This window comes from Flavobacterium sp. KMS, from assembly GCF_000813005.1.
Classification (GTDB): Bacteria; Bacteroidota; Bacteroidia; order Flavobacteriales; family Flavobacteriaceae; genus Flavobacterium.
This window is the reverse complement of the sequence record NZ_JSYP01000016.1, coordinates 1-57,671: the sequence shown is the minus strand read 5'-3', so window position 1 is coordinate 57,671 and position 57,671 is coordinate 1. Positions and strand designations below refer to the sequence as shown.

Sequence of the window (57,671 nt, the reverse complement as noted above, 5' to 3'; positions counted from 1 at the left end):
GTAAGCACTTGTTTCCAAAACAACTTTTGGCTCATGGTTTAACTGCAAAAGATTTGACTATTGGTAAAAAACAATTAGAAAAAATCGTTGAAGGATATACCAGAGAATCAGGTGTTCGTAATCTTGAAAATAAAATGGCTCAAGTAATCCGTAATGCTGCTAAATCGGTAGCGATGGAGGAGGAGTACAATAAAAAAGTAACCGACGAAGATATCGTTAAGATATTAGGTGTACCAAGATTAGAGCGTGATAAATACGAAAGCAATGATGTTGCTGGTGTAGTAACAGGACTAGCTTGGACAAGCGTTGGTGGAGATATTCTTTTTATAGAATCATTAATATCCGAAGGAAAAGGTTCTTTGAGCATTACAGGGAATTTAGGAACTGTAATGAAAGAATCGGCTACAATTGCATTAGAGTATATTAAGGCAAATGCTAAGAAACTAGGATTGAATCCAGAATTGTTCCAGAAATACAATATTCATATTCACGTACCAGAAGGAGCAACTCCTAAAGATGGTCCGAGTGCAGGTATTGCAATGTTAACTTCATTAGTGTCATTATTAACACAAACTAAAGTGAAGAAAAACACTGCAATGACTGGAGAAATCACTTTGCGTGGAAAAGTATTGCCAGTAGGCGGAATCAAAGAAAAAATATTGGCTGCCAAAAGAGCTAACATTAAAGAGATTATTTTATGTCATGAAAACAAAAGTGATATTGATGAAATAAAACCAGAATATTTAGAAGGTTTAACTTTTCATTATGTGAAAGAAATGAGTGAAGTTTTAGCTCTTGCTTTAACAGATCAGAAAGTTAAAAATGCTAAAGATTTGAAATAAAAGACATTGAATAGGTCTTAAAGACAATTCAAAATCTGAAATAAAATTCCAGATTCTAAACGATATAATAAAAAGTTTAGGGTTTGGAATTTTTTATTTGATACATAGAAGATTTAAGCAAATTTTCACCATTAAGTAATTAAGAAAAGTTAAGTATTCGGGACGAGAAGAAATCCGTATTTATCCGTATTTTCGCTTTAGCGAATCCGTTTAATCCGTTTAATCCGTGTGTCATTTGCGCTGAATTTTCACCATGTAAGTAATTAAGAAAAGTTAAGTATTCGGGACGAGAAGAAATCCGTGTTTGTCCGTGTTTTCGCTTTGGCGAATCTGTGTTATCCGCATGCCATTTTCGCTAAATTTTTTACCGTTGAGTAATTAATTAAGAAAAGTTAAGTAAGCCCCAAACTTGTCTTTCCTGTAAAAATGAATATTGTGTTTAATCCGCGTTACTTTGGCAACGAGTTAAACCAGATAGAAGCTGCAATACATAATAAGTTTAGGTTTTGGAATTTTTATTTTAAATTGAAATCCACAATTTGTAATTTGTCACATTATAATTTTATCTTCGCAGCTGCGTTTTAGTAAAAGGTAAAAGCAATATATAAAGCATGCTAAAAAAACTGGGATTCTTTTATTTATTTACTTTTTGTACTGTTTCCTACGGGCAAATAGGAGGTAAGTATACCTATCAGTTTTTAAATCTAATGCCTTCGCCCAGACAAGCCGCTTTAGGAGGTAAAGTAATCACCATTTATGACGACGATGTAAATCAGGTATTGTTTAATCCTGCGACTTTAAATCAGGATATGAGTAATCGTCTGGCATTAAATTATGGAAGTTATTATGGCGAAGTAACTTACGGTAGCGGTTCTTATGCATATACATATGATCAGCATTTACAAACTTTTCAGGCAGGCGTAAGTTATGTCAATTACGGAAATTTTGACGGATATGATGAGAATGGTCAGGCAACTTCGGATTTTACAGGAAGTGAAGCAGCATTATCCTTTGGGTACGCTTATAATATTCCATATACAGACATTCATATTGGGGCAAATGCCAAGCTGATTTCTTCGACTCTTGAGAGTTATCATTCTTTTGGTGGAGCTCTGGATTTAGGGATGATTTATATTGACGAAAAAAATGATATAAACTGGGCTTTGGTCATCAGGAATATAGGAACTCAATTTAGTACCTATTCAGGGATTCATGAAAAATTGCCTTTGGAGGTAATTGCAGGGGTTTCGCAAGAATTAGAAAATGTGCCTATTAGATGGCATCTTACATTAGAGAATTTACAGCAATGGAATCTTGCTTTCTCTAATCCAGCACGAGCAGAAACTGGTATTGACGGAACTACAACCGAAGAAAATGTGTCATTTTTTAATAATGCATTACGTCACGTGATTTTTGGGGTTGAACTTTTCCCTAAAAGAGCGTTTAATTTGCGACTGGGATATAATTTTAGAAGAGGCGAAGAATTGCGAATTCTAGAGCAACGCAATTTCTCTGGAATGTCTTTAGGTTTTGGACTAAAATTAAATAAATTGAAATTTAATTATTCCTATTCCAGATATAGTTTAGGAGCAAACACAAATCTTTTTGGGTTAACGATTAATTTTCAGGACTAAAAATAAAATAATAGAATTACTATCTTTAAACATTAAAATCGATATTTTGAAAAAAATAACAATAGCTATCGACGGATTTTCGTCAACGGGAAAAAGTACTTTGGCAAAACAATTAGCAAAAGAGTTGGAATATGTATATGTAGATACTGGTGCAATGTACCGTGCAGTAGCGCTTTATGCTATGAAAAACGGATATATAAATTCAGATTCTTTTGATAAAGAAAAGCTTGTTGCTAGTTTACCTTCTATACAATTGGTTTTTCAATTTAATGCCGATTTGGGTTTTGGAGAAATGTTTTTGAATGGCGAAAATGTAGAAAAAGAGATTAGAACAATTGAGGTTTCTAGTTTTGTGAGTAAGGTTGCCGAAGTTTCTCAGGTGCGTTCTAAACTTGTAGAGCAGCAACAAGAAATGGGAAAAAATAAAGGTATCGTTATGGATGGCAGGGATATAGGAACTGTAGTTTTTCCAGATGCTGAACTTAAAGTATTCATGACAGCAAGTGCAAGTACACGTGCACAAAGACGTTTTGACGAATTGCAACAAAAAGGAGATGATGTATCTTATGAAGAAGTCTTGAAAAATGTAGAAGAACGTGATTATATCGATACGCACCGTGAAGATTCACCATTGGTAATTGCCGATGATGCTGTAGAGATAGATAATTCCTACCTAAATAAAGAAGAACAATTTGCAGCCGTTATGGAATTAGTGAATGATGTTGTAAAAACAGCTTAATTCTTTGCAGATTTCATTTTAAATAGTAGTTTTACCGCCTAATTTTATTTTAAAGACAATTCATCATATGGGAATTAAAAACAGATTGATTATAATGAGCTTTCTTCAGTTTTTTGTTTGGGGAGCGTGGCTTATTACAATCGGAAATTATTGGTTTGGAACAAAAAATTGGGAAGGAACTCAATTTGGTCTAGTTTTCGGAACCATGGGAATTGCTTCTTTATTTATGCCAACTCTTACAGGAATTATTGCTGACAGATGGGTAAACGCCGAAAAATTATATGGTGGTTTACATATAGCATATGCTTTAGTTTTGTTTGGAATAGCACAAGTTACAACTCCAGATCTTTTTATATATGTTATGCTTGCTGCAATGTGCTGCTATATGCCTACAATTGCATTGAGTAACTCCATCTCATATACTTCGCTTAAATTAAATAATAAAAATATCGTAAAAGATTTTCCACCCATTCGTGTATGGGGAACAATAGGTTTTATTGTTGCAATGTGGATTACGAATCTTAGCGGAAATAAATCAACAGAATATCAATTTTATATCGCCGGAATTGCGGCATTGATATTAGGAGTATATTCGTTTACCTTACCTAAGTGTAAGCCACAACGTTTAACTAAAGAAAATGCTTCGTTAACAGAAACATTAGGATTAGAAGCTTTTAAGTTATTTGCAAATTATAAAATGGCTTTATTCTTCGTGTTCTCTATGTTTTTAGGAGGAGCTTTGCAACTTACAAATGCTTACGGAGATGTTTTCCTGGATGAATTTAAGCATTTTCCTAAATATGCCGATTCATTTGTAATCCAGTATTCTACAATTATCATGTCGATTTCTCAGGTTTCTGAAACCTTGTTTATCCTGGCAATTCCATTTTTCTTAAAACGTTTTGGTATCAAACAAGTAATGCTTATTAGTATGCTTGCTTGGGTATTACGTTTCGGATTATTTGCTTTTGGAGATCCTGTAAACGGTTTATGGATGATTATTATGTCATGTGTGGTTTACGGAATGGCGTTTGACTTCTTTAATATCTCAGGTTCATTATTTGTAGAAAGTAATACGGATTCTAAAATACGTTCTTCGGCACAGGGGTTATTTATGATGATGACTAATGGTGTTGGGGCAATTCTAGGAAGTTTAACTTCGGGATGGGCAATAGATAGATTCTTTACAAAATCATTTAAAAACTCATCTGAATTAGCTGGATTTTTACAAACAGACGCAGCAAATCCTAAGATGTTAGAATTTGTAAAAAGCCATGGAAATACAGTTTCTCCTGATGGTATTTTTGGTAGTGAAATTTTAATGAAAGACTGGCATAACATCTGGTTGTCATTTGCAGCTTATGCCTTGGTTATTGCGATTGCTTTTGCTATTTTATTTAAGCATAAACATGATCCAAAAGAATTTGAAAATATGAGTCATTAAGAACTTATTGATATATTTTAAAATCCCGTTTTCTAGTTATAGAAAACGGGATTTTTGTTTATTTTTGTTATTCAAAATTATATGTTTCACCCCAACGACGCAATCAGGTTTTCTACTTGCTTTTTTTGTTCGGCATATTTTTGTTGCAGTTCAGAACCTTCGCCCATTCGGTTGTAATATTCTAAGCCTTTGTTGGCGAAGAACTTTTTGTGAAAGTTGGATATTTCGGGAAGGTTCGGAAACAGAATATTAAAATTCATTTCGTAATAAGCCTGCCATTCTCGTTCGTTTTTATCTAAAATATATGGTTTTATAGTTTTTTGGTTTACATGAACCATTTCGTGAGCTATAAGAGTGAGCATTAATTCTAGAGGGAACTCAAATGTGTTTTCTGGAATTCGGATGATTTGTGTTTTTCCAAAATCACCTTCGGTAGTCATTAGGATAAAACTAGGTTCGGCTTTTTCTCTAAATTCAAATCCTTTTAAGTTAGAATTCTTGAGATTATACTTTTTTAAAAGCCAATAAACAGTATTGATAACTTGTCCGTTTTTATGGAAAGTATCAATTTTTAGTTTTATTTCTTCTAGTGTTAATGTCATGAGATAAAAATAAGAATTTTAAACTTTTATAGTATCATTTAGAGTTTTAATTAAAACTTATTGTATAAATTCGCTTGATCAGTTTGGAGAATGAAGAAATATAAAAAAAATATTTATGAGAGATTTGAAATTGTTTTTTCTAATTTTTTCGTTGCTCACTTTTGGTAGTATTTATGCTCATAAGGATAGAGGCGAGTATCCAAAAAGTATTAAATTTATTTTTATTGATAAAGAGGTTTTAGTATTGAGTTATGATGATTCAAGATTAAAAAATATTTGCGATGAAATAATTTCAGGAAAAAGGAAATTGACAGAAGTGTACGTGACGTATAAAACCGGTGAAGTAATAAGTGCAAAATTTAATGGTAAAAATTGGACTTCAATTAGTATATTATATAAAAATAAAAGAGTATTTGTTGACAAAAATATCTTAGAAAAAATTAAAGAAATTCATTTTTCAACACTCACTTTGTCTTGGTCATCAGATTACGATAAGGCTTTCTCATCATCTTACTTTATAATAAGTTTTGATATGGGATCTGAACTTTTTTATGATGAGTTTCCTAATGTACAATTGTTTTTTAACAAGCAAGTATTTTCAAAAGCTCAAGTTTGGAAACAAATTAGTAAAGACGGTAAACAGGGGAGTAATTTGTAACCTTAAATTTACCGCGAAGGAGTAAGTATATTTTCGAAAACTTTTTCTAACATTTCAATTTAATAACCCGACAGATTTAAAAAATCTGTCGGGTTTCGTTTTAGCGTTAGTAAAAAGTTCTTAAAAACTACAAAACCTCTAATCTAGCCCCGATAGAAGTGAGAATACTTTTGTGCCGGGGTTCGGCACAAAAGATTGTAACGAATAGCGGGACTTTTGGTCTTGAAAACGGTTAAATCTTCTGCTTCTGAACAATTGGCGGATAATCATTTGGAATTGTTTTGCTATTACAAATAAATGTATTAATTTTGCAGACCTTTTGGCGGAGAAGAGTTTCCATTAGGTATCAACTATTTATGTAAAACAACTTCTGTTTTTTCTATCGCTTTATGAAACTCAAGAAAAGCAGAATACAAATTTTTTATCAGCATGTCTGAACAATTAAAATCACAAGAAGAGTTTTTAGCAAATTTTAACTGGCATAACTTCGAAGAAGGTATCGATGCAGTAGATGAGAAAAACTTACAAGAATTCGAAGACTTAGTATCAAAAACTTTCATCGCTACAGATCAAGAAGAAGTAGTAGAAGGTGTAGTTGTTAGAATTACAGATAGAGACGTTATCGTTGATATCAACGCAAAATCGGAAGGTGTTATTTCTTTAAACGAATTCCGTTACAACCCAAACTTAAAAGTTGGTGATAAAGTAGAAGTATTAATCGACATCCGTGAGGATAAAACAGGTCAATTAGTATTATCTCACAGAAAAGCTCGTACTATTAAATCATGGGATAGAGTTATTGCTGCAAACGAAACAGGTGAAATCGTTAATGGTTTTGTAAAATGCAGAACTAAAGGTGGTATGATCGTTGACGTTTTTGGTATTGAAGCTTTCTTACCTGGATCTCAAATTGACGTTAAGCCAATTAGAGACTATGATGTATATGTAAACAAAATGATGGAATTCAAAGTGGTAAAAATTAACCACGAATTCAAAAACGTTGTTGTATCTCATAAAGCGCTTATCGAAGCTGATATCGAAGTACAGAAAAAAGAAATCATCGGTCAATTACAAAAAGGACAAGTATTAGAAGGTGTTGTTAAAAACATTACTTCTTATGGTGTGTTCATTGACTTAGGTGGTGTTGACGGATTAATTCACATTACTGACCTTTCTTGGAGTAGAATCAACCACCCAAGTGAAGTTCTTGAATTAGACCAAAAATTAAACGTTGTAATCCTTGATTTCGATGATGAGAAAACAAGAATTCAATTAGGATTGAAACAATTAAACGCTCACCCATGGGATGCTTTAGATGCTAATTTAACTATTGGTGATAAAGTAAAAGGTAAAGTAGTTGTAATCGCTGATTACGGTGCATTTATCGAAGTTGCTGAAGGTGTTGAAGGTTTAATCCACGTTTCTGAAATGTCATGGTCTACTCATTTACGTTCTGCACAAGATTTCGTAAAAGTTGGAGATGTTGTTGAAGCTGTTATCTTAACTTTAGATAGAGATGACCGTAAAATGTCATTAGGTATCAAACAATTGACTCAAGATCCATGGACTGATATTACTTCTAAATACCCAGTAGGTTCTAAACATACAGGTATCGTTAGAAACTTTACAAACTTTGGTATTTTCGTAGAATTAGAAGAAGGAATTGATGGATTAATCTACATTTCTGACCTTTCTTGGACTAAGAAAATCAAACACCCATCTGAATTTGTAAATGTTGGTGAGAAACTTGATGTAGTTGTATTAGAATTAGATGTTGAAGGACGTAAATTATCTTTAGGTCACAAACAAACTACTGCTAATCCTTGGGATCAATACGAAGATTCTTTCGCTGTAGGAACTATCCACAATGGTGAAATTTCTGAAATCGTTGATAAAGGAGCTACTGTAGAATTCGGAGATGATATCGTTGCTTTCATTCCTACTCGTCACCTTGAAAAAGAAGACGGAAAGAAATTGAAAAAAGGTGATACTGCTGATTTCAAAGTAATCGAATTTAACAAAGAATTCAAAAGAGTAGTTGCTTCTCACACTGCTATCTTCCGTGAAGAAGAAGAGAAAAACGTGAAAGCTGCAACTGAAAATACTTCATCTAACTCATCTACAAATGCACCAGCTGCAACTTTAGGAGATAACAATGATGTATTAGCTGCATTGAAAGCTAAAATGGAAAAAACTGAGAAAAAATAATTCTTAAGTTTATCTAAATATAGAAAGTCCCACAGCAATGTGGGACTTTTTTTTGTGTTCTTTAGTTTCTGTTTTTTTTTTGTTTCATGTTTTACGTTTCGCACAATCTTGTCTTTTCGAGGAACGAGAAATCTCCGCAAGTAACTCGACAATCAGGAAAAGCTTTGAGTTAGTTTCTTGTAGAGACCCTTCCTACGTCAGGGTGACAAGATTGGGTAGAAACAAAAATTATCTATATACAAGTTTGTGCACAATGCAATCCCAATCTTGTCTTTTCGAGGAACGAGAAATCTCCGTTAGCTACATCAAATAGGTATGTTTTATCTAGCAGCTAATAATTTTGATTCCTCAGGCGTAAAATCATTTACAATTGTATACGTTTCAATTTTAGCAATTGCTATTTCATCCAAAATGTCAATTAAATTTTTATAATTTGATTTTTTGCTTGGTTTTATAATTACAGTAACTCCTCTTCCTGGTTTTCCTATATTAGAAGAATATTCAAGCACCGATTCATTTCTTTTTAGTAGTTCTTCTCTAATTCCATCTTTTCCTTTTCCGTATTTCATCTTTTTTGGGGCAACAATAGGAGTTGCTAGATATCCCATATAATATATTATTTTATTATCATCTCCGAGTAATAGGGGTAAAGAACGATTTTCGCCACAACCACCAACATACAAACGACATGTTGGAGGATCTTTCTCAGGTAAGCTTAAACTCATGATTTTCGGTTTGCCCAATTCAGTTGTAACCATAAAAAATACAATTAATAAAAAAGAAACACTTACCATGGCAGTTAAATCTACACGTGCTTTTAGTTTTTTGCTTCTTACTTTCTTATCTTTTTTGTAGATTTCCATAACTGATAGATTAAAATGAATGTATTATAAAATAAGTGAGATTGATTTATTTGTGTTCTTTATCTAGCTGCTAATAATTTTGATTCCTCAGGTGTAAATTCATTTTGAATAGCATAGGTTTCTATACCAGCAATTTTCATTTCATCAAGAATATTAACTAAGTTACCGTAGTTAGATTTATTACCAGGTTTTATAACTATAATAGCCCCATTTTTAGGTTTACCCATGCTGGCAGAATATTGGAGAATAGTTCTGTTTCTATTTGATATTTCTTTTCGGATGCCATTTTTACCATACTTAATTTCTTTAGGAGCTTCAATTGGATATGATAATAAACCTGAATAGGTGACTATTTTATCATTATCTCCTAATAATATTGTATAAAAGCGATTACTATCATAACATGCTATAGGTCCACAACCTTGCTCTTTATCAGGTAGACCAAAATCAAAATTTTTCGGTTTCCCCAATTCAGTTGTAACCATAAAAAACACAATCAATAAAAAAGAGACGCTTACCATGGCAGTTAAATCTACACGAGCTTTAAGTTTTTTGCTTCTTACTTTCTTGTCTTTTTTGTAGATTTCCATGATTGTGAGGTTTTAAATGATTTAAAAGTAAATCTGAGTTAATTTAGGTATTTGTGTTATTTGGTTGTTATAAATATAATAATTTTTGAATATGATTGATAATTAAGTTGATTTGTTTTTTTTATGTATTGCTATTTCAAAACAAGATATAAATATAAAAGTCCCACAGGAATGTGGGACTTTTATATTTAATTTTCATCACATTGAGCAGAGTGAAGAGTTAGAGAACTTATCTAAAATAGTAACGCGGATTAAACGGATTTGCTAAAGCAAAAACGCTGATAGAACGGATTTTTTTAAACAATGAAATAAAACCGTTTTAATCTGTGTCTTCGCCTAAGCGAATCCGTTTAATCCGCGTACCTTTTTCAAGACAAACCAAGCCTTTGAACCTTTGTTACTTAGAATTTAAGAATCTTAGATTCTCTTTTTTTAAAGTAAATTCACCGTTAAAGTAATATTCGTTTTCAATAACTTAGATATCGGACAAATTTCTTTGGCTTTTAAAGCAGTTTTAGAAAACTCATCTTCGGTGATATTTGGAACTTTCCCTTTTAGATCCAAATTAATCTGAGTTATTGTGCCGTCTTCAAACGTAACAGTGGCTTCTGTATGCAAATCTTCGGGAATATAACCAGCTTCTGATAGTAAGAAGCTTAATTGCATCGTAAAACAGCCAGAATGAGCTGCAGCAATCAATTCTTCGGGATTGGTACCTACACCGTTTTCAAAACGGGTCTTGAACGATAGTTGTGCATTATCTAGAGTGGTACTTTGTGTACTAATAGTTCCTTTTCCTTCCATTCCAGTGCCTTTCCAGTTGGCATGTGCTTTTCTAGTAAATTTCATCTTTTTTGAATTTAATGGGTTTATTAATAATTATGACAACTCAATTAATTGGATTTTATATATTGTTTTGAATTTCAAATGATTGTATTCTCAAATATAATCAAATTTTGGTTGTAGAGACGCACCGCAGTGCGTCTTTTAGATGTTGTTAAGAAAAAAAACACGGTGAAGACGCATTACAGAGATACATTGCGGATCGTCTCTATTATTTCACAATCATTTTTTTGACAATTCCATCAGAAGTTTTTACAAAATAAATCCCTGTAGAGAATTGTGATGTATTGATGGTTTGTGCATTTTTGGTAGTTAAAACATTTTTACCATTTATATCAAATACCTGAACATCGGCAGTTCTGTTAAAATACACAATTCCTTTTTGCGACGGATTTGGGAATAATGCAAAAGTAGGAGTGCTGTCCGAAACAAAATCGGGAGCTGATAAGCTTTTGGCATTAACTTCAAAGATGGTGATTGTACCACTTATTTCATTAGCTACAAGAATATATCCTTTTCCTGTAGGGCTATTTTCGGGAGCGATATAAGTAATACCTTCTGGCCCGTGATCTCCTGCATATGCCGATGTGCTTCGGCTATTTTTGTATTCTACAAATTTTGCATTATTAGGGTCGGTCACATTATATACCATAACTCCACCAACACGTTCTAATGATATGAAAGCAAAAGTTTCGCTTCCGATTTTTGCAGTTGTTACACCTTCAGGTTCTGGACCTTTGGCACGGCTTCTTGTTTTGGCAGTATTACTTTCGTGATCAGCATTAAAGAGTAATGGTAAATTTGAAGCTGTGTACATTTCGAAGTCGTCTCCGCTATCAAAAACAATTTGTTTGGTAGTTGCATTAAAAATAGAAAAAGAACGTGTTCCTACGCAATTGATTTCCTCAAATTCTGCATCACCATCTAAATTTCCATTTAGATTTGTTGTTCTAAAACGACCCAAATTATACGTTTGTTTTAAAACAGCTGCATTAGGAAAAATAGTTGCATCTAGATTGGTTGCTCCTACAGTTGTTCTTTCTACAAAACCAGTATATTCTTTTTCGTCACCTTCATTTGCAGTAACCAAATATGTATTTGCTCCAATAGTATAATTTGCAACTCCATCAGGAAGATAAAAGGCTTTCATGGGCCAATTGGCAATTAATACTTCACCGTTGTTATCCGATACATCAAATCCGTTTCCAGGAATACTAATATCTTTTGTTCCTAATGCCCAGATATCGGTTATGGTATTATTGGTTAAATCAATCTCGGCAATAGCATTGTTTTCCTGCAAGGTTACCCATGCTTTTTTAGAGTCAGAATTTATAGTAACGTATTCTGGTTCTAAATCCTGAGATAGAGTACTCGTTAATTTCAGTTTTCGAACGCCTGACGCAATTAAAGTAGCTTCCTGAGCATTATAAGCTGTAAATAGTAATGTTGTAACATTTGATTGGTTTAAAGCGGTAATTCCGCCAGAAATATCAATTATACTTACAGAACCTTCTGGATCTACAGTATAATCAAGATTTGGTTGTCCTTCATTGGCGGTCATAACCTTTTTTCCATCTGGTGAAAATGTAATCATATCCGGTAAAGCACCTACGATTACTTGTTTTTGAAACACACCATCGGTATCAAAAAATACTACTGAACCATTAAGGGCTTCATTTGTATTTGGAGAAGCAACAGCTACAATTCCGTTTTTTACCGCAACACTTGTTACGCCACCATAAACATTCATATCTATAGATTTTATCACTTTTGGGGCTGTAGGGTCACTAAAGTTTATTACATCCAGAAATCCTGCTACTGCACTTGTAGTAAATAAGCGTTGAGAAGTTTTATCATGAACTACAATCTCGCAGGTACTAGTATTACTTCCTGATGGATCAAAACTGCCGATATAATTTAGTTCGATTTCTTTATTAGGAACAGGAGCTAAACGATCATTATCTTTAATGTAAATTGTTGCTGTTGATGTTCCTGTAATTGTAAAACCAACAGGATTTTCAAAACTCAGTACAAAATATTCAGCTTGTTGTTCTTCTAAATTATCATCGATAATAGGAATTGTAATAGTTTGCGTTAAAGCGCTTGAATTGGTAAAATGTAAGGTTTGTGTACTTAAGGAAAAATCATTAGCATCAGCGGTACTAAAAGGCGCTCCTTTTACAACTAAATCGACAGAACCAGTTATCGGACTTCCTAAATTGATTACAAAATTCAGGTTTCCTGCATTTTCGTTTACAGTAACAAAGTTTGATGCAAATGAAACAGTTGGACTAGCGGTTGTAAATAATGATGATTGTGTTGTGGCAACTGCATTGTTATTTAAATCTTCGATAGTATTTGGTAGTAATGCCAGATAATAGGTTTGATTATTAGCCAATGCTTGTGCTGGTAGAATTGTAATTACCTTATCATTTACTGTTGCGGTAAATGGAATTAGGGTTCCAGTTGCATTATTCAAACGTAATTCTAGCAAAGATGCTACATTAGCGTTATCTATAGTATTATCATTGATTAAACGGATACTTTCGTTAAAAGTAATCGTAGGATTAATTGTAGTGCTAATAGATGTACTTGCGTTTGCAGGCAAAATAGTTGCGACAGGAGCGTTTGTATCTCCGCCACCATTAGGAGTTCCTTCGGTTGTGAAATTATCAAAACGATTATTTCCGCCAGTTCCGCCAGGACCTTGAACAAATTCGACCTTTAATTTAAAATTCGAATTGTTGTTTGCGCCTGTAATTGCTGTAAAATCTAAAGTAGCCAAACCTGGATCACCGTTATTTGGGGTGACTGGAATAAAGGAGATATATGTATTTCCGTCAAGAGAGTAGAACCAATTTTGTGTTCCTGCTCCTTGTGCAGAGCGGCGTGTAGTAAATTTTACAATTATATCTTTATAGCCTGTGGTTGGTAAAGCAAATACTAGTGCGCCACCTATAGGATTACTAAAGCGGAGGTGAGTTCCTGAAACTTCACTATTACGTGAGTTTAGATTTAAGAGATCAAAATTTTGTCCAGTTCCTCCATTAAATTCTATAAAACTAGTTCCTCCTGCAATGGCAGTTATAGTAGTTCCAGAAACCAGAGCAACACTTGGAGTTGTTATAGTTGCTACAGATGCAGGATTATTAAATGACCAGTAATTAATTAATGTTTGACTCCAGGAGTAAGAAGAGGTTAGGAGTAAGAAAAAATAAAGTAACCTTTTTGTGTAAAGTTTTTTCATAGTTTGTAGTTTAATAGTAGGCTACAAAAATCACTTAAAACTGTTATAATAAGATTAATATAAAAACAAGGAATGATTAAATCAATGCTCTAAACGTTTACAAAAGGTTACGATTTGTAATTGTTATTCAGATAATTATGAATTGATTAAATGAAAAAATGGTTTGAAAGTTTTTACACTCTCAAACCATTTTTATATGTATAAGGGAAATATTAAAGTGCAGTTACAATAGCAACAAAATCATCTGCTTTTAATGCAGCTCCACCAATAAGACCACCGTCTACATCTGGTTTAGAGAAAATTTCTTTTGCATTTTCTGGTTTTACACTTCCTCCGTATAAAATAGAAACTTCTTCAGCAATCTCTTTTCCAAAAGCTTTACGAACAGTTTCTCTAATAAATTCGTGCATTTCTTGTGCTTGTTCTGGCGAAGCAGTTTCTCCAGTTCCGATAGCCCAAACTGGTTCGTAAGCTAGGATAACATTAGCCCAAGATTCTTTTTCTATTTGAAACAAACCATCAGTTAATTGGTTTTCAACCACATTAAAATGATTTCCTGTTTGACGGTCTTTTAATTCTTCTCCAAAACAGAAGATAACTGTTAACTCATGTTTTAATGCAGTATCTACTTTATTAGCAATTAGAGCATCAGTTTCTTTAAAAATAGCTCTACGCTCAGAGTGTCCAAGAATAACGTAGTTTACACCAACGCTTTTAAGCATATCTGCAGAAACTTCACCTGTAAAGGCACCGCTTTCTGCTTGGTGTACATTTTGTGCAGCAACCTCAATAGTTGTAAACTCTAAATGTGCAACTGCAGAAGCTAAGTTTACAAAAGTAGGAGCTACAATTACTTGAGCCTCACTTACAGTTGGTAATTTAGCAATTAATTCGTTTAATAAATCTTCAGTTTGTTCTGCGTTTTTATGCATTTTCCAGTTTCCTGCAACAATTTTCTTTCTCATCTCGGTTCGTTTTATTTTTTTATTTTTTGAAATTCTATACTTTTATTTTAAGCTTTGTAAAGTTTGATTGATTTTTTCAAAATCCTTTTCGATTGCACGATACAAAACAATTTTACCTTTTTTGTCCACAATGATATATCTCGGAATCCAATCCAAATCAATTGCTTTTCCAAAAACACCTTTCATACCGTCGTTCATCATAAAATGATCGCCTTTTATTTTGTGTTTTTCAATTCCAGCTTTCCATTTATCAGCAGTTTTATCCGCCGAAAGGAATAAGTAAGATACATCTGGATTGTTTGCTTGTAATTCTTTTACTTGTGGCATTGCTTTTACACAATCTCCACACCATGAAGCCCAAACTTCGATAACCAAAGTTTTTCCTTTATACTTTTTTAAGATGTCTTTAAAAGCAACCTGACTATTATCAGTCGCTAATAATTTTTCTGATAGCGCTTCTTTAGAAAAAGCAGTTTTTTGCGCATTTGTACAAGAAAACGTAACAAAAGCAATAAGCGATAGAACTATTTGTTTCATGGTTAATTATTTTTTACCAAAGTTAAACAAACAAATCGAAACAGAAATAGAGATTAACAAAATTTGAAGGCGTCCTTATTTTGTCACAAATTGAGAAGTTTTGGTTACAAAAAGGAAAATGAAATCGTAATAGTTACACCACAAAACGAGTTTTTGGAGTGTTTTTTATTCAAGAGATTTCATGAAGAGGGAAAAAAGCTGTTTTTTTATTTAGTTAGATGATTTTTAAAAGTCAAAAAACGTCTAGGTAAGCTATAAAAAATGTCCAATAAATTCTCAGTCAGAATTATATTGAACATTATATTTTATTTTAATTCGTAATTGCCATTTGCCCATTTTTTGCAAGGCACAATCCAATCATTTAAAGCTTTATATAAAAAACCATGTTTAAGACCTGTATTCAATTCAATTTCCTTGAAATGATTGATTTTTAATTTTGAAGTTTCTTTTCGTTTTATGGCTGAGACTCCGTAGATGTCTGATTTCTCATAGATTGTCAAGATATTTCCACAATAATATATAACTGGAATATTTTGAATATCAGATTCTGTAAAACAGCCGATAAATACAAAATTAACATTGGGATTTGCTAAATAAGTAGAAACGTATTGTGCAAGATAGCCTCCTTTAGAAGTTCCTATTACCGTTATTTTATTTGGTTTAACTCCTTTTTTAATTAAGCTTTTAATTTGCTTAACAACTTTTTTAGCATATCCATCAAAATCGGTATTCTTATTTCTTAGCTCACTAAAAACGATGAAGTTGTCATCTTTAAATGATTTAATGATTTCATTGTATTCTGCTCTTCCATATTCAGGATGCACAGCATTTAAATCATTTTCTTCAAGAAACTTATTATGTAAAAAAAAGATATAGGCCTGGGTTGTATCTTGTGCTTTGGCTTGACCAAAACTTAAAGAACTCAAAAGCATAAAAAATAAAATAAACACCAGATTATGTATTTTGCTCATTATGTTTTCGTTTTTTAAGTAAGAATGTTATTGACTTTGATTTTAGTAACCATATAAGTGATATAAGTAAATATAAGCGTGATTAATCAGCATAAACCTTAAATGGACTTACATCACTTATATGGTTAACTTTTTTGTAACAAACTATAATTATTCAAATTTTATAATTTCAAATCTTTAATGTCGTTATAATGTACTTTTTGAGTAATAGTTCCATCATTTAAGATTACGATACTAGGATTTGCTCTTTCGATTGTTTTTAGCGTTATAGCATCACAAAAGTAAAAATCGACATTTAGTTTATATTGTTTTTTTGCAGCAGCAATTTCATCTTGTCCCGAAGCTGTCATTGCAATTACTTTATATCCTTTTGCTTTAGCTTCCTGATTTAGTTTTTCTAATTTTTCCATTCCAGATGGCTCAGAACGAGTTAAATCATAAGTAACAAAAATCATAAGTTTAGGCTCTTTTAACAATTGATCTTTGTGGTCTTCACCATCTTTTTCCATGCTAAAATCATGAATTGGTGGTACGTAACCTTCAGTGATTACTTTGTCTTTTCTGTCAACAAAAGTAGCTCCTTCTGGAATTGCCATTAAATCTTTCTCAGTAAATTCTTTGTTCACACCATTTACGTTGTAAATAAAAATCATTTCTACAACAGATTGTGGTGCTCCTTCTGGAATTTCCATTCCCTTCTCGATGTTTGAACCTACTTTGTAAGGACGGAAATCTTTTATTGGTAAATGGTTCAATACCCAAACTCCCATAAAAATGCATAAAAATATAGTTACGTATGCAACAATATTTTGAACGCTATTACTAAATAATGGTTTAATCAATTCTTTATTAATGAACAGAATCAAGATGAAGAATAATAAAACAATATCTTTTGTAAATGATTGCCAAGGCGTTAAATGTAAAGCATCACCAAAACAACCACAGTCTTTTACTACATCAAAATATGCCGAATAAAAAGTAAGGAATGTAAAAAGTATAATCAGGATTAATAAACTCCAGATTGTAGCTTTAGATTTGTATCCAATAAGTAACATTACACCTAAAACTACTTCTAAGATTACTAAGAATAAAGCCAAAGCCAAAGTTATTGGCTCTAAAAAAGGCATATTAAATACAGGTTCGCTAAAATACTCTGCCAGTTTATATGAGAATCCTACAGGGTCGTTTAGTTTTATTAATCCAGAAATAATAAATAATACTCCAACAAAAAGTCTAGAGAATTGGGTAATTATATTTTTCATAAAAAGTTTTTTTTATTTACAAATTGCAATTTATTTTTTTGTATCCAAAGGGTTTAATATCAGTGCAAAAACAGCATAATTGATCATATCCTGATAATTAGCATCGATACCTTCGGATACTAAAGTTTTCCCTTTATTATCTTCGATTTGCTTAACGCGAAGTAGTTTTTGAAGAATGATATCGGTTAAAGAACTCACACGCATATCACGCCAAGCTTCACCGTAATCATGATTTTTGGCAAGCATTAATTCTTTGGTAAGTTTTACTTTGGCATCGTATAATTCGGTAGCTTTTTCTACGTCTAGATCAGGCTGATCGACAACACCTAATTCTAATTGAATTAATGCCATTATGGAATAGTTGATGATTCCGATGAATTCTCCTTTTTCATCCTCGTCAACTTTACGAATTTCATTTTCTTGTAAACTTCTAATTCGTTGTGCTTTTATAAAAATTTGGTCGGTTAATGAAGGCAATCTTAATATGCGCCATGCACTACCATAGTCTTTCATTTTATTGATAAAAAGCGAACGACAAATCGCAATTACATTATCGTATTCTTGAGAAGTATTCTTCATTATTGATGTATATTTGTCTAAATTTCTTCAAAAATAGGGATAAATTTTTGAAAGAGTTTAAAGTTTCAGGTTTAAAGTTTTAAGTTGTTGAAATAGTTAATCTTGATTTCTAGGCCTCAAACTTTAAACCTGAAATAAAGAAAACATTAAACAAAATACAAAATGACAATTAACTGCAAAGGGCAACTTATTGATTTGTCAGTTCCTAAAGTAATGGGAATTTTAAATGTAACGCCAAACTCTTTTTTTGATGGTGGAAAATATGATAGCGACGAAGCTATAATAACTCAAGTAGGGAAAATGATTGCCGATGGAGCAACGTTTATAGATCTGGGAGCCTATTCTAGTAAACCAAGTGCCGAATTTGTTTCGGGAGAAGAAGAACTAAACCGAATTGTTCCAGTTGTAAAGCTGATTTTGCAGCATTTTCCAGATGCATTACTTTCCATAGATACTTTTAGAAGTGAAGTTGCACAAGCCTGTATAGAAAATGGAGCGGCAATTATTAATGATATTTCGGGCGGAAATCTAGATGATAAAATGTTTGATGTTATAGCCAAATATAATGTTCCGTATATCCTGATGCACATGCGAGGTACGCCACAAACGATGCAAACCTTAACTGATTATGATGATATTGTAAAAGAGATGCTTTTTTATTTCTCCGAAAAAGTAGCACAAGCCAGAAGTTTAGGTATAAACGATATCATATTAGATCCTGGTTTTGGCTTTGCTAAAACACTAGATCAAAATTATGAAGTTCTACAAAAAATGGAATTATTCAATATCTTGGAATTACCAGTTTTAGCTGGATTTTCGAGAAAATCTATGATATACAAGTATTTAAATACAAACCAGCAAGAAGCGTTGAACGGAACAACAGTTTTGAACACGATTTCTTTAACAAAAGGAGCTAAAATTTTACGTGTTCATGATGTGAAGGAAGCAATGGAATGTGTGAGTTTGTTTAATAAAATGGCAGTTTAGCGAATAAATTTAATTCAACACTTGTGAAAGGAACGCGGATTAAACGGATTCGCTAATGCGAAAACACTGATTAAACGGATTTTCTCTTGTCCCGACATTACGGGATTTGCGTTCCCCTATAGACAATACTGAAAGTCATACAGACAAAATAAATCTGTGACAAAAAATAAATAAAAACATAGAATTTAAAATATGAAATACCTTAGTCTTATTCTCGTTTTGCTTCTTTTTTCTTGTGGAAAAAAAGAGGATGTTCTGTTACCAAAATCGAATGTGTCTGTAGTGAAAGATGTACAAGACCATTCGCCTATTTATATCTTTTTTAGAGTAAATGGAAAAGATACTTTGGCGGAAGTAAACAGAAAAAACAGTATTATTTCGACCAATTGGTTGTTTAATGTAGACAAGCGTTTGCCTTTACGATTAGTTATTCCAGAAGTAGCAAAATTGCAAGAAAAGAAACGAGCTGACAAAGCACATGAAAACAAAAAAGCCGAAAATTATTATTCGTACGCAGATAGCATCGGAAAGAATTTAGCTTTTGTACCTTTTACGGAAGTGTATTATAAACTCGAAAAACCAAAAGAAGAAGGATTAATCATCTTTTTTGAAAAGAATAATAAAATGGTTAGGGTGAATAACGAGATAATTAAAAGAGAAGAATTACTCAATTATATTGCGAGTCTTGATTTTGCGGTTAAACCCAAAATGCAATTTTGCTTTGATAAGAATATGAGTTATGAAAGTTATGTTCAGGATAAAGTTTTAATTAATAAGTTGCAATCATTTGCAATGGTTATAGATGAATTTATCTATTAAAAACGAATAAATCTAGCTGTACGAAATCTTCAGGTTTTATACTGGCAAAGAGAATTAAAAAGGAAAACCTTGCAGGTATGCAAGGTTTTTTTTATGTCTTATTTTATTATAAATAAAATTGTAAGTAGTTTATTTAGTGTTTGTTAATCGATAGTTTTGCAAGAATTTAGATAGATCCTATATTCACAAAGGTAGCATGGTTTTTTTTGTGCTAGAAATAGAATTTACAAATAAAAAGAGATAATCAGGAGTATAAAGTCTGGTTTAATGGTTGGTTTACTATTGATAAAATTCAGTATTATGGTAATGAAAAAAATAATGATTGCAGTTAGCATTCTTTATATATTTAGTTTTAGTATAGATGGAAATGCACAGTCTTCTGTGGTAGATTCATTAGAAAGTGTGACTATAAAATATTTGGATAAATACAGTAATAATATTAATAGGCAAACATATGTGGTAGTTAGATTTTGCTCTTTGTTTGGTAAGTATATAATATACATTGAACCCAGGCATGATAAATTGTGTAGAGACAGTGATGGTATTTACAAAATACAAAACATAGATGGATTTAAGAATGTCTATTTTTTTAATGATTTTATGAATTCTATTAAAATAGATGAAGAAAATAATCATTTTTTTCTAAATGATGAAGAATGTGAAGAAGCTGAAGGAACAATGTACCTCACAAATTTAATAATGTTATTAGTTGACAATAAATTTGCTATAGAAAAGGAAGCTAAAGGAATTAATTTTAATGCATTAAAAGAAGATTTATTGTGTCCAACAGCACCTGGATCTATTGCGAGAGCTCGTGTAATAAAAAAATACGGGCATCTATAAGTTTAAACCAGTTGGTAAAGATATGTAACGAAAGTGCAGAAAATCTTTCCGTAAAATTTGACTACCATAAAAATGATAATAGGGTTTGATATGATTTAAACTTAAAAAAAATGATTAGTAATGAAAACTAAAGTATTATTAATTTGTTCAGTCTTTTCCTTTTTAATTTCTTGTAATTTTAACGTTGCAGGAACTTTAGGAGGAGGTAAAATTTATAGATATAATTGTACAGAAGAAAAATTAAATGAATATCTGGATAGTATTGAAAAAAACGATAATGCATTAAAAATCCCACTAGAATGGAAGAAATATGACAATTGGGATACAATTGGCTACGATTTTCTGAAAGGAAAGCTTTTTTACATAAAAGGGCACGATTCCAATGATGATGAAATATATTATGTTTCAGTTATTCCTCCCATAGCGAAATTAGAAAAAAATCCAGGTGTGGCAGTACGATCTGTTTTTAGAACTAAGGAATATTTATTAGGATGGAAATATTTTGAAGATTTCTCAAGATCCAAAAAAAGAGCTATAGAGACAGAATTTCAAGAAAGAGTTTTAAGTAAGGTACCTTTAGATATTGTTTCGGTTGATAAATAGGAAAGCAATTGGGAGTTATATTCGATTGGAGGTTCAATTGGGATGTCAGTTGGTTTTTCTACCAGTATTACTGGAGGTTATACTCAAGGATCAGGAAATGTTAACTCCACTAATAAGAAAGAAGATGGTAATCCGAAATCCTTTTCTGAAACTGTAGCCAACTATTCGAAATTATTATCTCCGTTTAATTAATTTTGATATGAAACAAATATTATACATAATATTAGGAGTGGTTGCTTTTGTCTTGTTATTATTAGGAGTGTTTTTACCATATGTTTGTGGTTTCACCTGCTAAATATGAAGAAGAGCAAAATGATTATTTTTCTAAGGTTGATTATCATTTTACTGGAACAGTAGATAGATTTCAATATTTAGGAAGTAGTAGATGTTTGTTATATATTAAGGTTAACCAAATTGAAATTAAAAAGAATAAACTTAATATGGACGATGATTTTTTAGGTTTGTATTCTAAAGAAAGCAACTTGATTGTGTTATTTGCAGATTTTTATTTACTTCTAAAGAATAAGTATAATTCGTTAGAAAATGATAAAATAGAAAATATAAATGTTGATATAAAAGTAAATAGTATTGAACGAAAAATTTATTATTACAAGAACAAAATACTTGTTGGAGAAACTTATCTTAGGCCAACAGCTGTGTATGTTAAAAAGTTGATAATGGTAGAAAAAGATATGAATGAACCAATTCGATTTTGAGCCCCCGCTTGTGAGGCAAAGAGAAAGACCCGATGACTCGGATATATAAACCTATTTCAGGACAAGACAAATAGATAAAGAATGAAAAAGTATAGTTTAGTGCTCATAGTTGCAATATTATATTCTTGTACATGTAGACAAGTAAATCTGACTAAAAATGAAATGCAATGGTTAGATCCATACAAAAAAGGCGATTTGTTAATTTTTAAAAGTAATAAAGGAAATATTGACACTATTCTCGTTTCAGATAAAGAGGAGTTTTATACAAATGAAAAATGCCAATGGTTTACAATTGGAGATACACAAAAGCAAGGAATAAATATTGATTTAAAGCCCACAATATGTCATAATGAATCTTATTGTGAAGGAGAAATTTCAATTATAAAAAGTAACGTTGATGATGAGACAGCACCATTTTTTAGAATCTTTGGGCTTGAATTTTCTAAAAGTGTAGCCCAATTAATTAAACAAAAAGTTGTGCTATCGACTACAGGAAAAGTTTATGATTCAGCATATTTATTTCAAGACGAGATTAATGCCGATAATTATGGTGATAATTATATGAAATCATTTTTCTGGGATAAAGAAGATGGATTAATAAAATATGAAAGTAATGAAGGTGAGATTTTTGAAATAAGTAAGTAATGATAGAATTATTATTTGATAAAAAATTTCTTTCGGGAGAAGAAAAAAAGAAATGTAATGAGGATTTTTTCCAGATTAAAAATGAAATAGAGATTTTTTTAGACAAAATACTCGTAGAGAATAATTTTGAGTCAATTCATAAGCTTATTGAAGTTTATAATTTATTTGACTTTTATAAAACTGATCTGGATAACAAATTTGTTAGTTTTTTGCATTTTAGTTTTTTTGATTTTTATATTTTGAATATCGAAAAGATGATAAAATTAAGAGAAGATTTTGCAATAGATGTATTAATTGATTTATTTTATTGTGATGAGAGGTATTTTGAGGATAAGAAAAATAAAGAAAAATTTAATGAAAAAACATATCCAATTCTATTGTTAGATACAGACAATTTATCAACTTTTATTGCTATTTCTTGCTCTAGATTTATAAGTATATTAAAATCGGAAGATGTGTATAAATGTTTTCTTGAAAAGTATTTAAAAGAAACTAAAAACTTTATTTACCAAGAAGAAGTGATGGAAGCTTTAAAAAATTAAACCCGATAGTTGGAATATGCACAACGATAACGCGGAAATTCTTTCCGTGTCCATAAACAAAATCGATAAAGAATAGAAAAAAGGAAACCCCGCAATGCGAGGTTTTTTTTATGTTTTTAACGAAGAAATCTATTGATGATGATAAGGTTCATTTCTTAAAATTGTAAACCCGCGATACAATTGTTCGATAAAAAACAAACGCACCATTTGGTGTGAGAATGTCATTAGCGAAAGCGAAATTTTCCCTTGAGCTTTGCTGTAAACCGTATCCGAAAATCCATAAGGTCCACCAATTACAAAAACTAAGGTCTTAATACCCGAGTTCATTTTCTTTTGTAATTCTTCTGAGAAACCAACGCTTGAGAAGTTTTTACCATTTTCGTCTAATAAAATTAACTGATCGGTTGGCGTTAGTTTTGCCAGAATCAATTCGCCTTCTTTTTCTTTTTGCTGACTCTCCGATAAGTTTTTTACATTCTTAATATCTGGAATAATCTCCAAGTCAAATTTGATATAAAACGACAAACGCTTAGTATAATCGTCAATTAAAGTTTGAAGCGATTTATTGTCGGTTTTGCCAATGGCGATAAGTTTGATGTTCATTCTCAGAAATTATATTTTGTTTTGAGTTTTAAGTTTTTGCCACAGATTAAAAAGGTTAGACCGATTTTATCCCGACGCTTCGGGATTACTAGCTTTGCATGAACCTTTGTAAACTTTGTGGTTAAAAGCTAACTAGATTTTATTCTCAAAAACAGTTTCAAAATGTTCTACAATAGGAAACGGCTCGTAATAATGATGCAATAATTTCTTCCATTCCAGATATGCTACCGATTCTCTAAAACCAATTGTGTGGTCTTCGAGATTGCGCCAATCGACCAATAAAAGATACTTATTGGGCTGTTCCATGCATTTTTTAAGACTGTGCCCTAAATAACCTTCTATAGAACTTATATATTGACTTGCTTTAGCAAAATTATTTTCGAAATCCTTTTCTTGGTCTTTTTTTACAAATAAAACTGCTGCTTCTTGAATCATATTTTATTTCTCTGAAAATTTGGCTTCAAAAGTTTTAAATCTTGTATCAAGGTCTTTTAGTAACTGCTTTTTAACTGCATTATCCTGAATGAAACTGTAATTGATACTATTGTAAACATATTGCTTAATAGTTGCATAAGTAACATCCTGATATCTGCTAGCCAATAAAACATATTGCTCCGTCATGTTTGTTCTTAAAATTCCTGCATCATCAGTACTAATTACAATTGGCACATTAAATTCTTTGTATAATGTAAAAGGATGACGTGCATTTTTAACTTTCAGGATAAACTCATTACTTACTAAGTTAATCTCAATCGGAATATTATTCTTTGCCATATAACGCAATAAGTCATACGAGTTTTCTTCGTAAGCGATATCTACACCATGACCAATTCTATTAGCTCCGGCAGTATGAATAGCCGAAGTAATATGCCATGTTAATTCTTCTGGTTGTACAAGTCCTAATGTAAGTTCACCAGCATGAAGTGTATATTTTACATCTGGAAAACGAGAATGGCAGTATTTAAACATTACCATGTGTAACCAATAATCTTTCATAGACGTTTCGCCATGTTCTGGAGAAACGATATTTACACCCGCTACAAGCTTGCTTTTGTCAGCAGAGATAAAGGCAATCATAAGATTTTTGAATAAATCTACAGGCTCCATAAAGCGCAACACAAAGTTTTGATAACGCATTGTGAAGTTTGCATCATCGATTTTAAGGTCTTTATGTAATTTGGCTATAAAATTAGTATTGAAATCCTCAGCGTATTTTACAGCATTTTTATCTTGTAATGATTTATAAAGTGCATCTAAAGATTTAAAAATTGCTTTTTCATCTTTTTGAGCAGCAGCTAGTCTTAGTTTTGTATTAAAATCGGCTAAATCATCCACATTCATATCACAAGGAATGGTGTTTAATTGTGTTTCAATATAGCTTACATTTTCTTTAATTGCTCTGTTTTTAAGCTCAAGCATACCTTCGGCAAAATGTCCGTCGATAGTTGGAGAAAATTTCTCAAAAGAGTCAAAGAATAAATCATCAGAAGGAACAGTAACACCATTGTAGTCTTTTGCAGACCAGGTTTGCATGATTTGTTGCTTGTAATATTCTAGTTTTCCACTGTTTCTAAGGGAAGAAAAAGTCTCCCAATTTCCTTTTGCAGGTTTTGCTTTTAGAACTTGCATGGTTTCTAAATTCAAATAGAAATCTTCTGCGATAGCTCTTTCTAATAAAGGTTCGGCATAGATAGAACCCGAAAAATGATGATGTAAATCACCGCCTTTTGGCATCTGAGAAAAGAAAGCAGTTAGTGCCGCTTCGTTATTTCTGATTTTATCTAAATAAGTTGCTGTTGATTGTGAAAAGCAGAGTTGTGCTATGAAAAAACTAAAAACTGTAATTATCCTCGTCATATAGTAAGTTTAAATTACATGCAAATGTAATTGATTAGGAGGACATTTGAAAATTAAGATGAAAATTGGTGAAACGACAGGTTGTTTTCTTATATAAATGTAAAATAAAGGCGCACTGTTGTGCACCTTTATAGAATCTTTTAAAAAAATAGAACGCGGATGACACAGATTCGCCTTTGGCGAAAACGCGGATAAAAACGGATTTTTTTCTCATTGTTATTTTAAAAAATCAGTTTTTATCCGCGTCTTTACGAAGTAAATCTGCGTCATCCGCGTTCCTTATTATGCGCAATTAAAATCCAGCATTGCTCTTTGACTCTGCTCAGTCTGACAAGATTGGGACTTAGAACCTCAGCCTCTTTGCAGCTCAAAACCTTTGTCCCTTTGCATCTCAGAACCTCAGTACCTTAAATAATTAGTGAAACAATACGTCTTTTATATCGTCTGTTTTATCAAATACGCTTTTCGCAAAAGGGCAAAGCGGAATGATTTTTAGATTGTTTTCGCGAGCATATGTTACTGCTGCCATAACTAGTTTTTTCCCAACACCTTTACCGTTAAAATCGGGATTTACTTCGGTATGGTCAATTATAAATTTAGTATCTCCAGCCCAAGTATAGGTCATTCTTCCACCTTCTTTTCCGTCTTCTACTGCTTTATAATATCCTTTTCTTCCTTCGTTTATTTGTTCTATTTCCATAATATTTAGTCTAAAGTTGTTTGTATTTGTATCGTGTTTGTTAGCGTTTTGTGAATTGGGCAACTATTGGCAATTTTTAAAAGTCTTTCCTTTTGAGCTTCATCTACATTTCCTGTTATCTCTATCTTGCGGTTTAATAAGGAAACGTTTTGTTCAGAATTTCTCTCAAAATCTACCGAAATATTAATTTCTGCAATATTCCATTGTTTACGGTCAATATACATACGTAATGTAATCAATGTGCAAGATGCCAATGCAGAAGCCAATAACTCGGAAGGGGAAAAGCCCAAATTTTTTCCTCCCATTTCTTGTGGTTCATCAGCAATAACGATATTACCGCTTGCCGATTTTATTTCCGTTCGGTATTTTCTTGTGTCAATACTTGCTGTTATCGTATTCATAAATTTATCGTATTTGAGGTTTTGGTAAAGGAACAAAATCGGTTTCACCAGGGACTTTAGGAAAAGTTTGTGCTTCCCAGTCTTGTTTTGCTTTTTCCAATATTTCTTTGTCTGATGAGACAAAATTCCAAAAAATGAAATGTTCTTCTGGAAATGGAGTTCCTCCAAATATATAAACGGTTGTATTGGCAGCGATTTCAAATTCGCATAAGGTACTGTCGTTTGCAATCAGGATTTGTTTTGGGTCATATGTATGTCCATCAGCTTTTATACTTCCGTCAAGAATATATAATCCGCTTTCGCCAAATAAATCTTTTCCGATGTTTATTTTTTGAGCCGTCGTACTTTTGATTTCAATAAAATATAACGGACTATACACGGGAACTGGTGATTTTTTTCCGAAAGCTTCTCCTGCAATTAGCTTATAAGAAACTCCATCTTTTTCCCAACTCGGAATATCACTGGCTTCTACATGCACAAAATTAGGTTCCATTTGTTCCAATTCTTTTGGTAACGCCACCCAAATTTGTAATCCATGAAGCGTTTTTTTAGATTCACGCAAGTATTGTGGTGTTCTTTCAGAATGCACAATTCCTTTTCCTGCTGTCATCCAGTTTACTGCTCCGGGTTTGATTTCTATTTCAGATCCCAAACTATCTTTGTGCATGATACTTCCCTCAAATAAAAAAGTAAGGGTAGATAATCCGATGTGAGGATGTGGCGGAACATCTAAATTTTCTTGTTCGCTTAAATGAACCGGTCCCATATGGTCAATAAATACAAATGGTCCAACGGCTCTTTTTTGCCGAAAGGGCAATAATCTTCCTACCATAAAATTACCAATACTGGCAGCGCGTTCTTCAATAATTAGATTTACGTTTGACATATTATATTTTTTAAATTAATTTTCCAGAGTTCCAAATTTACCATTATTGTAATCATTTACAGCCTGAACTAATTCTTCCTGCGTGTTCATTACAAAAGGTCCGTGAGTAGCAATTGGCTCTTTAATTGGTTCTCCGCTTAAAATCAATACGATACTATTTTCTTGTGCTTCGATATGAAAATCTTCGCCTTCATTTTCGAATAAAACCAAATGATTTGTCGGTACGTTTGTAATATCGTTTACTGTAATACTACCTTCTATAACCAATAATGCAGTGTTGTAAGTTGCTGGGAAATTAAAAGCTGCTTTTCCGCCTTTAAGTAATCTTGCATTAAGTAAGTGCAAAGGAGTAAAGGTAGATGCAGTTCCTTTTACATCTTTATATTCTCCAGCAATTACTTCGATATGACCACCATTTTCAGGAAGTTCATATTTATTAATTTGGTCATTAGTGATTCCTTGGTATTTAGGTTTCGACATTTTGTCTTTAGCAGGTAAGTTTACCCAAAGTTGTACCATTTGGAAATCGCCTCCAGTTTTACTGAAGTTTTCTTCATGATATTCTTTGTGCAAAACTCCCGATGCTGCAGTCATCCATTGTACATCGCCTTCGCCAATTACTCCGCCGCCTCCGCTACTATCATGATGGGCTACTTTGCCTTTATAAGCAATAGTTACGGTCTCAAAACCACGATGTGGATGTACACCAACACCTTTTGGAGTATTTGTAGGCGGGAAATAAAATTTTGAATTATAATCTAGCATGATAAAAGGGCTCATGCGTTTCATGCTTAATTGTGGTACACTTGGAATAAAATTGTGCACTCTAAATCCATCACCAACATAATGTGGTTGTCTTGGAGCTACTACTATTTCTATATTTTTAGTTTTCATAATGTATTTGTTTTATTGTTATACAAAGTTACTCTCATTATGAAAAATGTAACTTAATGTAGATTAAGAAGTGAGTTAGTATAAAAGTAAGGAATATTATTTAATTTTTTTTAGTTGTTGGTTGAGGGTTATCAGTTGTTGGTTTTTAAAATGATGAGTTTTAGAAAATAGGAGGTTTTGAATTGATTATAAATGATTTGGCTTTAGCCAAAATAATAAAGCTTTTTTAGGCAATTGTTACTAAAATTTTCACGCAAAGCCGCAAAGTCGCAAAGGAAAGGTGTGTAATCTTGGCGTTTTTGCGAAAACTTTATTTGGAAGAGTATTAAAACGACATTAACCTATAAAAAAGAAATCAATTCAAAAATGAGAATAAAAAAGGACGTTCATACAAAATCGTACAAACGTCCTTTTAAACTATTAATAGAATATCTAGAATTTCATTTTCTGAATTCTTACTGCATTTAGAATCGCTAGTAAAGCAACTCCAACATCTGCAAATACTGCTTCCCACATGGTTGCTAAACCTCCTGCACCAAGTATTAGCACAACAGCTTTTACAACAAATGCCAAAGTGATATTTTGCCAAACGATTTGTTTGGTTTTTTTTCCAATGTTTATAGCAGTATAAATTTTTGTTGGTTGGTCGTTTTGGATAACGATATCTGCAGTTTCAATTGTAGCATCACTTCCTAAACCGCCCATTGCAATACCTGCATGAGCAAGAGCAACAACTGGTGCATCATTTACACCATCGCCTACAAAGGCAATTTTCAGGTTTTTGTCTTTTAAGGCTGTTACTTTCTCGACTTTATTCTCCGGCAATAAATCTCCATAGGCTTCATCAATATTTAGTTCTTTTGCAACAGCATTAACAACAGCAGTTTTGTCTCCCGAGAGCATAACTGTTTTTACGTTTATCGAATGTAAACTCTGAATTGCTTGTTTGGCATCTTCTTTAATTTCATCGGCGATTAAAAAGTAACCTGCATATTTCTGGTTAATGGCAATTACGATTATAGTAAACGGTGTATTGTCTATTTCGGAATCATAACTTATGTTGAATTTCTTTAATAGTTTAGCATTACCTGCCAAGATTTCGTTTCCATCAACTTTTCCTTTTAAACCATGACCTGCAATTTCTTCTACATCAGTAACCGAAACACCTTTTTCAGTACCTTTTGCATATTCGATTATGGCAGTTCCTACTGGATGCGTTGATTTGGTTTCGAGCGCTGCGGTATATTTTACTAAATCTGCTTCTGGAATATCTAACGCAACTACTTTCTGAACTTTAAAAACACCTTTGGTCAATGTTCCTGTTTTGTCCATTACAACAACTTGAATGGCTGCCATGATATCAAGGAAACTAGAACCTTTAAACAAGATTCCGTTTTTACTTGCTGCTCCAATTCCTCCAAAATAACCTAGCGGAATAGAAATAACCAAGGCACAAGGACAGGAAATAACCAAGAATACTAATGCTCGGTACAACCAATCGCGGAAGATATATTCATCTACAAAGAAGTAAGGCAATAAACAGATTGCAATTGCGGAATACACTACAAATGGTGTATATACTTTGGCAAATTTTCTAATGAACAATTCAGTTGGCGCTTTCTTGGCGGTTGCATCCTGAACCATTTCCAGAATCTTGGATAATTTACTATCGGTATATAATGCTGTAACGCGTACTTCGGCTACTGAGTTTAGATTTATCATTCCTGCCAAAACACTTTCACCTTTGCTCTTGGTGTCAGGTTTACTTTCGCCTGTTAAAGCCGCTGTATTAAACGAAGCATTATCAGAGAGTAATTCTCCATCTAAACCTAGTTTTTCTCCAGGTTTAAGCTGAATAATAGCCCCAATTTGAACGCTTTCGGCTTTAATTATTTTCGGCTGATTATTTTCCAGAATAGTAACCTCATCAGGACGTTGGTCGAGTAATGATTTAATGTTTGCTTTTGCTCTGGTAACTGCCAGTGTCTGGAAAGTTTCGCCAATAGCGTAAAACAACATTACTGCAACTCCTTCAGGATATTCGCCAATGGCAAAAGCTCCGATTGTAGCAATACTCATGAGTAAAAATTCAGAAAAGAAAGAACCTTTTCTAGCACTTTCTAATGCTTCTTTAACGACTGGAAAACCTACCGGTAAATAGGCAATTACATACCAAATGATTCGTATCCATCCCGTAAACCAGTTTTGTGGTAAATAATTATCAAAAACAATAGCAATAATTAATAAAGCAAAGCTAATTATTGCTGGAGCAAACATCTGGAAAACGGTTTGGTCTCCTCCTGAATGGTCGTGCCCGTCGTGATCATCATGAGTTTCTTGCTCATCATGGGAACAACATCCTGAATTCGTATTTTTTGAAGATTTTTTATCGGGGACTTTACAATCTACTTGCTTATTATTCTCGTCGGGTTTATGTTGATGGTTCATATTTATTTCTTTTTAAATCCACAGAATTGAAAATTCTGTGTTGTGTTAAATGGTGTAATATGATCTTCTGTAAAACATTTTATTGTTTCAAAACTTTTTTGGAAAGTATCTTTCATATTCTTTTCAGAATATTGCTTTATTTCTAATCCGCTACATTTTAATGGTCCATTTTCTGAAAATGTGCCTAATAAAAAATGACCATTAGGATTGACTGCATTACTGATAATGGAGACATATTTATTGATACTTTCGTGATTAGTTAGAAAATGGAAAACGGCTCTGTCATGCCAAAAATCGAATTTTACATCAGGGATAAATTCTGTAATATCCGAGACAATCCAATGTACGGAATTAGCTTTTTCGCCTAAGCGTGTTTTTGTTTTTTCTAGTGCAGCAGCAGAAATATCCAATATCCAAATGTTTAGAAAACCTTTGTCTAATAAGGCATCGACCAGATTACTATCGCCACCGCCAACATCAATGATATTGGCAGTTTTTGATAGTTTTATGTTTTCTATATAATCTATTGCAGTTTTAGGATATTCTTGTGTCCAGCTTACTTCATTTGGAGTTTTGGTCGTGAATACATTTTCCCAATGTTGCTTATTATTCATATAAAAATTAATGTGTGTGCTCTCCACCGCCTTTTTGGGCTGCTAATAAGTAGAAAGCACCCTGTGTAACAATTTGACTATTCTCAGGGATTGAAGTTACAAATTTTATTTCGGTATATCCCATATCGGTTGTACCAGGAATAACTTCTATTGCTTTAAAGTGTATTTCTTCATGCTCCTCTTTGTGTTCTGCTTCAGATTCTTGTTTCGCTCCTTTTTCAGGATGAGGATGTGAATCTTCTTTTATGTAGATAAAAAATTTGTCCCCATTTTTTACAACAGCTGCTTTAGGTAAAGATGGAACTGTGGCACTGTTTAAATTGATATTAGCCGAAACATACATTCCTGATATTAATCCTTTGGCATCATCTGGGTTTATTTTGGCGTGAACCGCAACAGTTTTACTTTCGTTAGAAAACGATTTATTGATACCAAATATTTTTCCTTTTATCGATTTATTAGATTGATTGGTAAGAATAAAATCGACTTCCTGACCAATTGAAATTGAACCTAAATCTTTTTCATATACATTTAAATCTAAGTGCATCTGGCTATTATCAACAACTTCAAACAACGGGATTCCTGTATCTGCAAATGCGCCTTTGGCAATGCTTATTTTCCCCACATAACCACTTATTGGCGATGTAATAGGTATTAATGCGCTGTTACTGCTTGTGCTTACATTCAATGCTTGCAATCTGTTTTTTGCAGCTTGCGCTCTTGCTTTTTCTACAGCTAGTTTTGCTTTTACTTCCTGAAATATTTTTCGGGGATTTACATTTTCATCAGCCAATGTTTTCTGACGATTGTATTCCAATTGCAAATACTCGATATTGGCTGTAGCCGATTTATAATCTTCTAACATTCCAACAACTTCAAGATTCTGGATGGTTGCCAAAACTTTTCCTTTATTTACAAAAGTACCTTCCAGAACAAAGATGTCTCTAACTGTTCCGCCAAGTAATGTAGCTATTTGAGCCGAATTTTGGGGAGGAACTGTTGTGTATCCATTGGCTTTAATAATAGTGTTGAGGTTGCGATTTTCGACTTTACCAAATTGAATCCCAACTGTCTTAAATTGCGCTTCGGTTAGCGATACTTCTGTTTGTTCTTTTTCTTCTTCATGTGCTTCTTCTGTTTTCTTTTCGTTGCAAGATGTTAAAGCCAGCATTAAAAAAGCAATTGGAAGTAGAGTAGAAGTTCGGAGTATTGTGTTCTTTATATTTTTCATTGTATGGAATATTAGTTATTGGAAATTGTTGGAAATTGTAATCGAATGGCACTTTGATTATATGTATTCAAAGTCTCAGCATATTGTTTTTTGATATCAATTGCTTGATTTAAAAAACTGATATACGTCCAATAACTCATATCTCCGTTGGCATAACTTTTTTGTGCTGTTGTAATAATTTGTTCTGCATAGTGCAAACCTTCAGTTTGATAGTAATGCAGTCCTTTTTCCTGTTTTTCAAATTCATTTTGCAGTTCCTGCATTTGTAATTCCAGTGAAAATTGATTTTTCTCTAATTCCAGTTGTGATTGCGCAATACTTATCGAAGCTGCTTTGGCTTTAGCCGTATTTACACCTCCAAACAACGGAATTTGTAAACCAGCTGTAAATCCTTGAAACATAGATTTAGTATCGATAGTTTGAGCAAAATAACCTAAACCTAATTTTGGTGTACGTTGTGCTTTAAACGTATTGGCTTCTTTTTGGAAAACCGAAATTTGTTGCTGATAATAATCATTCATCAAACCTTCTACTTTCGATTTATTAGATTCCGTAAGAGAAGCAAATTGAAGCGGTGTAGTACTATCAGGGACAATGTTTTCTTTTGTTCGAACAAAAAACTGTAATTGCTTCTGATAAATAGCCAAATCGTATTCTAATTGTGCTTTTTGTGTCTCAATTTCTTTAGATTTAGCCTTTGCGCTAATAACTTCTATATTACCACTTTCGCCTGTTTTAAAACGAAGTTCTGCATTTTTTAGGAACAAAGCATACACATTGAATAATTCGGTATTTAGTTTTTGAACAGAAACACCATATAGATATTGATAATAGGCTAATGTTACTGCTTTTTCGATTTCATATTCGGATAAAGCTTTTTGCTTTTCGGCTAGCTTTACCAGTTCTTCCTGCAATTGTCGGTTGGCTTTGGTAATTTTTCCGATAGGAAAATATTGCTGTACCGAAACATTATTGTCATATGAAGCGCTATTAAATTGCCCTCCCTGATATTCTACTTGCAGAGGGTCGGGTTGAAATGCTGTCTTTTTAAGCACCGTTTGTTTTTCTATCTCTTTATCAGCAATTTTCAAATTAATACTATTAGTTTTTGCCATTTCGATTGCTTTATCCAAACCAATAGGTTGGTTGTTTTGTGCAAAAGAAAAGCTGCTAATAAGTAATAAAAGCACTGTTACTATAGGTTTTATCATTGTCGTTTTTCTTTTAATTTTTGTTTCGAATAATAAGTATAGTATCGGCAAAACAATAAGCGTAAGTAATGTAGCCGAGAATAAACCGCCTATTACAACTGTTGCAAGAGGTTTTTGTACTTCGGCACCGCCACTAGTAGATAATGCCATTGGTAAGAAACCTAAAGAGGCTACGGCTGCGGTCATTAAAACAGGACGTAATCTTGTTTTGGTTCCAATTAATACACGTTGTAAAGGATCTGTAATACCTTCGGCTTTAAGCTGGTTAAAGTAGGATATTAGTACAATTCCGTTTAAAACTGCAATTCCAAATAAAGCAATAAAACCAATTCCTGCCGAAATACTAAACGGCATTCCACGCATCCACAATGCAAATACACCACCAATTGCCGAAAGCGGAATTGCGGTAAATATCAAAGCGGCTTGTTTAGTGCTTTTAAAAGTGAAATAAAGTAATACCAAAATTAAACACAAAGCGATTGGTAAAGCAATAGAAAGACGCTTATTAGCTTCGATTAAGTTTTCAAATTGTCCTCCGTAAGTAACATAATATCCTGCAGGAAGTTTGAAATTGTTGTCCAGTTTTTGCTGAATTTCTTCTACAACACTTTTTACATCACGTCCGCGAACATTTAGTCCGATAGTTATTCTACGTTTACCGTCTTCACGAATTACCTGTACTGGACCTTGCTCATAATCGACAGTTGCAACTTGCGAAAGTGGCACTTGCTGACCATTTGGTAACGGAATAAATAAATTACTCACATCGTTAATGTCGTTACGATTGTCTTTGTTCATACGAACTACGATATCAAATCGTCTGTTTTCTTCATAGATTTTACCAGCAGCTTCTCCTGCAAACGAAGAACGAAGAATTTTGTTTAAATCCTCGATATTCAGACCATACAAGGCGATTTTATCATAATCATATTTTATGGTAATCTGAGGCAATCCACTTACTTTATCGGCTTTAAGGTCACCAATACCTTCAATTTTATTTATTTTTGAAATTAATTCATTGGCTTTTCTTTCCAGAACATCCAGATTATCTCCAAAAATTTTAATAGCAATATCACTTCGGCTACCCGTCATTAATTCGTTAAAACGCATTTGAATAGGCTGAGAAACTTCGATATTGGCTCCAGGAATTTTTTCCATTTCCTCTTTCATCATATGTGCAAGGTCTTGCCAATTATCTGCGCTCGTCCATTCTTTTTTGTCTTTTAGCACAATAATCAAATCTCCACTTTCTATAGGCATCGGATCGGTTGGGATTTCGCCACTTCCTATCTTGGTTACAATGGTTTTAATCTCTGGAAATTTTGCTTTAAGCATTTTCTCATATTGCGTTGTTGTTTTTATCATTTGCGATAAAGAACTTCCTGTCATGATCGTAGCATTAATGGCCAAATCTCCTTCTTCGATAGTAGGAATAAATTCTCCTCCCATGTTTTGAAACGTTACAAGAGCAAGAACAAATAATGTAACGGCAATACCCAAAACAGCTTTCTTAAAACGCAATGCTTTATCTAAGAATGGTGCATATATTTTTTCGAACCAAGCCATCATTCTGTCACTAAAGTTTGGTTTATGCTCAGTGTTTTTAGATAAAAACATAGCACTCATCATCGGGACATAAGTAAGCGATAATATAAATGCACCAATAACGGCAAAACCAACTGTCATTGCCATTGGTTTAAACATTTTTCCTTCGGTTCCAACCAAAGCTAATATTGGGAGATAAACAATCAGGATGATGATTTCTCCAAAAGCAGCACTATTTCTGATTTTTGAAGCCGAAGCATACACTTCTTCGTCCATTTCAGATTGGGTTAATTCTTTTTTCTTCTTGAGTTTTTGCAAATGATGCATCGTGGCTTCGACAATAATTACGGCACCATCGACAATAATTCCAAAGTCAATTGCTCCAAGACTCATTAAGTTTCCGCTTACGCCAAAGGCATTCATTAAGATTACAGCAAAAAGCATGGCTAGCGGAATCACAGAAGCTACAATTAGTCCAGCACGAAGGTTTCCTAAGAATAATATCAGTACAAAGATTACAATTAAAGCTCCTTCCAGCAAGTTTTTAGTAACTGTTCCTATGGCGTTATCGACTAATTTACTTCGGTCAATAAATGCTTCGGCAACAACTCCTTCAGGTAACATTTTGTTTACCTCAATCATTTTTTCTTTTACGCGTTCTACAACTGCTTTGGAGTTTTCTCCTTTTAGCATTAGCGTTAAACCACCTACAATTTCTCCTTTTCCATCTTTGGTTGTTGCTCCAAAACGAATGGCATTACCTAATTGTACAGTTGCTACATCGCGAACTAAAATAGGAGTAGCATTTCTGTTTTTAATAACAATGTTTCCTATATCTTTTATTCCAGATGCCATACCAACACCACGAATAAAATAAGCGAATTCATCTTTTTCGATATAAGCACCACCAGTATTTTGGTTGTTTTTTTCGAGAGCGTCAAAAATTTCGGTAATTGTTACTCCGGCACTATTTAATCGGTTTGGATCAACTGCAATTTCGTATTGCTTTACGCTTCCGCCCCAGGTACTTACTTCGGCAACACCTTTTACTCCTTGTAATTGAGGAACGATTATCCAATCCTGAATCGTTCTTAAACTTGTAGCATTGTATTTGTCTTCGTAGCCTTTTTTGGCATAAACATCATATTGATAAATTTCGCCAAGACCTGTTGTAATTGGAGCCAATTCTGGCGTTCCGGCATATTTAGGAATGTTTTCTTCGGCTTGTTTTAATCTCTGAAATACTTGTTCACGTGCCCAATAAGTGTCGGCATTTTCTTCAAAAACAACTGTAACAACCGATAATCCGAAACGAGAAATACTTCTAAGTTCAATTACTTTCGGAATTGTTTTTAGAGATTGTTCTATCGGATAGGTTATTAATTGTTCTACTTCCTGACTTGCAAGAGTAGGAGCGGTAGTAATAATTTGCACCTGATTATTTGTAATATCAGGAAGCGCATCGAGCGGTAAATTTTTAAGTGAAAAACTTCCCCAGGCTATAAGAACCAAGGTTAGTAATAGTATAATGAATTTATTCTTTATACTAAATTGTATAATCTTATCTAACATTTTCGGGATATAATGAATGAGAAATCAGGACGAGAAATCGCCTGTTTTTTTGTGGTACACCACAACACATTTACCCGTATCCCGAAGCGTCGGGGCGGGCTACATTATACTATTTGGGGCGGTTGCCAAATACTTCCGTAGAAATTGGAAGCAAGAATTGAATGGTAAGATGATAAAGGTTTTTTAATAAGAGCTGTTTCTTCATTAAAAATCCATGTAATAGCAGGAGCTGCAGTTAAAACTTGAGCTGCACAACAATTACAACTACAGAAAGGAGCACAAAGGTCCAATCCTTTTGTGTGAGATTGATGACCATTATCTTTACTTACTATTTCGCTTGTATGCGATTTAGTTTCGTTTTCCAGCGTATCTGCACAAGGCAAGCACGATAGCACGATTAAATAAACTGATAATATGATGTTAATCCATTTCACGGCAGTAAAATTAATGATAAAAGTCTAATGTTTTAAAAAATATTTATGTTTTTTAGCAGAATAATAACATAGTTTTAGTGTAAAACCTTGAGGTATAAGTAAGGTCTTGTTCAGGAAATACCTATTTTTATCTAAATTTTAAAAAAAACGAACCATATAAGTTATGTAAGTTCATTTAAGGAAAACTTATATTTCCTTATATCACTTATATGGTTTTTAAAGAAACAACTGTTTTATTCTTAGTATTAAACCAATTCGAAATCTAATAATTCGCTTTCAGTGCCATTAATAATTATCGATAATTGATGTTTTCCTAAATGAAATACACGTGTTGTGATTACCTTAAAAGATTGGTTTCTTTTAATCTTAACCAATTGATTTGGCTGATAAATACGCTCACTAATTTTGAATACTTTTTTAGCCAGATGCCCTTTTGATTTCTGATAATAAACGGCATATTCTAATCGAATAGTTTTGCTTTCAGAGTTCGCATTATTCAATGAAAACTGAAATTCTAAGTATTCACCAATTTTTACTTTTGGAGTACCAATTTCAAATTCTGATAATAGGATATTAGTGCTCTCTAAGCCATAATGTTTCAGGATATCTACATTACCTTGTTTTAGTAAAGTGCGAGAACCATGTTTGATAATAGCATCGGTTTCTGGGCTTATATTCTGCCATTTGGCAGCAATATCAAGCACAATTTCGGGATTGTCTTTTACAATGTCGTTGAGGTTGTTGGCAACACTTCGACGAACATATTCGGACGAGTCAGTTTTTAAATTTTCTAATATTGGTAAAATTGGCGTAGGGTCTTTCTTTAAGGCAGGAATTGCCATTGCCCAAGGTAATCGAGAACGAGAACCTTCACTAGCCAAGCGTCTTACATGGTGATTTTCATGCAAAGACCATTTTATCATTTCATCAATCATATCCTGATGGTATTTAATAATAAATGGACGAACGGCAAACTCACAACTTATAAATTGCGTAATCATTACAAAAGCTTTTGCGCTTGTTTTAAAATCATCAATACCATATTTCTCTATATAATCAGCAAAAAAGATAAAAGCCAGATTACCATCAGTGAATTTGTTTTTCTTTAAATTCTCGATAATATTCTCAATTGTTAAAACTGCTTTTCCAAAGTCTTTAGGCATAAATTCATGTAAGACAATTGTAGTATGCTGCATGCGATCTTTCCATTCTTTATTGGCAAAATCAGCATCAAAAATCAAATTCATAAATTGTTGTTTGTCAAAGTCAGGAATGACTTTGGCTACACAATCAGTAAAATTTTCGTAAAAAGCAATCGAGTAAATATCTTTAATTAATCCCATTTGATAGTAAATTGAAGTTCAAAGATATCTAATGTTTACAATAGATAATGTACCAAAATGAAAAATATTTAAACCACTAAGACATTAAGTTTTATAAAGCATAAAGCTTAATTTTTCTTAATCTCTTAATGGTAAAAGAAGATAAAATTAACCATTAAAAAAATTAAGTTTCATAAAGAATAAAACTTAATTTTTTTAATCTCTTAATGGTAAAAGAAGATAAAAATAAACCATTAAGGCATTAAGTTTCATAAAGCGTAAAGCCTAATTTTCTTAATCTATTAATGGTAAAATAAGACAAAAAATAAACTATTAAGGCATTAAGTTTCATAAAGCGTAAAGCTTAATTTTCTTAATCTCTTAATGGTAAAGAATACAAAAATAAACCATTAAGACATTAAGTTTTATTGAGCGTAAAGCTTAATTTTCTTAATCTCTTAATGGTAAAAGAAGATAAAAATAAACCATTAAGGCATTAAGTTTCATAAGGCGTAAAGCTTAATTTTCCTTAATACCTTAATGGTGAAAAAAAATATTATTTAGGTAAATAAGATAAATCTTTAGCAATGTCTAAATAAAATTTATTTAGCCAAGTACTAGTTGATTGCAAATAATCTGGAGCCACAACACTTAAGTGATCTTGCCCTTTAATAGTAGGATGCACATCCCAAACCCCTTTTGGCGCCAACTTTCTGTTAAGCGGATCCATTAATACATAATCATGCCCAATAGGATATTGACTAGAAACTACACTTACTAGTCCATCATTAGGTCTCCAATTTAAGAAACCAAGAGGTAAGCTTGCTGTGGTTCGGCCTATATTAGCTGCTTCAAGTTTAAATAAAAGACTCATAGTAGAGGCTGGCGACCAAGTTCCGTTAGTTTGCTCAACCATGTCATTAAATGTATACGATGCATAATAAACATTTGGCGAACTCTTAACCCATTCGTTTTGTACCTGCATTGCTTTTACACTCAAGTCATACATACAATTATCTTGCGAATTCCAAAAACGAGCCGATGATGGAGCGCCAGAAGATGTTTTGTCAAATATCCTGTCAAAATATGCCTTTACAGTTTCATTTTTTTGGCGTTGTAATCCCCATTGACCAAGGTCAAAATTGTAAAATGTATTTTGCTCTAGTCCAATTCCTCCTATAGCACCCATTCCAAGTACCATTTTCATAAGATCCTCTCTAAAATAACCAGAATCTACAGTTAAAGCACCATTTTGCACACCCGCAATTGACGTAAGACTTGCTACCCAATTTTTTTTATTTCCTTTAAATAAGTCCGAAGTCGGAGCTTCTTGACCACTAGGGACATAAGCTTTTTCTGCTGCATCTCCATTTTCTAGTAGCTGAATTAAAAATCTTGGAGACGCACCTCCTAAACTATGACCAACAATGTGTACTTTATTAGTAGCACTCCATTGTTTGTAAAATCCAGGATAAGTATCGCCATAACGGTTATGTCCATGTTTTAGAGCATGCGCAGCACCATAATCTACTCTTCCGCCTACGATATTATAGTAAAGCTCAACAGCACGATCCCAATTACTAGATATTGGCCCTACCGATGCCGTAAAAGTTTTATATCCGTAAAGGTTTAAATAGGTTTGAGTATCTCCAAGTCCGCCCCAATAACGATAACCAAGCATTTCATCGCGTCCCCAGCCGCACATTCCGTGAACCAGTACGATAGGATAATTATTTTGTCGTTTGTTAGGATAAGCATCGAGACTGTTTGTCGTTACTTGTTTTGAAGTAAGAGATTTTGTGGTTGCGGTTGTGGCAGCCGAAGTCAAATCTTCTTTTTCACACGAAGTAATAATTGTTATGCAGAAGAGTAAGAGAATAATTTTTTTCATAAATAAGAATTTAATTTTTTTTTTAAAATTGAGTGTCATAAATTAGGATGAGTACTTTAAAAATGCACTAGTAAAACTTTTTTGTACTAATAAATCAGCTTTATTTAATCTTTTAATAGTAAGATTATATTTACATTGCGAATTTGTTTAAAAACGCAAAGACTATCTACTACTAAAAGTTTTTAAAAAAGTATTTTAAGACATTTTTTATTTCTGAGGTTCAGAGAATCAGAGGATTCAGTGTTGTGAAACTCATGGAGATTATTCCGAAATTTCGGGACTGAGATTGTATATTTTCGCTAAAGACTTTTTCTGGCAGATATTAATAAAATATGTGTTTTAAATTTTCAAATCGTCTAAATTTTCAAATCCACAAAATATATCCTACTTTAGCATTCTATTAAAATTCATACAAAATGATTAACGAAGTACAATTTCAGAACGAGTTACAATTGCTTATTTTTAATGCAATTCGCGAAGATGTAGGCACAGGAGATTATAGTTCTTTGGCTTGTATTCCTGCAGATGCACAAGGAAAAGCCAAATTATTGGTAAAAGAAGATGGAATAATTGCAGGAGTTGCTTTTGCTAAAATGATTTTTAATTATGTTGACCCAAGTTTAAAAGTCGAGACATTCATCGAAGACGGAACTCCGGTTAAATACGGAGATATCGTACTGCATGTTACAGGTAGTTCACAATCGATTTTAAAATCGGAGCGTGTTGTGCTTAACTCGATGCAACGTATGTCGGCAATAGCTACTAAAACAAACCAATACGTACAACTTTTAAAAGGTACAAATGCCAAGATATTAGACACCCGTAAAACGACACCAAATTTTCGTGTTGCCGAGAAATGGGCAGTAAAAATAGGAGGTGGCGAAAATCATCGATTTGCACTTTATGATATGGTAATGCTTAAGGATAATCATATCGATTTTGCTGGCGGTATAACTTTGGCTATAGCCAAAACCCAAGCCTATCTTAAAGAAAACAATCTTGATTTAAAGATAATTGTCGAAGCCAGAAGTCTTGATGAAATTAGAGAAATTCTACAAAGTGATGGTGTTTTTCGTATTTTAATAGATAATTTTAATTATGAAGATACTAAAAAAGCGGTTGAATTAATCGGTGATAAATGCCAAACAGAATCTTCAGGTAACATTAATGAAAAAACAATTCGTGAATATGCTTTATGTGGAGTCGATTATATTTCTTCGGGCGCATTAACGCATTCGGTTTATAATATGGATTTGAGTTTAAAAGCATTTTAGTTTAAGTTTTAATTATGACTTACGACTTGTGAGTTAGAATTGTAATCTAAACTCAAAAATCTAAAATTTAAAAAGTATGTCTGTAGAAATAGAAGAGCGACTTGATAAAGTTCCTGTAGTACGCTATCTGGTTCGTCTCTTAAAGAATATAAAACTGCCATGGCTCGAAGGATTTTCATTGTATGATTTACTCGAATTATATACTATTGGGATCATCGAAGGAGCATTTTCATACCATGCAAGTGCTGTTTCTTTTAGTTTTTTTATGGCATTATTCCCCTTTGCGCTGTTTATACTTAACTTAATTCCGTTTATTCCGATTGATGGATTTCAACAAGATTTTTTGCAGTTTGTACAGCAAGGAGTTCCGCCAAATACGTATGATGCAATTAGCAAAATTATTAGCGATATTTTAAATAATAGTCATTCAGGTTTATTATCATCGGGTTTTTTACTTTCCATATTTTTAATGGGAAATGGTATTAACGGGATCCTTAGTGGTTTCGAATCATCAAAACATGTCTTTGATAAACGCGGTTTTTTTCGTCAATATTTAGTAGCCTTAGCAATATCGCTTGTCATGACAATTATATTGTTTGTGACCGTTGCTACAATTGTTGTTTTTGAGGTATTTATCCAAAAAACAACAATTCAGGATGTTCTAAGCGATAGGATTCCTCTTATTATCATGGGGCGTTACTTATTTGTAATCTTAATGATTTTGATAACATCCTCTATATTATTGCGTTATGGTACCAAGCAGTATAATAAAGTGCCGTTTATAAGTATTGGTTCCGTATTTACAACAATCCTAATTGTTATATCTTCATACTTTTTTGGGATTTGGGTTATAAAATTCTCAAAATACAATGAACTTTATGGCTCAATTGGTACATTATTAATTCTAATGTTTTACATTTGGATAAACTGTATGATTTTGCTTTTGGGTTTCGAACTAAATGCCACAATCAGAAAATTAAGACAAAAAAATAATAATAACATTTAGAAGCTATTCCTGCTTTCCGCTATATCTTTATCCCTAAAAGAATCGGGATAAAGGATGTCGCTGTAATCAGGGCTAAAAAACAAACATCATGAAAAACTGGATCTTAACAATGGGCTTATTATTTGTAGTAATAGGCAACGTACAAAGTCAAACTGTAATCGGAAAATGGAAAACTATTGATGATCAAACAGGAGAAGCAAAATCGATTGTAGAAGTGTATGAACAATCAGGTAAAATTTATGGTAAAGTAGTTGAGATTCTTCGTGAAGATCACAAAAAAGATGTGTGTACTTCGTGCTCGGGAGCGCTTAAAAACAAGCCTATCTTAGGAATGGTAATCATAAATGGTTTAAAGAAAGATGGTGATGAGTACAACGGAGGAACAATTTTAGATCCAACAAACGGTAAAGTGTACAAATGTTATATTACATTAGACTCTGCAAATAAATTGAAATTACGCGGATTTATTGGATTTTCTCTTTTAGGAAAAACACAATATTGGGTAAGAGTTAAATAAACTTAATTGAGTTATAAAAAAAATGCGAAATAAATTAATGATATTATTTTTGCTCATAGGATTCACAAAATCTTTTGGACAAACAGAAAATAATAAATTACAAATAAGTCATCTTACAGGTGACTTTTATGTTTATAAAACTTTTCACGATTACAAAGGAACCCTGATTTCTGCTAACTCCATGTATCTGCTTACAGATAAAGGCGTTGTGTTATTTGATGCCCCTTGGGACGAAGCACAATTTCAGCCATTGCTAGATAGCATAAAAGCCAGGCATCATAAAGATGTTGTTATGCATATTGCAACACATTCGCACGAGGATAGAGCAGGAGGCTTGGGATTTTATAAACAAAAAGGTATAAAAACATATACTATAAAACTAACCGATCAGATTCTTGAAAAAGAAGGTAAAAAAAAGGCTGAGTTTATAATACCAAACGATACTACATTTACAGTTGGTCAGCACCGTTTCGAGGTTTTTTATCCAGGTAAGGGACATGCGCCAGACAATGTTGTAGTTTGGTTTAATAAAGAAAAAATACTGTACGGAGGATGTTTTGTAAAAAGTACCGACGCAACAGATTTAGGTTACTTAGGAGATTCTGATGTAAAAGAATGGGAGCAATCTATTAAAAAAGTTCAGGCAAAATTCAAAAAACCAGTATATATCATCACAGGACATGATAATTGGAAAGATCTCCAATCTCTTAACCATACCTTAAAAATGGTAAGAGAATATAATGCAGCAAAAGCTTCTGGGAGTTCAGATAAAAAGTAAATTTGCTTTAAAATTAAAAACTAAATAATAGTATTTCAAATACTATTATTTTAAATCATACATATCTTTAAAATGCATTTTGTAGAAGTCATTTTACCACTTTCATTAGCCAAAACGTTTACGTACCGTATTTCCGAAGCAGAGTTTAATTTTATTCAGAAAGGGATGCGTGTTGCTGTGCCTTTTGGTAAAAGCAAAATGTACACCGCATTAGTTCTGGATATACATCAGGATGAACCAACGCTGTATGAAGCTAAAGAAATTCATCAAATTCTGGATGAAAAACCAATCGCTACCGAAATTCAAATAGCGCATTGGCTCTGGATTGCTTCCTATTATATGTGTGCTATTGGCGATGTATATCGTGGTGCATTCCCAAGCGGATTATTGCTAGAGAGTGAAACAGTAATTTCGCATAAAGCAGATGTTTTTATAGATCAAACTGCTTTAACAGACGAAGAGTATTTGGTTTACGAAGCATTGCAACAACAGAGTTCGCTTAAGGTTCAGGATATAGTTGCGATTTTAAATAAAAAGAATATTTTTCCTATTCTTCAAAAATTAATAGATAAAGATATTGTTGTACTCCAGCAGGAGATACAAGAAAGTTACAAACCAAAATTGGTTCGTTATGTTAAGTTACATAGCAAGTACGATTCCAATCAAGGGTTAAGTGAGTTGTTAGATATTCTTAAAGGTGCTGCTAAACAGAGAGAAATTGTTTTGGCATTTTTTCAGTTAAGTGCGGCCGAAAAGAAACCAATAACAGTTAAGAAATTGGTAGAAGCCTCACAATCATCATCGGCAGTTGTAAAAGCCTTAATTGAAAAAGAAATCTTTGAAGAGTATTTTTTACAACAAGACCGAATTAATTTTACAGGAAAAAGTACCGAAAAAGAACTACAGTTAAGTTTGGTTCAGCAAACAGCTTTTGAGGAAATTAAAACTAGTTTTATCGAAAAAGAAGTTTGTTTACTTCATGGAGTAACTTCCAGTGGTAAGACCGAAATTTATATAAAACTTATAGAAGAGTATTTGGCAACAGGAAGACAGGTTTTATACTTGTTGCCCGAAATTGCACTTACGACACAATTAGTAAGCAGATTACGAATTCATTTTGGGAATAAAGTAGCTGTTTTTCATTCTAAATATAGCAATAACGAGCGTGTTGAGGTTTGGAATCAGACTTTAGGGAATGCCGAAAATGCGCAAATAGTAATAGGAGCAAGGTCGGCTTTGTTCTTGCCATTTGCAGATTTAGGATTACTAATTGTTGATGAAGAGCATGAACAAACTTTTAAACAAGTAGATCCTGCACCACGTTATCATGCGCGTGATGCAGCAATTGTTCTGGCGAACTTTCATAAAGCAAAAGTTCTTTTAGGTTCGGCTACGCCAAGTTTAGAAACTTATTTTAATGCACAATCACAAAAATTCGGGTTAGTAACAGTTACAGAACGTTATAACAATGTTCGGATGCCGGATATAGCCTTGGTCGATTTAAAAGATAAGTATTTTAGAAAACGCATGACGGGACATTTTAGCGATGTTTTAACCGAAGCAATTTCTGAAGCGATAAGTTTAGGTGAACAGGTTATATTGTTTCAAAACAGACGTGGATATTCACCTATTATAGAATGTATTACTTGTGGGCATGTTCCGCAATGCCAGCAATGCGATGTAAGTCTTACTTATCATAAACATAAAAACCAATTGCGATGCCATTATTGTGGTTATAGCATGGCAAAACCAACAAATTGCCATAGTTGTTCTAGTATTGATTTAACGACCAAAGGTTTTGGTACAGAGCAAATAGAGCAGGAGTTGATTGCGCTTTTCCCAAATGCCAAAACAGGCAGGATGGATCAGGATACAACGCGAGGCAAGTTTGGGTTTGAGAAAATTATCGATAGTTTTAAAAATCGGGAAATAGATATTTTGGTAGGAACACAAATGCTTGCCAAAGGATTAGATTTTGATAATGTAAGTTTGGTAGGGATAATGAATGCCGATAATATGTTGTTTCATCCCGATTTTCGTGCTTTCGAAAGAAGTTTTCAAATGATGATGCAAGTTTCAGGACGTGCAGGACGCTCAGAGAAACAAGGTAAGGTTGTAATCCAGACCTATAACCCAAATCATAATACAATTCAGCAAGTAACCAATAATGATTATGCCGGGATGTACAAAGAGCAATTGTATGACAGGCAAATTTATAAATACCCTCCTTATTTCCGACTGGTTAAATTAACGCTTAAACACCGTGATTTTGATAAGTTAAAAGAAGGTTCGATATGGTTGTATCAGGTTTTGAGTCAGAATTTGAATATGCCGGTTTTAGGTCCGGAAGAACCTGTTATTAGCAGAATAAGAAATGAGTATATACGAACGATTTTAATTAAGATTCCGCAGAATGTGCCGTTGGGAGGTACAAAAAAAACTATTCAGAAAATACTGAATAGTTTTGAGGCTGTTGCGCAATATAGAGCGATAAGAGTGGTAACAAATGTCGACTTTTATTAAACGTTTTAGTGTGTTATAGATAAAGCACGAACGAGGTCTTCTTTTTTGTTTCGACTTAACGGAATTTTTGTGATTCCGATTTCGGCAAATTTGCTATTAAAACGTTCTACTTTGTCGATATTGATGATATACGATTTATGTACTCGAATAAATTTTTCTTTTGATAAATCATTTTCAAAAGACTTCATTGTCGAAAGTACAAGATTACTATCATCTTCTGTAACAACTCTTACATAATCACCGAAAGCTTCGATCCACTTAATTTTTGCAGTGAAAATTTTAAGTTTTTTTAGATTACTTTTGATAAAAATATGTTCTCCTTCATCTTCTTTTACATCTGTACGTAAGGCATATAGGTCTAGTGCTCTTTTTACAGAAGCATTAAAACGATCTATTGCTATTGGTTTTTGTAGATAATCGGTGGCGTCATAATCAAACGCCTTTAAAGCATATTCTGCTTTAGACGTAATGAAGATAATTTGAGGTTTTGTTTTTAGACCATCTAAAAAATCAAAACCATTTATAACGGGCATTTCGATATCTAAAAATATCAAATCAATATTATTTAAAGAGATACAACTTCTAGCTTCAATCGCATTAGAAAAATCTCCTATTAAGTGTAAATTCGGATGATTATTGACTAATTTTGAGATAATAGTTCTTTGGATAGAACTATCGTCTACTACAACACAATTTAGTTTCATAACATTTAAATTTAGGGAATGTAATAGTAAATATAGATTTATTTTTAATAAAAAACTAGATTTAGAGCTTATTTTTTGTCATACGTCGAATAAAAGCAAAAAAGTGTTGGATATATAAAATAAATGGTTACTTTTGCACCCAATTTTAACAAATAAATATTGTATTTATGAATCATTATGAAACTGTTTTCATTTTAAATCCCGTTTTATCTGAGGTTCAGGTGAAGGAAACAGTAACGAAATTTGAAGAATTTCTTACTAGTAGAGGAGCTGAAATGGTATCAAAAGAGGATTGGGGTCTGAAAAAAATGGCTTACGAAATCCAAAACAAAAAAAGTGGTTTTTATCACTTATTTGAGTTCAAAGTAGCAGGAGAAGTTCTTATTGCTTTTGAAACTGAATTTAGACGTGACGAGAGAGTTATGCGTTTCTTAACTGTAAGTTTAGATAAACACGCTATTTCTTGGGCTGAGAGAAGAAGAACAAAATTAAAATCTACAAAAGCTTAATTATTATGTCTACAATAGAGCAATCAGCAAAAGGAAAAAAAGACGGAGATATCAGATATTTAACGCCTTTAAACATAGAAACTAACAAAACTAAAAAGTATTGTCGTTTCAAAAAATCTGGAATCAAATATATCGATTATAAAGATGCAGATTTCTTATTGAAATTCGTTAATGAGCAAGGAAAAATTCTTCCTCGTCGTTTAACAGGAACTTCATTAAAATACCAAAGAAAAGTGTCTGTAGCTGTTAAGAGAGCACGTCACTTAGCTTTAATGCCATACGTGGCCGATTTATTAAAATAATATTAAACAACAGTTGTTGGTTTCCGGTAAGATGGAACCTAACTTCTCAAATATAAGGACAACAACATGGAACTTATTTTAAAACAAGACGTACAGAATCTAGGATTTAAAGATGATGTAGTATCTGTAAAAGCTGGTTACGGTCGTAACTTTTTAATTCCTCAAGGTTTTGCTTCTTTAGCAACTCCTTCTGCAAAAAAAGTATTGGCTGAAAACCTAAAACAAAGAGCACACAAAGAGGCTAAAATTGTTGATGACGCTAAGAAAATAGCTGAAGCATTGAAAGCACTTGAAATTAAAATTTTCGCAAAAGCTGGTGGAGAGAAACTTTTTGGTTCTATCACTAACATAGATATTGCTGAAGCTTTAGAAAAAGCTGGTAACTCTATCGAAAGAAAATTTATTACTAGCGGTATCGTAAAACGTACTGGTAAATATGCTGCAAGCATTAGATTACACAGAGATGTTGTAGTTGAATTACCTTACGAAATTGTTGCTGAAAAGTAATAGTTTTAATTTATAATATGAAATCCCGATGTAAATCGGGATTTTTTTGTTTAAAAGAGATAATAATTAATTAGACTTAAAGTTATTTGCACAAAGCATCTTGCTTAAAGCTTATAGCGTAAGGCATAAAGCCTAAAAAAAATGAAATACGCAAGATTAACAAAAGAACAATTTGATGAATTACATGCCGAATTTGCTAACTTTTTAGGAACGCAGGCAATTGATAAGGCAGAGTGGGATTCGATCAAAATAAACAAGCCTGAGGTAGCTGAGCAAGAGCTAGATGTATTCTCTGATTTAATTTGGGAAGGCGTTCTCTCAAGAGCCGAATTTTTAGAACATTTTTCTAAGAATCATATTTTCTTATTTCAATGTTTTGATACACATGTGCAATCAATAGTTTTGAAATCCTTAGTTCCAGAAACTGATTTCCTGACTAAAGAAGGTTTACAATGGCTTAGTGATAATATGTTTACTGAAACTATCGAAATGAAAGTTGGTAAAAAAGTTTTTACCGATGATCGTAATACTTCAATTTTTGAATTAATTCAACAAGGAGCATTCTTGAGCGATGGTCAATTGTTTAAGCAAATAAATACGATTATCGAATCGTAATCGCTTTGATTGATTACCATTAAATAAATCTGGATTGAATTAAATTCTAATCAGTATATTCTTTACTGCCCAGATTTCCTTAATATCTTCAGAGTCGATAGTAGTGTTTTTAAAGAAAGCATTATCATTGCTTAAAGTAAAGTTTTTTTCTAAAGGGCTATCATTGCTTATTCGATTAATGATTAGCCCTTTAGTTTTACTTATTATTACTACAATCGCATTTTCTTCTATTGTATTTATATCTGCAATTTCACAAACTACAAATGAATTTGCGTTTATAATAGGTTTCATATTATTTCCAACTACTTCAAAAGCTCTTGAAATTTTGCTTTGGATAAATGGAAAATGATATTTGGGTAAAGTGTTTAATAAATCTTCATTTCCAAGACAATATTCAAACTGTATCTCTCTTTTAATTAAAGGGGTATTGTTTAATATTATATTGTTAGTTTTTTCGTTGTGGCTTTTTTCTGAAAGTATTTTGTTTAAGTCAATTTCATGAACATTGCAAATTGAGATTATTGCACTAAAATCCAAAGTATCCCTTTTCTTCCATGTAGAGATAGTGTTTGGTTTGATATTCAATAATTTAGATAACTCGATGTCGGTGTTTATATGTAAAGCTTTTTTTAATCGTTTTAAGATTAAATTCGCATTTAGTGATTTTTTTACTTGCATATTCGAAAAAAGATTTTTACATTTATGAAATATTAATCATTAAACGATTGTTAATTAATCTTAAGACTATTAAAGAAATAGTCAAAAAACGTTAATTACTCGCATGTTTTAAGTTAATATCTTAAAATTTGAATTATTGCCCAAAATCGCACAACACCGAAAGTCAGATATAAATCTGATTAAGTATAGATAGGTTATATATTTATATAGAATCGGGGAATTCTAATGAAATGGAGAGCAATATATAAAAAAAATGATTATTTATTATTATTCTAATTTGTTTTCTGTAATAAAATAATATAATACCACATAATAGCATGAAGGCTTTTTAAAAAAAGCTCTTTAAATAAATAAATTTTTTGTACGATTTTTTGTCAATTATTATTTAACCTGGATGCTTATGGAATTTATAATTACTTTTTTCAGAAGAAATGAATTCTTCTTTTCTTTATTCTTTACTTCATTAGCATTCAATTCAAAATTAAATGTCATATCTAATTTTGTTAGTATAGCTAGAAAGCAATTTTTCCTTTTAAATATTTTTATAAAACAACTGATTTTTTGTATCCCCAAATTAAACAATCAGTATGTTCAATATAGGCGTGATTATCGATGTTGTCTATTCGATAATAATACGTAGTTAGTATTATTAATTTGAGTCTTCAGTCTCCAGAAGCGTAAATCGACTACTCAAGTATTAGTAATTAAATCTATTTATAAAATCAATAGATCTTAGTTTTTCGCATTTCTTGTAGAACTCTGTTTCTTTAAGATTATCGTGTGAATTCTTTCTTGTACTTAAAATTGTCGAGTTAAAATTTCTGTTTTTTATTTTTATGGATGACCATATGGAGCATCGCATACAGGCTTTTAGTGCCTTATGGTAACCAAAAAATGACAAAAGTAGAATCCCTAATAAATACATTAATCTCTTAAAAACATTTTTATGAAATTAAAATCTACTTTAAATGACTCTTGTAAACATCTTTCTTTTTTTAGCATTCATTTGACTTTTAAATTTTGTCGAATTAAGGAATCATACGCTTCTTCGCGAATTGAGTTTGCAACAAATTCTGAGTAATTTTTTATAGACCTTAAAATTTAGATGTTTTTAACAGCATTAGAATGTATTTCTGATGATTTGTTATTATGGCTTTTGTTTTAATAATCTCTGCGTAAATGCACAAGAGAGGTTGTTGATAGAGTTGCCTATTTATCATATTGGAATTTATTTATCACTTTATTAATCTCTCAGGAATATGAAAACATTTTTCTTAACAATAAAAAAGGGGGCATTTCTACAAAATTATTTGTGGTTGTTTTTGATATTAATTCCCTTTTCGAGCTCATTTTCACAGACTTTTTGTAAGCCGACCTCACAGACCAATAGTACAGGTGGATTATTGTGCGTTGGTATGAGTGTAACGACTCCCAATGATGCATTTGATGGAAGTATGGCTACTTATGCTTCGTTAACAAATGCTGTTGGTTTACTCTGTTTTGCACAAGAAACATTAAGTTTTAGTCAGACAGCAAAAGCGGGAGACCAAATTGTTTTTTATTTAGGTACAGGAAACGGATTGTTGGATGTTGGTTTATTATCTAATGTCTCTGTTCAGGCTAAAAATGGAGCGGCTGATGTTGGCTCGCAGGTAGCCTTAAATAGTCCATTATTAAACCTTCAGCTGTTACCTGGTAATGCAATAGCAACTGTAACATATACATTGCCCGGTGATGCAAATGGTGTAAGAATTGAAACTGGAGGCCTATTAAGCTTATTAGTAAATTTAAGAGTATATGAGGTGCGTTTGCAGTTTGCACCGCCAACTATTACAGGAGGCCAATCACAATCAGTATGTTATGGGCAATCAGCAGTTCTTTCTGCTACGCCTGGTGCTGGAACAACATTGGCTTGGTATAGTTCAGCAACTTCTACTACTGCACTTTCTAATACTAATACATATACAACACCAGCTTTAACAGCTACAACTACTTATTATGTAAGTGTTTCAAGAGGTGTAGGTTGCGAAAGCGATCAACGAATACCAGTAACAGTAAATGTTCTAAATCCTCTATTACCTGCTATAGATAGTAGCGGTACTGCAATTTGTTCTTCTACAGCTACACAGGCGACTACATTATCGGTGATAAGTCCCGTACCGGGAACAACTTATTCCTGGTTTAGTACTCCAACTGGAGGTGTTGCTATAACTACAGGTACTACATATACACCTACAGTATCAGCGGGTGTGACTAATTTTTATGTTGAGGCTTCGATAGGAGCTTGTAAGACAGCAACAAGAACTCCGGTTAGTGTTACTTTAACTCCAATTCCTGCTGTGGCAACGGTATTAACGCCAAGTGTCTCAATATTAACGGGACAAAATGCAAGCTTAAGCGCTTCGACATCAGAGTCTGGAGTTGTTTTGGATTGGTACGATGTACCTACAGGAGGAACTTTATTATTGGCTAGTTCTAATACTTTTACTACTCCAATACTAACCGCTACCAAAACATATTATGTTGAGTCGCGTAATGTTGCAGGAGGATGTGTAAGTGCTACCAGAGTACCGATCGTTGTAAATGTTTCAACTAGTTCGTTGGGAGGATGTTTGGATGCTAATAGCCAACAGACAGCTCAAAACGGACTTTGCTTATTATGTTCTTCAAGTAATCCTAACAATTCGGTTGATGGTAGCAGCAGTACTGCAGCCACATTATCAGTACCTGTTGGTTTGATTACTGGTTGGATTCAACAGACACTACAGTTTAATAACTCAGGTCAGGCCGGAGATGTTATTACAGTTGATTTAGAAATTCCAACTGGACTTTTAGATATAAGCGCCTTAAGTTATATTTCATTAGCTACCTATAATGGTGCTACCTATAATAATGATAGAGTAGCTGTAAACAGTTCTCTTTTAAATATTCAATTATTAACGGGTAATCGTTTTAAAGCAAGTCTTACAGCAGGTTCAGCCTTTGATCGTGTTGAGATTAGGTTAGGAGGTTTAGCAACATTACTAACAAATCTTAATATTTATGGGGCTTCATATAAATTTAAAGCAAGAACTATAACTGGAAATACGACAATTTGTAGCGGACAAACAACAACGTTAATATCTAGTGCAGCTTTAGGTGAAACGATTAAGTGGTATGATGCTTTAACTGGAGGAACTTTATTGAGTAGCACAGCTGCTTATACAACATTACCTTTAACCGTGAATACTACCTATTATGTAGAAGTTACTCGCAATGGTTGTTTAAATAGCGAAAGATTTCCTGTTACTGTAACAGTTAATAATCCTGTTGCTCCAACAACGGTTGTGGCTACACCTTTAAATGTATGTAGTGGAGAATCCACAATAATAACAGTTGATTCACCAGTTGCAGGTACAACTTATAAGTGGTATGATGAATCTGCGGGTGGAAATTTGGTATTTACAGGTACGACTTATACGACACCAGGTTTAACTGCTTCTGTAACTTATCATGTTGAAGCAGTTATTGGAAGTTGTTCAAGTCCTACACGTACTCCGGTACATGTAAATGTTAATCCAATACCAGCAGTACCAACTGTAGGATCATCAACAGTATTTATTCAATCTGGACAGAATGTTACTTTGCAGGTTACGAATCCTGTTACAGATGTAGCTTACGATTGGTATGATGCTCCAATTAATGGAAACTTACTATCATCTGGCACAACCTCATATACACCATCTCCTGCTTTAATAGTAAATAAGAGCTTTTATATTGCAGCGAGAAGTACAACTACAGCTTGTACAAATAGTACAAGGGCTGTTATTAATGTTGTCATAAGTAATTCAATCAATTCTTGTTTATTAGCTAATTCACAAGTAACTTCAAAAGGAGGAACAACAGGATGCTTATTATGTGATTCAACAAATAACGGAGCTTCTGTGGATGGAAATAATGCAACTGCTGCCAACCTTTCAATTCCTGTTGGTTTACTAGGGGATTATATTCAGCAAATGTTGAGTTTCCCTACAACAGGGCAAACAGGTGATATTATAGATGTTGAATTAGGAATTCCTGTGGGACTTCTTGATATCAGTGCTCTTTCGAATATTACTTTGCAAAGTTTTAACTCAGGTGTTCCTAATAGTGATCAAGTTGCTATTAGTTCGCTTTTAAATGTTCAACTATTAGGAGGAAACCGCTTTAGAGCGAGTTTTACAGCAGCAGGTCCATTTACAAGTGTTCAGATTCAATTAAGCGGATTAGCTACTTTATTGACGAGCTTAGATATTTATGAGGCTTCTTACAGATATCCAAATGCTTCGATAACAGGAGCATCATCTCCAATTTGTGCAGGACAAACTACTACATTAACAGCTACGGCTACGGGTACACAAACATTTACTTGGTATGATGTAGCAACTGGTGGGACTGCTTTAGCAACTAATACAAACACTTATACAACGGGATCATTAATAGGAACTAAAACATTTTATTTAGAAGCTAGTCGTGGAGTTACACCGTGTTTGAATACTAATCGTCAGGCTATTACAGTAACAGTGTTGCCTATTCCTATAGAAAGTGATATTACGATAACAACTCCTTTAACCGCTACTTGTGCGGGAGGTGCTGTTTTATCTCCGACATCTACATTTGCGGGAGCAACATTTAAATATTATACAGATCAAAGTAAAACTCAGGAAATTATAACAGGGACTACTATTGTTGCCCAACCTGGAGTTACCTTCTCCAAAGATGCTTCAACAGGTGCTCTTACAATTAGTGGACTTAATGCTACTGATGCACCTTATAAATATTATGTTTCGGTACTTAATGGAGGTATTTGCGAAAATATAGACGGAGCTTTAAAAGAAGTTGTAGTAAATTTTCCAGCAGGCTCAGCTTTAACAGTTACTGCAACTTTGGCGGGTTGTGCCAAAGTAAATTTAAAAGATGCTATCACAAATTTTGATACATCAGGAAATACGACATATACTTTCTTTGATTCATCAAACAATCCAATCACAGAAGTTGCCGCAGGGAATATTACAGTAAGTGGTGATTATTGGATTCAGGCACAAACAACCGGTGTTGATTGTCCATCTGTAAAACAAAAAGTAACGGTTACAATTAATCAGTTACCTACTTTAACAGCAGTAACAAGTTCGGTGGTTGTGAATTTAGGTGATTCTGTACCTTTATCCGCAACTTCAAATGGAACTGTTACGTGGTATGATCCATCAGGGAATGCTATACCATCAAATAATACAGGCGCACTTAATACTGTTGGTGTTTTTACTTATACCGTAATTGCGAGTAATGGAACTTGTACTAATAGTCAGACTATTACAATTACTGTTATAGACCCAGCTAGTTGTGACCCATTATTAGAGAGAGAATATGCTACAACTCAACAGTGGGGAACTATTGTTACAGGAACTGTTACAAATGAAGCTAGTGCTGTAGATGGTAATCCACAAACCTATTCTACAATAACAACTGGTTTAGGACTTTTAGGTATTGGAACAACATGGCAAAATCTACAATGGCCAGGAACAATAACACAAGGTACTCCTGTAACAATTAAGTTAGGTTCAGATTATAGCGCTGTTGCACTGGGACAAAGTGTTACTGTGGTAGGAACTAAACGTGATGGACTTGGAAACCCAATTGATATTGGAACTTTACAATCTATATCGGGATCATTACTAAATTTATTATCAGGTCAAAATTCATTCGAATATACATTTGTTCCATCCGATGCTACAGGGCCTAAAGCTTATGACGGTATTCGAGTACAAATGGGGTCAATTTTAGGTGTAGCACAAAATATTAATGTGTATGATGCTTATTATGATAAGCCAGTTACTCAGATAACTTGTGGACAAGGTGATATTGAAGATGTTTTCTTTGGTGTAAAAGACTTAGGAGTAGGCGCATTAACGGCTACTGTAGGGGTGACAGACCCATGGAATATTGCCGATGGTGATGTTGCTACTTATGCTACAATGTTTAGTGGAGCAGGAGTACTTGCTGCTGCTCAGCTTACAGCAACTTTTAGAACACCATCGATGGTTGGAGATAGCCTTAGAATAACAATTTCTAAACCTGGAACGATTTTAAATCTCAATTTGCTTACAGGATTTAATATTCAGCTTTATTTAGGAAATACTGCTGTTGGTGCACCGATTCAAAACAATAGTAGTTTATTGTCTTTAAGACTACTTTCGGGAGGTACAATAGCAATGACCGTTGTTGCACCTCAAACTCAACCATATGATAGAGTTACAATATCTTTAGGAGGTGTAGCAAGTGTGTTAGACCAACTTAGAGTACATAATATTGACCGTGTAACAAATACTAAAGTTCTTGGGGGAGACATTAATAATATGGTCACGGTCTGCCCTGGTAGCAATATAACATTAGAAGTGCCCCCTGCCAATTGTTCGACTTATAAATGGTATGACTCCCCAACTGGAGGAAATTTCCTTGCCGATGGTCAGACATATACGATTCCAGCTACGTTAGCAACAGGTACTTATAAATATTATATCCAACCAATTCGTTATGGCTGTGCAGCTCTTGCGAGAGGAGAAGTGACTGTAGTTGTTAGAGCTACAACTCCTGCAGCAGCAGTAGCAAGTGTAACAATTAATGGGGGAAATAACACTATTATTTGTGCTGAAGATGGAAAAGTAACATTGAATGCAACTTTAGCTGTTACACCAGTACTTACAAATCCAATATACTATTGGTATAGTTTTGATGGTACAACAAGTCAGTTGGTTCCTGGGGAAACAACTTCTGAATTAAAGTTAACAGGATTAGTTCCTGGAACTTATACTTATTATGTTGGAGTAAGTTCAGATGAGTTTTGTGAAACAGTTTCAGGCGATAGAAAACAAGTTACGTTCACAATATTGCCAACATCTTTACCAACAGATATTGCAGTAAACAATGCTTCTATTTGTCATGATACTGATGCTGTATTAACACCAACAAGTACTTTGGGAAGCCCAGTCTTCTTTTGGTATTTTGATGCGAATAAAACACAGCCTATTACTGATGGATTAGTGGTTGATAATGTCACTTATGCAGTTAGTAATGTGGGAGTTTTAACAATCTCAGGGTTAACAAAACTTATGAGCCCTTTTTCTTATTATGTTGCAGTAACAAGTGATTTTACATGTCAAAATAAAAATGGTGAACTTCAAGTTACAACCGTAACTGTGATCGACCCAGCTACACCAACTACTACTGATGATACTCAAGATTTCTGTCTGGTAAATACACCAACAGTAGCAAATCTTCAGACAAATGAGACTAGCGTAATTTGGTACAACGTTGCAACTGGAGGAGCGGCTTTAGCTCCGACAACAGCTTTAGCAAACGGTGCTTATTACGGAGCAATCTTAGACCCAATAACAGGATGTGAAAGTTCAGTTCGTTTACTAGTAACAGTAACAGTTACTGATCCTGCAACGCCAACCACTACCGACGATACTCAAGACTTCTGTTTGGTAAATGC

General features: G+C 33.1%; 49 protein-coding genes and 1 pseudogene (1 of these 50 running past the window's edge). 24 read left to right on the top strand and 26 right to left on the bottom strand.

Annotation, left to right across the window (positions count from 1 at the left end):
* The 4 genes from lon to OA93_RS16570 all read left to right on the top strand — a co-directional run.
* Positions 1–842 carry the 3' end of an endopeptidase La gene (gene lon / locus OA93_RS16585; protein WP_039114589.1) on the top strand. Its footprint begins 1,612 nt before the window's first position, so the window shows 842 of its 2,454 coding nt (coding positions 1,613–2,454); the start codon falls outside the window, past its left edge; it ends in the stop codon at positions 840–842.
* A 611-nt stretch (positions 843–1,453) separates the two neighbouring features.
* Positions 1,454–2,476, top strand: coding sequence for a type IX secretion system protein PorQ (gene porQ / locus OA93_RS16580; protein ID WP_039114587.1), 1,023 nt, complete (start codon positions 1,454–1,456; stop codon positions 2,474–2,476).
* Positions 2,477–2,522: 46 nt separating this feature from the next.
* Complete coding sequence (gene cmk, locus OA93_RS16575) at positions 2,523–3,215, top strand: (d)CMP kinase (protein ID WP_039114585.1); 693 nt, start codon at positions 2,523–2,525, stop codon at positions 3,213–3,215.
* A 67-nt stretch (positions 3,216–3,282) separates the two neighbouring features.
* Positions 3,283–4,659: a nucleoside permease gene (locus OA93_RS16570; RefSeq protein ID WP_039114583.1), complete on the top strand. Its 1,377-nt coding sequence runs from the start codon at positions 3,283–3,285 to the stop codon at positions 4,657–4,659.
* Between the two features lie 86 nt (positions 4,660–4,745).
* On the opposite strand, the gene OA93_RS16565 is transcribed toward OA93_RS16570, so the two are convergent.
* Entirely contained in the window at positions 4,746–5,261 is a 516-nt protein-coding gene (locus OA93_RS16565; protein ID WP_039114581.1) for a hypothetical protein, read from the bottom strand.
* A 115-nt stretch (positions 5,262–5,376) separates the two neighbouring features.
* Here OA93_RS16565 and OA93_RS16560 point away from each other — a divergent pair, with 115 nt between their 5' ends.
* Together OA93_RS16560 and rpsA are read left to right on the top strand one after the other, a co-directional pair.
* Positions 5,377–5,919: a hypothetical protein gene (locus tag OA93_RS16560; RefSeq protein ID WP_039114579.1), complete on the top strand. Its 543-nt coding sequence runs from the start codon at positions 5,377–5,379 to the stop codon at positions 5,917–5,919.
* Positions 5,920–6,348: 429 nt separating this feature from the next.
* Positions 6,349–8,127 carry a 30S ribosomal protein S1 gene (gene rpsA, locus OA93_RS16555; RefSeq protein WP_039114576.1) on the top strand — a complete coding sequence of 593 codons (1,779 nt, stop codon included), beginning with the start codon at positions 6,349–6,351 and terminating at the stop codon, positions 8,125–8,127.
* Between the two features lie 320 nt (positions 8,128–8,447).
* Here rpsA and OA93_RS16550 read toward each other — a convergent pair whose 3' ends face one another.
* From OA93_RS16550 to OA93_RS16510, 9 genes are all read right to left on the bottom strand, one after another.
* A complete protein-coding gene (locus OA93_RS16550; protein ID WP_039114573.1) occupies positions 8,448–8,990 on the bottom strand; it encodes a biopolymer transporter ExbD in 543 nt (180 codons plus the stop codon).
* A 59-nt stretch (positions 8,991–9,049) separates the two neighbouring features.
* On the bottom strand, positions 9,050–9,580 hold the full coding sequence (locus tag OA93_RS16545; RefSeq protein ID WP_039114572.1) for a biopolymer transporter ExbD: 531 nt from the start codon (positions 9,578–9,580) through the stop codon (positions 9,050–9,052).
* Between the two features lie 432 nt (positions 9,581–10,012).
* Complete coding sequence (locus OA93_RS16540) at positions 10,013–10,429, bottom strand: OsmC family protein (protein ID WP_039114571.1); 417 nt, start codon at positions 10,427–10,429, stop codon at positions 10,013–10,015.
* A gap of 205 nt (positions 10,430–10,634) precedes the next feature.
* Entirely contained in the window at positions 10,635–13,670 is a 3,036-nt protein-coding gene (locus tag OA93_RS24200; protein WP_052259483.1) for a choice-of-anchor I family protein, read from the bottom strand.
* A gap of 212 nt (positions 13,671–13,882) precedes the next feature.
* Entirely contained in the window at positions 13,883–14,635 is a 753-nt protein-coding gene (gene tpiA, locus OA93_RS16530; RefSeq protein ID WP_039114569.1) for a triose-phosphate isomerase, read from the bottom strand.
* 42 nt (positions 14,636–14,677) lie between these two features.
* Positions 14,678–15,172, bottom strand: coding sequence for a TlpA disulfide reductase family protein (locus OA93_RS16525; RefSeq protein WP_039114567.1), 495 nt, complete (start codon positions 15,170–15,172; stop codon positions 14,678–14,680).
* Between the two features lie 305 nt (positions 15,173–15,477).
* Positions 15,478–16,143 (bottom strand): hypothetical protein, encoded by a 666-nt coding sequence (locus OA93_RS16520; RefSeq protein WP_039114566.1) that lies wholly within the window; start codon positions 16,141–16,143, stop codon positions 15,478–15,480.
* A gap of 161 nt (positions 16,144–16,304) precedes the next feature.
* The gene (locus OA93_RS16515; RefSeq protein WP_039114565.1) at positions 16,305–17,405 is read right to left on the bottom strand and encodes a BT_3928 family protein; all 1,101 of its coding nucleotides are present in this window, start codon (positions 17,403–17,405) and stop codon (positions 16,305–16,307) included.
* 30 nt (positions 17,406–17,435) lie between these two features.
* Positions 17,436–17,984 carry a DUF1599 domain-containing protein gene (locus OA93_RS16510; protein ID WP_035627248.1) on the bottom strand — a complete coding sequence of 183 codons (549 nt, stop codon included), beginning with the start codon at positions 17,982–17,984 and terminating at the stop codon, positions 17,436–17,438.
* A gap of 162 nt (positions 17,985–18,146) precedes the next feature.
* Between OA93_RS16510 and folP the strand changes: the two genes are divergently transcribed.
* From folP to OA93_RS16475, 8 genes are all read left to right on the top strand, one after another.
* Positions 18,147–18,971, top strand: coding sequence for a dihydropteroate synthase (gene folP / locus OA93_RS16505; RefSeq protein WP_039114563.1), 825 nt, complete (start codon positions 18,147–18,149; stop codon positions 18,969–18,971).
* Between the two features lie 192 nt (positions 18,972–19,163).
* Positions 19,164–19,790 (top strand): hypothetical protein, encoded by a 627-nt coding sequence (locus tag OA93_RS16500; RefSeq protein WP_039114561.1) that lies wholly within the window; start codon positions 19,164–19,166, stop codon positions 19,788–19,790.
* Between the two features lie 300 nt (positions 19,791–20,090).
* Positions 20,091–20,633, top strand: coding sequence for a hypothetical protein (locus tag OA93_RS16495; protein WP_039114559.1), 543 nt, complete (start codon positions 20,091–20,093; stop codon positions 20,631–20,633).
* Positions 20,634–20,753: 120 nt separating this feature from the next.
* Entirely contained in the window at positions 20,754–21,236 is a 483-nt protein-coding gene (locus tag OA93_RS16490) for a hypothetical protein (RefSeq protein WP_039114558.1), read from the top strand.
* A gap of 42 nt (positions 21,237–21,278) precedes the next feature.
* A complete protein-coding gene (locus OA93_RS25130; protein ID WP_165572114.1) occupies positions 21,279–21,428 on the top strand; it encodes a hypothetical protein in 150 nt (49 codons plus the stop codon).
* An 80-nt stretch (positions 21,429–21,508) separates the two neighbouring features.
* Positions 21,509–21,952, top strand: coding sequence for a hypothetical protein (locus OA93_RS16485; protein ID WP_039114557.1), 444 nt, complete (start codon positions 21,509–21,511; stop codon positions 21,950–21,952).
* An 81-nt stretch (positions 21,953–22,033) separates the two neighbouring features.
* Complete coding sequence (locus OA93_RS16480; RefSeq protein ID WP_131474495.1) at positions 22,034–22,597, top strand: hypothetical protein; 564 nt, start codon at positions 22,034–22,036, stop codon at positions 22,595–22,597.
* Positions 22,597–23,139, top strand: a complete 543-nt coding sequence (locus tag OA93_RS16475; protein WP_039114554.1) for a hypothetical protein — start codon at positions 22,597–22,599, stop codon at positions 23,137–23,139. The genes OA93_RS16480 and OA93_RS16475 overlap by 1 nt, the downstream gene beginning before the upstream one ends.
* Positions 23,140–23,268: 129 nt before the next feature.
* Here the strand turns inward: OA93_RS16475 and rlmH are convergent, their stop codons facing one another.
* The 14 genes from rlmH to OA93_RS16405 form a co-directional block, all read right to left on the bottom strand.
* A complete protein-coding gene (gene rlmH, locus OA93_RS16470; RefSeq protein WP_035628752.1) occupies positions 23,269–23,742 on the bottom strand; it encodes a 23S rRNA (pseudouridine(1915)-N(3))-methyltransferase RlmH in 474 nt (157 codons plus the stop codon).
* A 132-nt stretch (positions 23,743–23,874) separates the two neighbouring features.
* A complete protein-coding gene (locus OA93_RS16465; protein WP_039114553.1) occupies positions 23,875–24,177 on the bottom strand; it encodes an antibiotic biosynthesis monooxygenase in 303 nt (100 codons plus the stop codon).
* 3 nt (positions 24,178–24,180) lie between these two features.
* Positions 24,181–25,599 (bottom strand): hypothetical protein, encoded by a 1,419-nt coding sequence (locus OA93_RS16460; RefSeq protein ID WP_039114551.1) that lies wholly within the window; start codon positions 25,597–25,599, stop codon positions 24,181–24,183.
* 415 nt (positions 25,600–26,014) lie between these two features.
* Positions 26,015–26,299, bottom strand: coding sequence for a GNAT family N-acetyltransferase (locus OA93_RS16455; RefSeq protein ID WP_035628749.1), 285 nt, complete (start codon positions 26,297–26,299; stop codon positions 26,015–26,017).
* 5 nt (positions 26,300–26,304) lie between these two features.
* Positions 26,305–26,700 (bottom strand): OsmC family protein, encoded by a 396-nt coding sequence (locus OA93_RS16450; protein WP_039114550.1) that lies wholly within the window; start codon positions 26,698–26,700, stop codon positions 26,305–26,307.
* A 4-nt stretch (positions 26,701–26,704) separates the two neighbouring features.
* On the bottom strand, positions 26,705–27,586 hold the full coding sequence (locus OA93_RS16445) for a pirin family protein (RefSeq protein WP_039114549.1): 882 nt from the start codon (positions 27,584–27,586) through the stop codon (positions 26,705–26,707).
* A gap of 15 nt (positions 27,587–27,601) precedes the next feature.
* A complete protein-coding gene (locus OA93_RS16440) occupies positions 27,602–28,480 on the bottom strand; it encodes a pirin family protein (protein ID WP_039114548.1) in 879 nt (292 codons plus the stop codon).
* A 432-nt stretch (positions 28,481–28,912) separates the two neighbouring features.
* On the bottom strand, positions 28,913–30,928 hold the full coding sequence (locus OA93_RS16435; protein WP_039114547.1) for a heavy metal translocating P-type ATPase: 2,016 nt from the start codon (positions 30,926–30,928) through the stop codon (positions 28,913–28,915).
* Between the two features lie 2 nt (positions 30,929–30,930).
* Complete coding sequence (locus OA93_RS16430) at positions 30,931–31,542, bottom strand: class I SAM-dependent methyltransferase (protein WP_039114545.1); 612 nt, start codon at positions 31,540–31,542, stop codon at positions 30,931–30,933.
* A 7-nt stretch (positions 31,543–31,549) separates the two neighbouring features.
* The gene (locus tag OA93_RS16425) at positions 31,550–32,773 is read right to left on the bottom strand and encodes an efflux RND transporter periplasmic adaptor subunit (RefSeq protein WP_039114544.1); all 1,224 of its coding nucleotides are present in this window, start codon (positions 32,771–32,773) and stop codon (positions 31,550–31,552) included.
* An 11-nt stretch (positions 32,774–32,784) separates the two neighbouring features.
* A complete protein-coding gene (locus OA93_RS16420; protein ID WP_039114543.1) occupies positions 32,785–37,101 on the bottom strand; it encodes a CusA/CzcA family heavy metal efflux RND transporter in 4,317 nt (1,438 codons plus the stop codon).
* Between the two features lie 104 nt (positions 37,102–37,205).
* Positions 37,206–37,535 carry a DUF6660 family protein gene (locus OA93_RS16415; protein ID WP_039114541.1) on the bottom strand — a complete coding sequence of 110 codons (330 nt, stop codon included), beginning with the start codon at positions 37,533–37,535 and terminating at the stop codon, positions 37,206–37,208.
* Positions 37,536–37,780: 245 nt separating this feature from the next.
* Complete coding sequence (locus OA93_RS16410; RefSeq protein WP_039114539.1) at positions 37,781–38,878, bottom strand: DNA alkylation repair protein; 1,098 nt, start codon at positions 38,876–38,878, stop codon at positions 37,781–37,783.
* A gap of 535 nt (positions 38,879–39,413) precedes the next feature.
* Entirely contained in the window at positions 39,414–40,748 is a 1,335-nt protein-coding gene (locus tag OA93_RS16405; RefSeq protein WP_131474494.1) for a lipase, read from the bottom strand.
* A 416-nt stretch (positions 40,749–41,164) separates the two neighbouring features.
* On the opposite strand from OA93_RS16405, the gene nadC reads away from it, so the two are divergent.
* From nadC to priA, 5 genes are all read left to right on the top strand, one after another.
* On the top strand, positions 41,165–42,022 hold the full coding sequence (gene nadC / locus OA93_RS16400; protein ID WP_039114538.1) for a carboxylating nicotinate-nucleotide diphosphorylase: 858 nt from the start codon (positions 41,165–41,167) through the stop codon (positions 42,020–42,022).
* A gap of 76 nt (positions 42,023–42,098) precedes the next feature.
* Positions 42,099–43,028: a YihY/virulence factor BrkB family protein gene (locus OA93_RS16395; protein ID WP_039114536.1), complete on the top strand. Its 930-nt coding sequence runs from the start codon at positions 42,099–42,101 to the stop codon at positions 43,026–43,028.
* Between the two features lie 88 nt (positions 43,029–43,116).
* Positions 43,117–43,545: a DUF2147 domain-containing protein gene (locus tag OA93_RS16390; RefSeq protein WP_039114535.1), complete on the top strand. Its 429-nt coding sequence runs from the start codon at positions 43,117–43,119 to the stop codon at positions 43,543–43,545.
* A gap of 22 nt (positions 43,546–43,567) precedes the next feature.
* Entirely contained in the window at positions 43,568–44,323 is a 756-nt protein-coding gene (gene bla-B1-FLAV / locus OA93_RS16385) for a subclass B1 metallo-beta-lactamase (RefSeq protein ID WP_039114533.1), read from the top strand.
* 72 nt (positions 44,324–44,395) lie between these two features.
* On the top strand, positions 44,396–46,846 hold the full coding sequence (gene priA, locus OA93_RS16380; RefSeq protein ID WP_039114531.1) for a primosomal protein N': 2,451 nt from the start codon (positions 44,396–44,398) through the stop codon (positions 46,844–46,846).
* A gap of 5 nt (positions 46,847–46,851) precedes the next feature.
* Here the strand turns inward: priA and OA93_RS16375 are convergent, their stop codons facing one another.
* A complete protein-coding gene (locus OA93_RS16375; RefSeq protein ID WP_035628734.1) occupies positions 46,852–47,550 on the bottom strand; it encodes a LytTR family DNA-binding domain-containing protein in 699 nt (232 codons plus the stop codon).
* 167 nt (positions 47,551–47,717) lie between these two features.
* Here OA93_RS16375 and rpsF point away from each other — a divergent pair, with 167 nt between their 5' ends.
* The 4 genes from rpsF (at position 47,718) to OA93_RS16355 (ending at position 49,483) form a co-directional block, all read left to right on the top strand.
* Positions 47,718–48,059 carry a 30S ribosomal protein S6 gene (gene rpsF / locus OA93_RS16370; RefSeq protein WP_035628733.1) on the top strand — a complete coding sequence of 114 codons (342 nt, stop codon included), beginning with the start codon at positions 47,718–47,720 and terminating at the stop codon, positions 48,057–48,059.
* A 5-nt stretch (positions 48,060–48,064) separates the two neighbouring features.
* Positions 48,065–48,361: a 30S ribosomal protein S18 gene (rpsR, locus tag OA93_RS16365; protein ID WP_002987043.1), complete on the top strand. Its 297-nt coding sequence runs from the start codon at positions 48,065–48,067 to the stop codon at positions 48,359–48,361.
* A 66-nt stretch (positions 48,362–48,427) separates the two neighbouring features.
* Positions 48,428–48,868: a 50S ribosomal protein L9 gene (gene rplI / locus OA93_RS16360; RefSeq protein ID WP_039114527.1), complete on the top strand. Its 441-nt coding sequence runs from the start codon at positions 48,428–48,430 to the stop codon at positions 48,866–48,868.
* Positions 48,869–49,009: 141 nt separating this feature from the next.
* Positions 49,010–49,483 carry a DUF6495 family protein gene (locus OA93_RS16355; protein ID WP_039114526.1) on the top strand — a complete coding sequence of 158 codons (474 nt, stop codon included), beginning with the start codon at positions 49,010–49,012 and terminating at the stop codon, positions 49,481–49,483.
* Positions 49,484–49,522: 39 nt separating this feature from the next.
* Here the strand turns inward: OA93_RS16355 and OA93_RS24195 are convergent, their stop codons facing one another.
* A complete protein-coding gene (locus OA93_RS24195; protein WP_052259481.1) occupies positions 49,523–50,161 on the bottom strand; it encodes a helix-turn-helix domain-containing protein in 639 nt (212 codons plus the stop codon).
* A 1,415-nt stretch (positions 50,162–51,576) separates the two neighbouring features.
* Here OA93_RS24195 and OA93_RS16345 point away from each other — a divergent pair.
* Positions 51,577–57,671: pseudogene (locus OA93_RS16345) on the top strand (hypothetical protein); the annotation flags it as partial.

What these genes read in the sequence shown, in the direction of transcription:
- nadC (WP_039114538.1), top strand. Translation starts at nt 41,165, where the DNA reads ATGATTAACGAAGTACAATTTCAGAACGAGTTACAATTGCTTATTTTT.
- OA93_RS16425 (WP_039114544.1), bottom strand. Translation starts at nt 32,773, where the DNA reads ATGAAAAATATAAAGAACACAATACTCCGAACTTCTACTCTACTTCCA.
- OA93_RS16510 (WP_035627248.1), bottom strand. Translation starts at nt 17,984, where the DNA reads ATGAAGAATACTTCTCAAGAATACGATAATGTAATTGCGATTTGTCGT.
- OA93_RS16375 (WP_035628734.1), bottom strand. Translation starts at nt 47,550, where the DNA reads ATGAAACTAAATTGTGTTGTAGTAGACGATAGTTCTATCCAAAGAACT.
- rpsF (WP_035628733.1), top strand. Translation starts at nt 47,718, where the DNA reads ATGAATCATTATGAAACTGTTTTCATTTTAAATCCCGTTTTATCTGAG.
- OA93_RS16430 (WP_039114545.1), bottom strand. Translation starts at nt 31,542, where the DNA reads ATGAATAATAAGCAACATTGGGAAAATGTATTCACGACCAAAACTCCA.
- folP (WP_039114563.1), top strand. Translation starts at nt 18,147, where the DNA reads ATGACAATTAACTGCAAAGGGCAACTTATTGATTTGTCAGTTCCTAAA.
- OA93_RS16485 (WP_039114557.1), top strand. Translation starts at nt 21,509, where the DNA reads ATGTTTGTGGTTTCACCTGCTAAATATGAAGAAGAGCAAAATGATTAT.
- rlmH (WP_035628752.1), bottom strand. Translation starts at nt 23,742, where the DNA reads ATGAACATCAAACTTATCGCCATTGGCAAAACCGACAATAAATCGCTT.
- OA93_RS16460 (WP_039114551.1), bottom strand. Translation starts at nt 25,599, where the DNA reads ATGACGAGGATAATTACAGTTTTTAGTTTTTTCATAGCACAACTCTGC.
- OA93_RS16465 (WP_039114553.1), bottom strand. Translation starts at nt 24,177, where the DNA reads ATGATTCAAGAAGCAGCAGTTTTATTTGTAAAAAAAGACCAAGAAAAG.
- OA93_RS16455 (WP_035628749.1), bottom strand. Translation starts at nt 26,299, where the DNA reads ATGGAAATAGAACAAATAAACGAAGGAAGAAAAGGATATTATAAAGCA.
- OA93_RS24195 (WP_052259481.1), bottom strand. Translation starts at nt 50,161, where the DNA reads ATGCAAGTAAAAAAATCACTAAATGCGAATTTAATCTTAAAACGATTA.
- OA93_RS16570 (WP_039114583.1), top strand. Translation starts at nt 3,283, where the DNA reads ATGGGAATTAAAAACAGATTGATTATAATGAGCTTTCTTCAGTTTTTT.
- OA93_RS16410 (WP_039114539.1), bottom strand. Translation starts at nt 38,878, where the DNA reads ATGGGATTAATTAAAGATATTTACTCGATTGCTTTTTACGAAAATTTT.
- OA93_RS16420 (WP_039114543.1), bottom strand. Translation starts at nt 37,101, where the DNA reads ATGTTAGATAAGATTATACAATTTAGTATAAAGAATAAATTCATTATA.
- OA93_RS16475 (WP_039114554.1), top strand. Translation starts at nt 22,597, where the DNA reads ATGATAGAATTATTATTTGATAAAAAATTTCTTTCGGGAGAAGAAAAA.
- OA93_RS16515 (WP_039114565.1), bottom strand. Translation starts at nt 17,405, where the DNA reads ATGAAAAATATAATTACCCAATTCTCTAGACTTTTTGTTGGAGTATTA.
- OA93_RS16545 (WP_039114572.1), bottom strand. Translation starts at nt 9,580, where the DNA reads ATGGAAATCTACAAAAAAGACAAGAAAGTAAGAAGCAAAAAACTTAAA.
- OA93_RS16390 (WP_039114535.1), top strand. Translation starts at nt 43,117, where the DNA reads ATGAAAAACTGGATCTTAACAATGGGCTTATTATTTGTAGTAATAGGC.
- porQ (WP_039114587.1), top strand. Translation starts at nt 1,454, where the DNA reads ATGCTAAAAAAACTGGGATTCTTTTATTTATTTACTTTTTGTACTGTT.
- OA93_RS16450 (WP_039114550.1), bottom strand. Translation starts at nt 26,700, where the DNA reads ATGAATACGATAACAGCAAGTATTGACACAAGAAAATACCGAACGGAA.
- OA93_RS16540 (WP_039114571.1), bottom strand. Translation starts at nt 10,429, where the DNA reads ATGAAATTTACTAGAAAAGCACATGCCAACTGGAAAGGCACTGGAATG.
- tpiA (WP_039114569.1), bottom strand. Translation starts at nt 14,635, where the DNA reads ATGAGAAAGAAAATTGTTGCAGGAAACTGGAAAATGCATAAAAACGCA.
- rpsA (WP_039114576.1), top strand. Translation starts at nt 6,349, where the DNA reads ATGTCTGAACAATTAAAATCACAAGAAGAGTTTTTAGCAAATTTTAAC.
- OA93_RS16500 (WP_039114561.1), top strand. Translation starts at nt 19,164, where the DNA reads ATGAAATACCTTAGTCTTATTCTCGTTTTGCTTCTTTTTTCTTGTGGA.
- OA93_RS16435 (WP_039114547.1), bottom strand. Translation starts at nt 30,928, where the DNA reads ATGAACCATCAACATAAACCCGACGAGAATAATAAGCAAGTAGATTGT.
- OA93_RS16565 (WP_039114581.1), bottom strand. Translation starts at nt 5,261, where the DNA reads ATGACATTAACACTAGAAGAAATAAAACTAAAAATTGATACTTTCCAT.
- OA93_RS16520 (WP_039114566.1), bottom strand. Translation starts at nt 16,143, where the DNA reads ATGAGCAAAATACATAATCTGGTGTTTATTTTATTTTTTATGCTTTTG.
- OA93_RS16445 (WP_039114549.1), bottom strand. Translation starts at nt 27,586, where the DNA reads ATGTCAAACGTAAATCTAATTATTGAAGAACGCGCTGCCAGTATTGGT.
- OA93_RS24200 (WP_052259483.1), bottom strand. Translation starts at nt 13,670, where the DNA reads ATGAAAAAACTTTACACAAAAAGGTTACTTTATTTTTTCTTACTCCTA.
- OA93_RS16525 (WP_039114567.1), bottom strand. Translation starts at nt 15,172, where the DNA reads ATGAAACAAATAGTTCTATCGCTTATTGCTTTTGTTACGTTTTCTTGT.
- OA93_RS16355 (WP_039114526.1), top strand. Translation starts at nt 49,010, where the DNA reads ATGAAATACGCAAGATTAACAAAAGAACAATTTGATGAATTACATGCC.
- OA93_RS16490 (WP_039114558.1), top strand. Translation starts at nt 20,754, where the DNA reads ATGAAAACTAAAGTATTATTAATTTGTTCAGTCTTTTCCTTTTTAATT.
- OA93_RS16405 (WP_131474494.1), bottom strand. Translation starts at nt 40,748, where the DNA reads ATGAAAAAAATTATTCTCTTACTCTTCTGCATAACAATTATTACTTCG.
- OA93_RS25130 (WP_165572114.1), top strand. Translation starts at nt 21,279, where the DNA reads ATGTCAGTTGGTTTTTCTACCAGTATTACTGGAGGTTATACTCAAGGA.
- OA93_RS16495 (WP_039114559.1), top strand. Translation starts at nt 20,091, where the DNA reads ATGGTAATGAAAAAAATAATGATTGCAGTTAGCATTCTTTATATATTT.
- OA93_RS16560 (WP_039114579.1), top strand. Translation starts at nt 5,377, where the DNA reads ATGAGAGATTTGAAATTGTTTTTTCTAATTTTTTCGTTGCTCACTTTT.
- priA (WP_039114531.1), top strand. Translation starts at nt 44,396, where the DNA reads ATGCATTTTGTAGAAGTCATTTTACCACTTTCATTAGCCAAAACGTTT.
- OA93_RS16395 (WP_039114536.1), top strand. Translation starts at nt 42,099, where the DNA reads ATGTCTGTAGAAATAGAAGAGCGACTTGATAAAGTTCCTGTAGTACGC.
- OA93_RS16550 (WP_039114573.1), bottom strand. Translation starts at nt 8,990, where the DNA reads ATGGAAATCTACAAAAAAGATAAGAAAGTAAGAAGCAAAAAACTAAAA.
- bla-B1-FLAV (WP_039114533.1), top strand. Translation starts at nt 43,568, where the DNA reads ATGCGAAATAAATTAATGATATTATTTTTGCTCATAGGATTCACAAAA.
- rpsR (WP_002987043.1), top strand. Translation starts at nt 48,065, where the DNA reads ATGTCTACAATAGAGCAATCAGCAAAAGGAAAAAAAGACGGAGATATC.
- OA93_RS16440 (WP_039114548.1), bottom strand. Translation starts at nt 28,480, where the DNA reads ATGAAAACTAAAAATATAGAAATAGTAGTAGCTCCAAGACAACCACAT.
- rplI (WP_039114527.1), top strand. Translation starts at nt 48,428, where the DNA reads ATGGAACTTATTTTAAAACAAGACGTACAGAATCTAGGATTTAAAGAT.
- OA93_RS16480 (WP_131474495.1), top strand. Translation starts at nt 22,034, where the DNA reads ATGAAAAAGTATAGTTTAGTGCTCATAGTTGCAATATTATATTCTTGT.